This is a genomic window from Brevibacillus centrosporus, from assembly GCF_003710815.1.
Lineage (GTDB): Bacteria > Bacillota > Bacilli > Brevibacillales > Brevibacillaceae > Brevibacillus > Brevibacillus centrosporus.
On record NZ_RHHP01000031.1, the window covers coordinates 1 to 57460 of the forward strand.

66 protein-coding genes, 1 tRNA gene and 1 other annotated feature (1 of these 68 cut by a window edge) are annotated in these 57460 nt (G+C 49.1%); of the genes, 59 read left to right on the forward strand and 8 right to left on the reverse strand.

Annotated features, from left to right (window positions below):
• The first annotated feature begins 137 nt into the window (after positions 1-137).
• The 15 genes from EDM55_RS21475 (at position 138) to EDM55_RS21545 (ending at position 15626) form a co-directional block, all read left to right on the forward strand.
• On the forward strand, positions 138-2414 hold the full coding sequence (locus tag EDM55_RS21475; RefSeq protein WP_122961355.1) for a GGDEF domain-containing protein: 2277 nt from the start codon (positions 138-140) through the stop codon (positions 2412-2414).
• Between the two features lie 68 nt (positions 2415-2482).
• Entirely contained in the window at positions 2483-2917 is a 435-nt protein-coding gene (locus tag EDM55_RS21480) for a peptidylprolyl isomerase (RefSeq protein WP_092271984.1), read from the forward strand.
• Between the two features lie 147 nt (positions 2918-3064).
• On the forward strand, positions 3065-3733 hold the full coding sequence (locus EDM55_RS21485; RefSeq protein ID WP_092271987.1) for a site-2 protease family protein: 669 nt from the start codon (positions 3065-3067) through the stop codon (positions 3731-3733).
• Positions 3734-3751: 18 nt separating this feature from the next.
• Positions 3752-4519: a segregation and condensation protein A gene (locus tag EDM55_RS21490; protein ID WP_122961356.1), complete on the forward strand. Its 768-nt coding sequence runs from the start codon at positions 3752-3754 to the stop codon at positions 4517-4519.
• Positions 4509-5093 carry an SMC-Scp complex subunit ScpB gene (scpB, locus tag EDM55_RS21495; RefSeq protein ID WP_092271994.1) on the forward strand — a complete coding sequence of 195 codons (585 nt, stop codon included), beginning with the start codon at positions 4509-4511 and terminating at the stop codon, positions 5091-5093. The genes EDM55_RS21490 and scpB overlap by 11 nt, the downstream gene beginning before the upstream one ends.
• A gap of 96 nt (positions 5094-5189) precedes the next feature.
• On the forward strand, positions 5190-6359 hold the full coding sequence (locus tag EDM55_RS21500; protein ID WP_092271997.1) for a D-alanyl-D-alanine carboxypeptidase family protein: 1170 nt from the start codon (positions 5190-5192) through the stop codon (positions 6357-6359).
• A complete protein-coding gene (locus EDM55_RS21505) occupies positions 6352-6942 on the forward strand; it encodes a nucleoside recognition domain-containing protein (protein WP_122961357.1) in 591 nt (196 codons plus the stop codon). The genes EDM55_RS21500 and EDM55_RS21505 overlap by 8 nt, the downstream gene beginning before the upstream one ends.
• 11 nt (positions 6943-6953) lie before the next feature.
• Complete coding sequence (locus EDM55_RS21510; RefSeq protein ID WP_092272003.1) at positions 6954-7490, forward strand: spore maturation protein; 537 nt, start codon at positions 6954-6956, stop codon at positions 7488-7490.
• A gap of 107 nt (positions 7491-7597) precedes the next feature.
• Complete coding sequence (locus EDM55_RS21515; protein WP_122961358.1) at positions 7598-8347, forward strand: pseudouridine synthase; 750 nt, start codon at positions 7598-7600, stop codon at positions 8345-8347.
• Between the two features lie 110 nt (positions 8348-8457).
• A complete protein-coding gene (gene resA, locus EDM55_RS21520) occupies positions 8458-8982 on the forward strand; it encodes a thiol-disulfide oxidoreductase ResA (protein ID WP_092272009.1) in 525 nt (174 codons plus the stop codon).
• A gap of 13 nt (positions 8983-8995) precedes the next feature.
• The gene (resB, locus tag EDM55_RS21525; protein WP_122961359.1) at positions 8996-10624 is read left to right on the forward strand and encodes a cytochrome c biogenesis protein ResB; all 1629 of its coding nucleotides are present in this window, start codon (positions 8996-8998) and stop codon (positions 10622-10624) included.
• 24 nt (positions 10625-10648) lie between these two features.
• Positions 10649-11878 carry a c-type cytochrome biogenesis protein CcsB gene (ccsB, locus tag EDM55_RS21530; RefSeq protein WP_092272015.1) on the forward strand — a complete coding sequence of 410 codons (1230 nt, stop codon included), beginning with the start codon at positions 10649-10651 and terminating at the stop codon, positions 11876-11878.
• A gap of 88 nt (positions 11879-11966) precedes the next feature.
• Positions 11967-12683 (forward strand): response regulator transcription factor, encoded by a 717-nt coding sequence (locus EDM55_RS21535; protein WP_055743550.1) that lies wholly within the window; start codon positions 11967-11969, stop codon positions 12681-12683.
• A 1-nt stretch (position 12684) separates the two neighbouring features.
• Entirely contained in the window at positions 12685-14475 is a 1791-nt protein-coding gene (locus tag EDM55_RS21540; protein WP_122961360.1) for an ATP-binding protein, read from the forward strand.
• Between the two features lie 14 nt (positions 14476-14489).
• Complete coding sequence (locus tag EDM55_RS21545) at positions 14490-15626, forward strand: HAD family hydrolase (RefSeq protein ID WP_122961361.1); 1137 nt, start codon at positions 14490-14492, stop codon at positions 15624-15626.
• A 70-nt stretch (positions 15627-15696) separates the two neighbouring features.
• On the opposite strand, the gene EDM55_RS21550 is transcribed toward EDM55_RS21545, so the two are convergent.
• The 6 genes from EDM55_RS21550 to EDM55_RS21575 form a co-directional block, all read right to left on the reverse strand.
• Entirely contained in the window at positions 15697-15972 is a 276-nt protein-coding gene (locus EDM55_RS21550; RefSeq protein WP_122961362.1) for a hypothetical protein, read from the reverse strand.
• Between the two features lie 12 nt (positions 15973-15984).
• Positions 15985-17268 (reverse strand): ArsB/NhaD family transporter, encoded by a 1284-nt coding sequence (locus EDM55_RS21555; RefSeq protein ID WP_122961363.1) that lies wholly within the window; start codon positions 17266-17268, stop codon positions 15985-15987.
• A gap of 110 nt (positions 17269-17378) precedes the next feature.
• Entirely contained in the window at positions 17379-18962 is a 1584-nt protein-coding gene (gene serA / locus EDM55_RS21560; protein ID WP_092272030.1) for a phosphoglycerate dehydrogenase, read from the reverse strand.
• Positions 18955-20109 carry a pyridoxal-phosphate-dependent aminotransferase family protein gene (locus EDM55_RS21565; protein WP_092272032.1) on the reverse strand — a complete coding sequence of 385 codons (1155 nt, stop codon included), beginning with the start codon at positions 20107-20109 and terminating at the stop codon, positions 18955-18957. The genes serA and EDM55_RS21565 overlap by 8 nt, the downstream gene beginning before the upstream one ends.
• Before the next feature lie 164 nt (positions 20110-20273).
• Positions 20274-20514, reverse strand: a binding site (T-box leader).
• Positions 20515-20877: 363 nt separating this feature from the next.
• On the reverse strand, positions 20878-21084 hold the full coding sequence (locus tag EDM55_RS21570; RefSeq protein WP_031305339.1) for a ferredoxin: 207 nt from the start codon (positions 21082-21084) through the stop codon (positions 20878-20880).
• Between the two features lie 103 nt (positions 21085-21187).
• Positions 21188-22228 (reverse strand): hypothetical protein, encoded by a 1041-nt coding sequence (locus EDM55_RS21575; RefSeq protein ID WP_246070881.1) that lies wholly within the window; start codon positions 22226-22228, stop codon positions 21188-21190.
• Here EDM55_RS21575 and EDM55_RS21580 point away from each other — a divergent pair.
• The 8 genes from EDM55_RS21580 (at position 22212) to EDM55_RS21610 (ending at position 29929) form a co-directional block, all read left to right on the forward strand.
• Positions 22212-23282: a YpbB family protein gene (locus EDM55_RS21580; RefSeq protein WP_246070880.1), complete on the forward strand. Its 1071-nt coding sequence runs from the start codon at positions 22212-22214 to the stop codon at positions 23280-23282. The two genes, EDM55_RS21575 and EDM55_RS21580, sit on opposite strands and share 17 nt — an antisense overlap.
• Positions 23279-24793 (forward strand): RecQ family ATP-dependent DNA helicase, encoded by a 1515-nt coding sequence (locus tag EDM55_RS21585; RefSeq protein WP_092272042.1) that lies wholly within the window; start codon positions 23279-23281, stop codon positions 24791-24793. The genes EDM55_RS21580 and EDM55_RS21585 overlap by 4 nt, the downstream gene beginning before the upstream one ends.
• Before the next feature lie 16 nt (positions 24794-24809).
• Entirely contained in the window at positions 24810-25391 is a 582-nt protein-coding gene (locus tag EDM55_RS21590; RefSeq protein WP_122961366.1) for a CPBP family intramembrane glutamic endopeptidase, read from the forward strand.
• Entirely contained in the window at positions 25388-26050 is a 663-nt protein-coding gene (locus EDM55_RS21595; RefSeq protein ID WP_092272048.1) for a LysM peptidoglycan-binding domain-containing protein, read from the forward strand. Before EDM55_RS21590 ends, EDM55_RS21595 begins: the two co-directional genes overlap by 4 nt.
• Before the next feature lie 43 nt (positions 26051-26093).
• Complete coding sequence (locus EDM55_RS21600; protein WP_246070879.1) at positions 26094-27029, forward strand: NAD(P)/FAD-dependent oxidoreductase; 936 nt, start codon at positions 26094-26096, stop codon at positions 27027-27029.
• A gap of 120 nt (positions 27030-27149) precedes the next feature.
• Complete coding sequence (locus tag EDM55_RS30425) at positions 27150-27287, forward strand: hypothetical protein (RefSeq protein WP_170184362.1); 138 nt, start codon at positions 27150-27152, stop codon at positions 27285-27287.
• 250 nt (positions 27288-27537) lie between these two features.
• Positions 27538-28140, forward strand: coding sequence for a genetic competence negative regulator (locus EDM55_RS21605; protein ID WP_092272051.1), 603 nt, complete (start codon positions 27538-27540; stop codon positions 28138-28140).
• 499 nt (positions 28141-28639) lie between these two features.
• Positions 28640-29929, forward strand: a complete 1290-nt coding sequence (locus tag EDM55_RS21610; RefSeq protein WP_092272055.1) for a Glu/Leu/Phe/Val family dehydrogenase — start codon at positions 28640-28642, stop codon at positions 29927-29929.
• A gap of 91 nt (positions 29930-30020) precedes the next feature.
• Here the strand turns inward: EDM55_RS21610 and EDM55_RS21615 are convergent, their stop codons facing one another.
• A complete protein-coding gene (locus EDM55_RS21615) occupies positions 30021-30992 on the reverse strand; it encodes an asparaginase (protein ID WP_122961367.1) in 972 nt (323 codons plus the stop codon).
• 83 nt (positions 30993-31075) lie between these two features.
• Between EDM55_RS21615 and prsW the strand changes: the two genes are divergently transcribed.
• The 17 genes from prsW to EDM55_RS21695 all read left to right on the forward strand — a co-directional run bounded on the left by prsW (position 31076) and on the right by EDM55_RS21695 (position 44189).
• The gene (gene prsW / locus EDM55_RS21620; RefSeq protein WP_092272061.1) at positions 31076-31750 is read left to right on the forward strand and encodes a glutamic-type intramembrane protease PrsW; all 675 of its coding nucleotides are present in this window, start codon (positions 31076-31078) and stop codon (positions 31748-31750) included.
• Between the two features lie 20 nt (positions 31751-31770).
• Positions 31771-31929 carry a hypothetical protein gene (locus tag EDM55_RS30430; RefSeq protein ID WP_170184361.1) on the forward strand — a complete coding sequence of 53 codons (159 nt, stop codon included), beginning with the start codon at positions 31771-31773 and terminating at the stop codon, positions 31927-31929.
• A gap of 144 nt (positions 31930-32073) precedes the next feature.
• On the forward strand, positions 32074-32604 hold the full coding sequence (locus EDM55_RS21625; RefSeq protein WP_373863282.1) for a cell wall hydrolase: 531 nt from the start codon (positions 32074-32076) through the stop codon (positions 32602-32604).
• A gap of 33 nt (positions 32605-32637) precedes the next feature.
• Entirely contained in the window at positions 32638-34005 is a 1368-nt protein-coding gene (gene ypeB, locus EDM55_RS21630; RefSeq protein ID WP_122961368.1) for a germination protein YpeB, read from the forward strand.
• A gap of 118 nt (positions 34006-34123) precedes the next feature.
• A complete protein-coding gene (locus tag EDM55_RS21635; protein WP_092272067.1) occupies positions 34124-34807 on the forward strand; it encodes a flagellar brake protein in 684 nt (227 codons plus the stop codon).
• A 26-nt stretch (positions 34808-34833) separates the two neighbouring features.
• Positions 34834-35016 carry a hypothetical protein gene (locus tag EDM55_RS21640; RefSeq protein WP_092272070.1) on the forward strand — a complete coding sequence of 61 codons (183 nt, stop codon included), beginning with the start codon at positions 34834-34836 and terminating at the stop codon, positions 35014-35016.
• A gap of 137 nt (positions 35017-35153) precedes the next feature.
• Positions 35154-35825 (forward strand): (d)CMP kinase, encoded by a 672-nt coding sequence (gene cmk / locus EDM55_RS21645; protein WP_092272073.1) that lies wholly within the window; start codon positions 35154-35156, stop codon positions 35823-35825.
• Entirely contained in the window at positions 35822-36415 is a 594-nt protein-coding gene (locus EDM55_RS21650) for a lysophospholipid acyltransferase family protein (RefSeq protein WP_092272076.1), read from the forward strand. The genes cmk and EDM55_RS21650 overlap by 4 nt, the downstream gene beginning before the upstream one ends.
• Before the next feature lie 186 nt (positions 36416-36601).
• Positions 36602-37774 (forward strand): 30S ribosomal protein S1, encoded by a 1173-nt coding sequence (rpsA, locus tag EDM55_RS21655; protein WP_092272079.1) that lies wholly within the window; start codon positions 36602-36604, stop codon positions 37772-37774.
• Positions 37775-37855: 81 nt separating this feature from the next.
• Positions 37856-38908, forward strand: coding sequence for a type 2 isopentenyl-diphosphate Delta-isomerase (gene fni / locus EDM55_RS21660; RefSeq protein ID WP_092272082.1), 1053 nt, complete (start codon positions 37856-37858; stop codon positions 38906-38908).
• A gap of 73 nt (positions 38909-38981) precedes the next feature.
• The gene (locus tag EDM55_RS21665; protein ID WP_122961369.1) at positions 38982-39623 is read left to right on the forward strand and encodes a YphA family membrane protein; all 642 of its coding nucleotides are present in this window, start codon (positions 38982-38984) and stop codon (positions 39621-39623) included.
• Between the two features lie 7 nt (positions 39624-39630).
• Positions 39631-40536, forward strand: coding sequence for a YIEGIA family protein (locus EDM55_RS21670; protein WP_122961370.1), 906 nt, complete (start codon positions 39631-39633; stop codon positions 40534-40536).
• Positions 40537-40540: 4 nt separating this feature from the next.
• Positions 40541-40723 (forward strand): capping complex subunit for YIEGIA, encoded by a 183-nt coding sequence (locus EDM55_RS21675; RefSeq protein WP_092272091.1) that lies wholly within the window; start codon positions 40541-40543, stop codon positions 40721-40723.
• 118 nt (positions 40724-40841) lie between these two features.
• Positions 40842-42155, forward strand: a complete 1314-nt coding sequence (gene der / locus EDM55_RS21680; protein WP_092272506.1) for a ribosome biogenesis GTPase Der — start codon at positions 40842-40844, stop codon at positions 42153-42155.
• Between the two features lie 15 nt (positions 42156-42170).
• Positions 42171-42773: a glycerol-3-phosphate 1-O-acyltransferase PlsY gene (gene plsY, locus EDM55_RS21685; protein WP_122961371.1), complete on the forward strand. Its 603-nt coding sequence runs from the start codon at positions 42171-42173 to the stop codon at positions 42771-42773.
• A 36-nt stretch (positions 42774-42809) separates the two neighbouring features.
• The gene (locus EDM55_RS21690; protein WP_092272098.1) at positions 42810-43838 is read left to right on the forward strand and encodes an NAD(P)H-dependent glycerol-3-phosphate dehydrogenase; all 1029 of its coding nucleotides are present in this window, start codon (positions 42810-42812) and stop codon (positions 43836-43838) included.
• 75 nt (positions 43839-43913) lie between these two features.
• The gene (locus EDM55_RS21695; RefSeq protein ID WP_092272101.1) at positions 43914-44189 is read left to right on the forward strand and encodes a stage VI sporulation protein F; all 276 of its coding nucleotides are present in this window, start codon (positions 43914-43916) and stop codon (positions 44187-44189) included.
• A gap of 119 nt (positions 44190-44308) precedes the next feature.
• Here the strand turns inward: EDM55_RS21695 and EDM55_RS21700 are convergent, their stop codons facing one another.
• Positions 44309-44821 carry a hypothetical protein gene (locus tag EDM55_RS21700; protein ID WP_092272105.1) on the reverse strand — a complete coding sequence of 171 codons (513 nt, stop codon included), beginning with the start codon at positions 44819-44821 and terminating at the stop codon, positions 44309-44311.
• 99 nt (positions 44822-44920) lie between these two features.
• On the opposite strand from EDM55_RS21700, the gene EDM55_RS21705 reads away from it, so the two are divergent.
• From EDM55_RS21705 to EDM55_RS21795, 19 genes are all read left to right on the forward strand, one after another.
• Positions 44921-45145, forward strand: coding sequence for a DUF2768 family protein (locus EDM55_RS21705; RefSeq protein WP_246010936.1), 225 nt, complete (start codon positions 44921-44923; stop codon positions 45143-45145).
• A gap of 12 nt (positions 45146-45157) precedes the next feature.
• Positions 45158-45454, forward strand: a complete 297-nt coding sequence (locus tag EDM55_RS21710) for a 2Fe-2S iron-sulfur cluster-binding protein (protein ID WP_092272109.1) — start codon at positions 45158-45160, stop codon at positions 45452-45454.
• Between the two features lie 15 nt (positions 45455-45469).
• Positions 45470-45811 carry a 2Fe-2S iron-sulfur cluster-binding protein gene (locus EDM55_RS21715; RefSeq protein ID WP_092272112.1) on the forward strand — a complete coding sequence of 114 codons (342 nt, stop codon included), beginning with the start codon at positions 45470-45472 and terminating at the stop codon, positions 45809-45811.
• A 21-nt stretch (positions 45812-45832) separates the two neighbouring features.
• Positions 45833-46558, forward strand: a complete 726-nt coding sequence (locus tag EDM55_RS21720; RefSeq protein WP_122961372.1) for a YphF family lipoprotein — start codon at positions 45833-45835, stop codon at positions 46556-46558.
• A 184-nt stretch (positions 46559-46742) separates the two neighbouring features.
• Complete coding sequence (gene spoIVA, locus EDM55_RS21725; protein ID WP_092272512.1) at positions 46743-48221, forward strand: stage IV sporulation protein A; 1479 nt, start codon at positions 46743-46745, stop codon at positions 48219-48221.
• A 238-nt stretch (positions 48222-48459) separates the two neighbouring features.
• Complete coding sequence (hbs, locus tag EDM55_RS21730) at positions 48460-48732, forward strand: non-specific DNA-binding protein Hbs (RefSeq protein WP_092272119.1); 273 nt, start codon at positions 48460-48462, stop codon at positions 48730-48732.
• Between the two features lie 208 nt (positions 48733-48940).
• On the forward strand, positions 48941-49504 hold the full coding sequence (folE, locus tag EDM55_RS21735; protein WP_092272122.1) for a GTP cyclohydrolase I FolE: 564 nt from the start codon (positions 48941-48943) through the stop codon (positions 49502-49504).
• 77 nt (positions 49505-49581) lie between these two features.
• Positions 49582-49658 (forward strand) — tRNA-Pro (locus EDM55_RS21740).
• Positions 49659-49795: 137 nt separating this feature from the next.
• Positions 49796-50488, forward strand: coding sequence for a lytic transglycosylase domain-containing protein (locus EDM55_RS21745; protein ID WP_122961373.1), 693 nt, complete (start codon positions 49796-49798; stop codon positions 50486-50488).
• Between the two features lie 39 nt (positions 50489-50527).
• Positions 50528-50758 (forward strand): trp RNA-binding attenuation protein MtrB, encoded by a 231-nt coding sequence (gene mtrB, locus EDM55_RS21750; protein ID WP_092272128.1) that lies wholly within the window; start codon positions 50528-50530, stop codon positions 50756-50758.
• A 73-nt stretch (positions 50759-50831) separates the two neighbouring features.
• On the forward strand, positions 50832-51347 hold the full coding sequence (locus EDM55_RS21755) for a hypothetical protein (protein WP_122961374.1): 516 nt from the start codon (positions 50832-50834) through the stop codon (positions 51345-51347).
• A gap of 119 nt (positions 51348-51466) precedes the next feature.
• Complete coding sequence (locus EDM55_RS21760) at positions 51467-52303, forward strand: heptaprenyl diphosphate synthase component 1 (RefSeq protein WP_092272135.1); 837 nt, start codon at positions 51467-51469, stop codon at positions 52301-52303.
• A gap of 5 nt (positions 52304-52308) precedes the next feature.
• Positions 52309-53028 (forward strand): demethylmenaquinone methyltransferase, encoded by a 720-nt coding sequence (locus EDM55_RS21765; protein ID WP_092272139.1) that lies wholly within the window; start codon positions 52309-52311, stop codon positions 53026-53028.
• Between the two features lie 96 nt (positions 53029-53124).
• Positions 53125-53994 carry a UbiA-like polyprenyltransferase gene (locus tag EDM55_RS21770; RefSeq protein WP_092272143.1) on the forward strand — a complete coding sequence of 290 codons (870 nt, stop codon included), beginning with the start codon at positions 53125-53127 and terminating at the stop codon, positions 53992-53994.
• Positions 53991-54587, forward strand: coding sequence for a UbiX family flavin prenyltransferase (locus EDM55_RS21775; protein WP_122961375.1), 597 nt, complete (start codon positions 53991-53993; stop codon positions 54585-54587). Before EDM55_RS21770 ends, EDM55_RS21775 begins: the two co-directional genes overlap by 4 nt.
• A 4-nt stretch (positions 54588-54591) precedes the next feature.
• Positions 54592-55455 (forward strand): menaquinone biosynthesis protein, encoded by an 864-nt coding sequence (locus EDM55_RS21780; RefSeq protein ID WP_122961376.1) that lies wholly within the window; start codon positions 54592-54594, stop codon positions 55453-55455.
• Between the two features lie 9 nt (positions 55456-55464).
• Positions 55465-56430, forward strand: coding sequence for a polyprenyl synthetase family protein (locus EDM55_RS21785; RefSeq protein ID WP_092272152.1), 966 nt, complete (start codon positions 55465-55467; stop codon positions 56428-56430).
• A gap of 103 nt (positions 56431-56533) precedes the next feature.
• A complete protein-coding gene (ndk, locus tag EDM55_RS21790; RefSeq protein WP_092272155.1) occupies positions 56534-56977 on the forward strand; it encodes a nucleoside-diphosphate kinase in 444 nt (147 codons plus the stop codon).
• Positions 56978-57111: 134 nt separating this feature from the next.
• On the forward strand, positions 57112-57460 hold the 5' end (the start) of the coding sequence (locus EDM55_RS21795; RefSeq protein WP_092272159.1) for a CheR family methyltransferase. 425 nt of this gene lie beyond the right edge of the window; the window shows 349 of its 774 coding nt (coding positions 1-349); the start codon lies at positions 57112-57114; its stop codon lies beyond the right edge, outside the window.

Below are 57460 nucleotides of genomic sequence, written 5' to 3' on the forward strand. Positions count from 1 at the left end.
ACTTAAAGGGGAGCATATCAATGTGGGGAGGCTTTTTTAGGTCCTAAGTAACATTATTCATGAATCCTCCATCCCTCATTTACAAGAAATTAACAAGCGACTGCCATAATGGGGGTGGCGAGGAGGAACGATTCACCATGTGGTCGACGCTGAAGCAACACTTTCGACGCATCCCCTTTTTTTCTTTGGATAAGCGCCAATGGATGAAACAAATCATTCGTCAGGAAGTAGACAAAGGGCGCAGTATCATCATGTTTTATGTAGACATCGTCAAGCTGACTGAGGTGGAGAATCGTTATGGCGATGTGATAGCCAAACGGGTTCTGCAGCAATTTGAAAGGATTATGCCACCTGTATCTAGGCAGGTGTTTGAGATGAGAGGGAAAATTCTTGCGATCCAGAAGCTATGGGGCGATGATTTTGCCATTTATGTTTCTTTTAAAGGGAGCCTGAATGAAGAGGATTGTCGGATGCTGTCCATCCATTTTCAGGAGCAGGCGGAGAAGCAGCTGAATCGTCATGTAGGCTTTGTCAATCGGGAAGCGCTGCGTGTCCATATCGGCTATGCGGACATACCGGGAGAAGATATTGTCAAAGAAATGTACACGTCCGTCAAGCGTGCTGTGCATATGGCAAAATACGGAGTCACATCCGAAACCTATACGAATGTTACACAGTTTCACAAGCTGCTATCAGAGGAAAATGTTAGCATGCGCTTTATGCCCATCATTCATTTGCCGGACGGAGAAACACTGGGCTGGGAAGCGTTGGCACGGGGGCCGGTGGACAGTCTTTTCGAGTCTCCAGCTATGCTGTTCAAATATGCAGAGGAGACGGACTCAGTTTTTCGCTTGGAGCATATTTGTCGGAAACGAGCCATGGATCAGCTGCGCTACCTGAAGCCGTCACAGAAGCTGTTTATCAATCTCGATCCGCGTGCGATCGACGATCCGTACCTGCTGCGGGGAGAGGTCTTTTCCCAGATTGAGCAGTTTGGACTGAATCCTCATAATATTGTGCTGGAAATTACAGAGCGTCACGCGATCTCCAACTATGCGGTTTTTCGTAAAATCATTGAAGAATACCGGAAAAAAGGATACCTGATCGCCGTAGACGATGCAGGAGCGGGGTACTCCAGTCTGGAGTCGATCACCGAGATTTACCCGGATTTTATCAAGCTCGACATGTCCCTCATTCGCAATGTGGATGTTGATCCGATCAAACAGGCATTGCTGGAGACATTCGTCCAATTTGCCAACAAGGTAGGGTGCAAAATCATTGCAGAGGGCATCGAGACGCAAAGAGAGCTGGAAACCTTGATGGAAGTAGGGGTCGCCTATGGGCAGGGCTACTATCTAGGGCGGCCAGACAAAGGGATGACGCATGTCCGCGGCGAGGCCTTGAATTTCTTGCGGTTCATGCAGGAAAAACGAACGAGCGGACGAGACGAGCCCTTGCTCTTTACCCCCGCCATGTCGGAAATTCTCGTGAAGACGATCTGCATGGATAAGCAGGAAAGAGTAAGGCGTGTCCATGAAATCTTTGAACAGAACCAGCGAATCGAAAGTGTCGTTGTGCTGGAAAAAGGAAAGCCGATTGGGCTCGTGATGCGTTTTCAGCTGTATCAAATCCTGGGTGGCCAGTACGGAATCGCCTTGTATTACGAGCGCCCAGTTTCACAGGTCATGAATGCGAATCCACTCACCGTGGATAGGGACGACAAGCTGGATGAAGTAGCCAGGCAGGCGATGGCCCGTGATTCCCACCATCTCTATGACGTGGTGATCATTACGGGTGAGGAGAAGGAGTACCTGGGAATTGTGACGGTTCAAAGCTTGCTGGACAAAATGGCCTCCATCAAGCTGGAAATGGCAAGCTCTGCCAATCCGCTCACAGGTCTGCCAGGCAATATACAGATCGAGCGGGAACTAAACAAGCGAATCAAGCAAAAAGAGTCACAAGTCGTCATCTACTGCGACCTGGATCGGTTCAAATGGTTCAACGATCGATACGGCTTTGAAGTCGGAGACCAGATTATCGTGCGTACAGCGAATCTTTTAAAGGAAGCTGTGAGGTGCTATGGGAGTGCGACTGATTTCGTGGGTCATATTGGCGGAGATGATTTCATCGTCATTACGCAGGAGAGCTGTGCCGCTGAACTGGTCAGCTTTTTGATCAACGCGTTCTCGCCGTATTACATCGACATCTATGAAAAACGCAGGATGGGGGATGGTTCCGTACTCTCTATGTCCATGGCAGGCGTACGTCTGACACCGGGGCGTTATGCGAATGTGGAAGCAATTGCTGAGCGGGCAGCCTTTGTAAAAAAGCTCGCGAAGGAGCTGCCGGGAACCATCTTTTTGGACGAGTGGGATTGTGCAGCGGATGATGTGCACACTGCGTCCCAGGGTTAAATTGGACGGCGCACCAAACGCATGGTAAAATGGGTACGTTAACTTTACCAGGTCTGGAGGCTATACATATGAAAAAAGCACAAATCACCATGGAAAATGGGAATGTGATCGAGCTCGAACTGTACGATCAGGAAGCTCCTGGCACGGTTGCCAACTTTGAAAAACTGGCTAACGAAGGCTTTTACAACGGCTTGTCTTTCCACCGTGTTATCCCAGGTTTCGTAGCACAAGGCGGATGCCCTTATGGAACAGGTACAGGCGGCCCTGGATACACCATCAAATGTGAAACGAAAGGCAACCCACACAAGCATTTGCGTGGTGCCCTTTCTATGGCGCATGCTGGTAAAGACACAGGCGGAAGCCAGTTCTTCATCTGCTACGATTCTTTCCCACATCTGGATGGCGTACATACCGTATTCGGAAAAATTACTTCCGGTATGGAACACGTGGATGCAATCAAGCAAGGCGACAAAATGGGTACTGTAAAAGTATCTGCTGAATAAGAGGGCTTTTTCTCCAAACACTGGCGATGGATTTCGTCAGTGTTTTTTGTTTGGGGAAGGACACGTGAATGCTAGGGGGAGAAGGCTTGTAAGCATATCCATCTACTGGTATGCTAGAAAATAGACGATTTTTTTGAGGAGGAACCAATGGATCTATTTCATTTTGATTGGAAGACGGTGCCGTTCCGCATGATCGCGTTCGTCATCGCCTTCTCTTTGCATGAATGGGCACATGCTTTTGTGGCCTGGAAGCTGGGTGACAACACGGCCAAGGATGAGGGGCGCTTGACCGTAAATCCGATCCCCCATATCGATCCGTTCGGCTTGATCCTGATTTTGTTTGGACCGTTTGGTTGGGCGAAGCCAGTTCCGATCAACCCGCTGCATTTTCGCGGAAACAAACGGCTGGGGATTGTGTACGTGTCTGCTGCGGGGCCGTTGGTAAATCTGGTGCTTGCCATCTTGTTCTCCGTCTTGTACATTGTGGTAGGCCACAATGACGCATTGGTGGGAATGAATGAAAAATTGGCTTTCGCGATTCAAACCACGATGGAGTTTTGTATTGTGATCAACGCCGCCTTGTTTGTTTTCAACTTATTGCCGATTCCGCCTTTAGATGGATACAAAATTTTGCGTTTCTTGTCCCCTAGACATTTGGACCGATTCTACTACAATTTTGAAGTTTATGGACCGTGGATCCTGCTATTGCTTATTTTTATTCCAGGTGTCAGTTCTACCATTTTCGGAATACCGATGGGCTTTATGATCCTCTGGGTGCAAAAAGTAGCCGTTCAGATCGTTACACTGTTCATATAAAGGAAACGAGGGACTACCGTGGCTTACAGCATCAAATTGGATTCCTTTGAGGGGCCGCTCGACCTGTTGCTCCATTTGATCGACAAGGCCGAAGTGGACATTTACGACATTCCCATCGCGGAAATAACCGAGCAGTATCTGGCGACGATTGATACGATGCAGCAGCTGCAGCTGGATGTCGCGAGCGAATTTGTCGTGATGGCGGCGAGTCTCCTCTCGATCAAAAGCAAGATGCTGCTGCCGAAAAAAGAGGAGCACGTCTTTCAACAGCACCTCGATATGGACTTAGAAGAGATCGACCCAAGGGAAGAGCTGGTACAGCGTCTGTTGGAGTATAAACGCTATAAAATGCTCGCCGAGCGCCTGCGAGAAATGGAGATCGGACGCAATCAGGTATATACTCGACCTGCAGAGAATTTGGCACCGTATGTGAAAGAAGAGGAGAACACCGTCAAGGACGTGACCCTCTACGATTTGATCTCCGCCCTGGAAAAGCTGGTGAAGAAGGTCAATGACAAGCAGCCGATCACTAGGGTATCCCGTGACGAAGTGTCGATTAAAGATCGAATGCATGAAATTCGCCAGCTGGTGCGGGTTGGGGGAGGAATGGTGCGCTTTTCTCAGCTATTTTCCCGTGGAGCGACTCGTTCCGAGATTGTGACTAGTTTTTTGGCTCTTCTGGAGCTGATGAAAGCAAAAGAAATTACGTGCGTTCAAAATCAGTTGTTTCAAGACATCATGATTTGTGAGAACACGACGAAAGGAGTCCCTGAGGATGGACTATGACAAGCTGAAAGGTGTCATTGAGGGCTTGTTGTTCATTTCGGGCGATGAAGGCATCGATGCCAAGGAAATCAGCGAGATTACCGAGGTATCTGAGGAAGAAGTCATCGACTTGATTGAAGACATGAAAGCAGATTTCCGCCGGGCAGGCAGGGGGATTCAGATCGTAGAGGTCGCGCGGGCTTATCAGCTGACGACATTGCCTGAGCATGTGCCTTATTTCGAGCGATTAGCCAGCTCGCCTAGCCAATCGACCCTATCGCAGGCAGCTTTGGAAACATTGGCGATTATTGCGTACAAGCAGCCGCTGACCCGTTCGGAAATCGAGGAAATACGGGGTGTAAAATGTGAAAAGGCACTAAACACCCTTTTATCTAAGCAATTGATTCGAGAAGCGGGGCGTGCCGAAGGGATTGGACGGCCGATCCTCTACGCGACGACCAAAGACTTTTTGGAACACTTTGGCTTGCGGGAAATAGGCGATCTGCCAGAACCCCCGGTCAATCTGGATATTGAGGAAGCGCGCTTGGAAGCCTCCGCTCTCTTCGGGAAAGCAGAAGAGACGACAAACGACTAGACACACCGGACAGTTTTTCGTACTAACAGATGACTCGTCCCCATATACATGGTACAAACCTTTGCTTCGCTGTACTTTGTAATGGGGAGGACGTTTATGAACGTGCGAAAATTATTGTCCGGCGTGCTCGTCGTTTTTCTTTTTATACAGGCTCTGCTGCCAGCTACTGAGGTGAATGCAGCGGCGTCTCCACCCGGATTGTCTGCGGAAAGCGCAGCCTTGATAGACGTTGCGAGCGGTCGCATCCTTTACTCGAAAAATGGCTCAAAAAAAATGAGGATCGCCAGTCTGACGAAAACGATGACCGCAATAGTCGCGATCGAGTCGGGCAAGCTGGATCAAGTCGTGACGGTTCCCCCGGAAGCAGTTGGTGTCGAAGGCTCCTCGATCTATTTGAAGCGTGGGGAAAAACTGACGCTGGAAGAGCTGCTGTACGGGTTGATGCTCCGCTCCGGTAACGATGCGGCTGTGACGATTGCGACAGCAGTGGGCGGCTCCTTGCCTGGCTTTGTATACATGATGAATGAAAAAGCGGCATTGATCGGGATGGAGCATTCCAACTTTACCAATCCGCATGGGCTGGATGACAGCAACATGCACTACTCCACGGCGGAGGATATGGTCAAGCTCTCAGCCTACGCGCTGCGCAACCCCGTTTTTCGGCAAATTGTCTCTTCAAAAGTAAAAGATATTTCGTGGGAAGGAGAGCAGTGGGATCGAAGACTGCTCAACAAGAATAAAATGCTGCACCTATACAACGGTGCGGACGGCGTAAAAACAGGCTATACGAAGCTGGCAAAGCGCTGTCTCGCTACTTCTGCAACGAGAGAGGGACGACAGCTCGCTACCATTACCTTGAATGCATCGGATGACTGGAATGATTCAGCCAAGCTGCTCGACTGGGGGTTTGCGAACTTTCCTGTGAAAGAGCTCGTAGGACAAAAAGAAACCGTCAAGCCGGATACACCCGTCACGCTAGAAGCAGGTACTCATTTGGTCACGATGAATTCGTTCCGTTATCCTTTGCAGCAGACGGAAACAGAAGCTGTCCATAAGAAAATTGTTTTAGGTGAGTCGATCATCAATGGCAAAATGAACGGCCAATTGGTAGGGTTCATGCAGATCTACCTGAAAGACGATATGATTGGCCAGGTGCCTCTTCTCGTGAACGTGGACACACCGACATCAGCTCTTCCAAAAGCTAAGGCTCAAAGCTTCTGGCAGCATTTCTGGGAGATCGCTGCGGGGGGGCTGTGGAGTGCTTAACATCATCTGGCTGGCTCTGATTGTCATCAGTATCGTCGTAGCGGCGATTAACGGACGGATGGAGCTGATCAACCAAGCTGCGTTCGATGGCGCGAAAACAGGAGTGACCGTATGCTTCGGCCTCTTGAGCATACTCGCATTCTGGATGGGGCTGATGCGTATCGCGGAGAAATCCGGATTGCTGGAGCTTTTGGCACGTGCTCTGTCACCTCTCATCCAGCTGCTGTTTCCCGATGTTCCCAAAGGGCATCCGGCGATTGGCTACATTCTGTCCAATATGAGCGCCAATTTGCTGGGATTGGGAAATGCAGCAACACCGATGGGCCTTAAAGCCATGGAAGAATTGCAAAAGCTGAATGGCGATAAGCAGGTAGCCTCACCCGCCATGTGCACGCTTTTGGCGATCAATACGGCCAGCATCACGATCATACCGACGACCATGATCGCGATTCGCATGCAGTACGGCTCGGTCAATCCGGTAGAGATCGTCGGGACTACCTTGCTCTCATCCTTTGCTGCTACCATAGTAGCTCTGTTGATTGATCGCTTGTATCGTTATCGCCATGTACGTCGTTACCGATAGGGGGAAACCGCATGTACCAATGGGTATCCCTGATTTCTCTTTGGGCTATCCCCGTCACGATCGCCTTTGTGCTGCTTTACGGCTGGCGCAAGCAGGTTCCGGTGTATGAGACGTTTGTCGAGGGGGCAAAAGGCGGCCTGACGACAACGATTCGCATACTCCCTCACTTGATTGCGATGATGGTCGCAGTAACGATGTTCAGGGAATCCGGTGCCCTCGAGCTTTTGCTTGGCCTATTGAGACCCGTGCTGGACACGCTGCATTTTCCGGAAGAACTGGTCCCGCTGGCCTTGCTGAGACCGTTGACAGGTACAGGTTCGCTGGCCATCGCGACTGATTTGATCGCTCAGCACGGACCGGATTCTTTCCTGGGGAGATTGGCTGCAACCATGCAAGGCAGTACAGATACGACCCTTTACGTGCTGACTGTCTATTTCGGAGCCGTGGGGATACGCAACTCTTCCTATGCATTGAAGGTCGGGCTGTGGTCGGATCTGGCTGGGGTTATCTTTTCACTACTTATCGTTACGTACGTTTTTTCGAAATGATCCATATAGGATGGACAGGGAAAAACTTCCGCACCTCGGGGAAGTTTTTCCCTTTTTCTTGTCCACACTGGTAAGAATGGGTATGATGTTGTAGAGGTGAACCATGAATGGAACGATTACAAAAAGTATTAGCACACGCCGGAGTCGCCTCTCGTCGTCACTGTGAAGAATTGATTGTGCAAGGGCATGTACAGGTAAATGGCAAGGTGGTACGAGAATTGGGTACGAGGGTAGACCCGCAGGCTGATCATATCTTGGTACATGGAAGACCCATCCAAACCGAGCAGCATGTCTATCTGATGCTGCATAAGCCCACAGGCGTCATTACGAGCGTATCCGACCCCCGTGGACGACGGGTTGTTACCGACTTGTTAAAAGGAATCAAAGAGCGGGTCTATCCCGTTGGACGATTGGACTATGATACGTCTGGCTTGCTGCTGCTTACCAACGATGGCGAGCTTGCCAACAGGCTGGCTCATCCGAGCTACGAGATTGATAAAGTCTACCGTGCATGGGTGAAGGGAGTCCCTTCCCCCGACAAAGTGAAGAGGCTGGCAACGGGTATTTCGCTGGAGGATGGCATGACATCGCCCGGTGAGGCTAGGCTGCTGGAGACGGCACCTGCGCGAGACAAGGCATTGGTAGAGCTGACCATTCACGAGGGGCGCAACAGACAAGTGAGGCGCATGTGCGATGCGATCGGACATCCCGTCCTTACACTGGAACGTATACGTCTCGGTTTTTTGACACTGGAAGGACTTTCGGCAGGACAATATCGCCATCTGACCAGCTCGGAAGTTGAAAAGCTGAAGCAAGGACTTGTACAGAATCGGAAAAGCAGAGCACGCAATCGCTGATTCGTTCAAAATGTGTTCATAAGTTATGCGCTGCCGGAAAATCTAGGAACGCTATAATAGAAAGGAAAAACGTTGCAATTCTAATAGTGGTAGATGGGAGTTAGAGCAACATGAACAAAAGCAATCGTACATACATAAGAGTCGCCGTATTGGGCCTCTTGCTCGTGGCACTTGTCTTTGCTCTCTATTCCAGCTTCGTTAAAGATCCGAACGCTGTTAAGGTAGGGAAAGCTGCACCAAATTTCAGTCTGCAGCAGCTGAACGGGCCAGATATGGCATTGAGTGATCTGAAGGGCAAAGGAGTCGTCCTCAATTTCTGGGGGACCTGGTGTGAGCCCTGTAAAAAGGAATTGCCGGCCTTGCAGCAGCAATACGACCAGTTCAAGGATAAAGGACTTGTCGTAGTGGGGGTCAATATTGGAGAGTCGACGGTTGCCGTAGAGCCTTTCGTGAAGCAGTTCGGTGTTAACTTCCCGATTCTCTTGGACAGTCAATCGCAAATTACCAAGCTGTATCGCATCGGACCGATCCCGACGACATTTTTCATTTCGCCGGACGGGGATGTAGAAGAAATCTTTATCGGTCAATTAAACGAAGCTATGATTGCACAAAAAGTGTCAAAAATCTTGCCGTAAGTGAGGTTCAATAATGGATCAGCGAAAATGTGAATGTGGACATACCAATCCCATTGGGACGCTGCTCTGCGAATCTTGCGGCAAGCCGCTGGACATTGAGATTGAGGAGCAGACAGCATTTCCGGACATGCGCTACGAAGGAATGGCGCGCCGTTCACAAACGTATACGAAAAAAGTAATTGATCGAGTTTGGAACTGGTTTTCTTCTGTCAAAATTGCAATCGGTATCATTATTGTCATTTTGATAGGATCCGCTGTAGGAACCATTTTTCCGCAGCAGCAATACATACCTGTACCAGTGCCCACCGAAGCCGATGTCGCCCGTTTTTATACGGAAACCTACGGGAAGCTGGGTACGATCTACTATGAATTGGGCTTTCACAATCTGTACTCTTCCTGGTGGTTTGTAACGCTTCTCGTGATGCTGGGGACATCCCTCGTGATCTGTAGTCTTGACCGGGTCATTCCCCTGTACAAAGCGTTGAAAAAACCTCGACTCAACCAGCACAAGTCTTTTTTGAAGGGACAAAAGCTGTTTGCTGAAGGGCCGATGCCGGAAGGAGCCAAGCAGGACGAGCTTCTCGCAAATGCCGCGCAAGTGCTGCGTAAAAAAGGCTATCGGATTTTCTCCACGGATCGAGCTCTGATGGCGGAAAAAGGCCGTTTTAGCCGTTGGGGGCCCTACACGAACCACATCGGTTTGATTCTTTTCTTGATCGGCGTTTTGATGCGTAGTATTCCTGGCTTTTTCATGGACGAATACGTTTGGGTCCGCGAAGGGCAAACCGTTGCGATCCCGGATACGCCTTATTACGTCAAGAATGTTTCCTATCACACGGAATACTGGTCGGAGAGCGAAATGCCTGAGAAGCTGGATTTAAAAGGCGGGGTCATTCCAAAGAGCTTTCAGACAGATGCCATCCTGTACTTGAATAAAAACGCGGACTTGCCGGGAGCAAAGCCAGACTTGATAGAAGTAAAAAGTGGACCGATCGTCGTGAATCATCCGATGGAGCACGAGAGTCTTTACCTCTATCAATCAGGTGTACAAGAAATGCAATTGGGAGCGCTTAACTTCAACCTCATCGATCAAAAGAACGGGAATAAAGAACTTGGCTTGATCAAGGTCGATCTGTACGACCCTCCCAAAGAACAGGATTTAGGCAATGGTATCAAAGTTCGAACACTGGATTACTTCCCCGATTTTATTATGGGGGCTGACGGTAAGCCAGCCACGCAAACCAACCTGCCCAAAAATCCGATGGTCGCTCTGGAGATTATTGCGGACAACGGAAAGATCAGTGAAAAGATGGTGTACCTGCAAGGCTCGGTTATCACCCAAAAAACCGATCCACAATTTGGCTTGGTCATCCGAAAGCCGGATTTGATCGATATTACGGGGTTGAATGTTAGAAAGGACAAAGCAGTGCCGTTGATCTACTTCGGATCCTTCATTTTCATGATCGGGGTAGCGATGGGCTTCTTCTGGCAACATAGACGGATTTGGGTCCAATTCCAGGAGGATGACGTGATGCTGGCAGGACATACCAACAAAAACTGGTTTGGCCTGCGCAGAGAGGTCGACGGGCTGATCGAACAGACGAAGCTGCCATTGACCGTAGAAGAAAAATCGAAGGCGTAATCGCTTCAAGGAGGGACACTCGACGTGCAGTTCATCCAAGTGAGTGACTGGTTATTGGATATTGCGTTTCTGCTTTATGTGCTCTCGTCCATTGTTTTCGTCATAGCTATGACGGGGAAGAACTGGGCGGGGCGCGACCCCAAGCAACATGAAGCAAAGTATGGACGGATTGCCTACTGGCTCGCCGTCATCGGCTTTATCGCACAGACAGGCTATGTCGTGACTCGCTGGATTGGGGGAGGACATAGCCCAACCAGCAACATGTTCGAGTTCATGGCGTTTTTGGACTTCTGTATTATTCTTGCCTATCTGATTATTTACAGGATTTATAAGCTGACAGTAATCGGAGCATTCGTATTGCCACTCGGCGTGATCATGCTGGCGTACTCCTATGTGTTTCCCAAGGATGTTACACCGCTGATCCCATCTCTGCAAAGCTACTGGCTGCATATTCACGTAACGACAGCAGCGCTGGGTGAAGGAATTTTGGCAGTCGGCTTTGCGGCTGGTCTGATGTATTTGATCCGCACAGTACCGCAAACCGTATCTACGAAGAGTACAAAATGGCTAGAAGTCGTTCTGGCTGTTGTGCTGATGCTGGTTGGTTTTATCGGGATGGAATCGACATTCGCTCGTATGGACCAGAAAACAGTATTTGAAATGAACAAAGAAACACAGAATGCAATGGGGCAGATGGAAAAAGCACAGGCTGAGTATACGATGCCAGCTCTTGTAGCTCCAGCTGATGCTACGATCATCAAGCAAGGTCCGATGTCTCCGCTGTTTACAGCCCCTACGTGGATGGAAGGCAAGGATGCTGCTCGCAAGCTGAACACCATGCTTTGGTCGGTACTTACAGGTGTCGTATTGTATGGTGTTCTGCGGTTGATCTTCCGAAAACGTCTGGGTGCATTGATCCAGCCATCTGTTGAGGGCATTGAACCAGAACTGCTGGATGAAATCAGTTATCGCGCCATCAGTATCGGATATCCCGTGTTTACGCTGGGTGCCCTGATTTTTGCCATGATTTGGGCGCAAGAAGCATGGGGTCGCTTCTGGGGTTGGGACCCGAAAGAAGTATGGGCATTGATCGTATGGCTGTTCTACAGCGCGTACTTGCATTTACGACTCTCCCGCGGATGGATCGGTGCGAAGTCTGCCTGGATGTCCGTTATCGGGTTTGTCATCATCTTGATCACACTGGTCGTAGTCAATCTGGTTATTGCTGGTTTGCACTCCTATGCTGGTGTATAATTTATCCGAGAAAAAAGCTGGTCTAGACCAGCTTTTTGGACTATCTTCCATCATTTATACGAAATCAAATCGCTAAGAGGTGTTGGGCATGGAGAAATTGGCACGTATCCTTGTGGTGGATGACGAAGAACGCATCCGCCGTCTGTTGAAAATGTATCTGGAAAGAGAAAACTTCTTGATCGACGAGGCAGACAACGGAGAACAGGCAGTCGAAATGGCAGTCGGGAGCGACTACGACATCATCTTGCTCGATCTGATGCTACCGGGAATGGATGGGATCGAAGTTTGTCAGCGCATTCGGGAATTCAAAGCGACTCCGATTGTCATGCTGACGGCAAAGGGAGAAGAGACCAATCGCGTTCATGGCTTTGAAGCCGGGGTTGACGATTATGTCGTGAAACCGTTTAGTCCTCGTGAAGTCATGTATCGTGTAAAGGCGATCCTGCGTCGTTCGTCGGCAACTGCTTATTTGAAAACAGAGACCTTTAACAGCCATTCTGTCCTGGTCTTTCCGGAACTGACCATTGATCATGACGCACACAAAGTCATTGCCAGTGGTCAAGAAGTCAGCCTTACTCCAAAGGAATACGAGCTTTTGCACTATTTGGCGCTCTCGCCTGACAAGGTATTCACTCGCGAGGAGCTACTGAAAGATGTTTGGCATTACGAGTTTTTTGGAGATCTTCGCACGGTTGATACACACATCAAGCGTTTGCGCGAAAAATTAAACCGTGTCTCTCCTCAGGCAGCGAATATGATAGCTACCGTATGGGGCGTCGGTTACAAATTAGAGGTGCCAAAATAAAGTGGATGTTTTTTTTCGCAGCGTTGTCGGAAAGCTTTGGATGACGATCATTGCTTTGTTTGCCTTGGTACTCACGATTTTCAGCTTGCTCATCGTACAATCCTTTGACAGCTTCTATACGAACAGACAGACGCAAAATTTGCAGGATCTGGCGGAAGGATTATCAAGCGGATTGTCAGCAAGCGACAATACACAAGGCGCTTTGGAGATGGCAGCGGCATTTGGCGTCGTGCATCACACCGGAATGGTGGTCTTGGACGATCAGAAAAACGTCATTGGGAAGAGCGAGGGGAAAGGTCTTCCCAGCATACCGGTCGATGACCTGCTAGCTTCTCCTGAGCTAAAGCTTGAGGAGGCCTTGGCGGGTCAACATCCCGCACCGAAACGCATCTATTTGCAAGTGGGGGCGAACGACCAAAAGAATCCCAATGCGAGTCTGCAACTGATCGCGGTAGCTGTGCCGATGGAATATTCCGCTGGCAAGCATGGCTCTGTCGTCATGTATCAGGCGATGGAAGATTTTGATGATACGGTGAATGAAGTTCGCTTCCTGATCTTTGTGGTTGGCGTTCTCGCTTTTGTTTCTACCACGGTGTTTGCCTTCTTCCTATCGTCGAGGGTGACGATTCCTTTGCGTCAGATGAAAGAAACCGCGCATCGCATTGCGGAAGGGGACTTTCATGCAGAGATTCCCGTCCGTACTGCAGATGAGACAGGGGAGCTTGCCGCGTCCTTTAATACGATGGCTGCTCGCCTCAACCAATTGGTAGATGCGCTGTCCAAGGAAAAAGAACAATTGGCGAGCGTACTGAGAAGCATGGTTGACGGTGTAGTCATGATCGATGCAGAGGGCAAAATCGCTTTAACGAATCCTCCGGGTGAGCGCTTTTTGCGCGACTGGAAATTCGAGCATCCAGATGAACCTGCCCCGTTGTTCCCAATCTATCAGCAGGTTGTTCAAACAGGTCAGGAAGTGACAGAGGATATCCCGCTACAAGGGCGGATTTGGGCGCTGGTCATGGTTCCGGTAATTGATCGCGAGCAAATTCGTGGGGCAGTCGCTGTCCTGCGCGATATGACACAGGAGCGCAAACTGGATAAAATGCGCAACGATTTTGTAGCAAACGTATCCCATGAGCTGCGGACGCCGCTGTCCATGCTGCAAGGATACAGCGAAGCGATCGTGGACGACATCGCCACTACACCGGAAGAACACAAAGAACTGGCGCAAATCATATACGATGAGTCCGTCCGCATGACCAAGCTCGTCAATGAGCTGCTAAGCCTGGCACGAATGGAAGCAGGTCATGTGGAGCTGTTCCGCGAGCCTGTGGAGCTGCGGCCGTATTTGGAGCGTATCCAGCGCAAGTTTACGAATTTGGCGCGGGAACGGGATATTCATTTGCTCTTGGAAATGTCAACCTCTCACAATGTGGTCAGTATGGATCCCGATCGCATGGAACAAGTGCTGACCAACCTGATTGACAATGCGCTACGACATACTCCGGGCAAAGGCAGCGTGACCATCCGGGCTCGCGGCGACAAGACTTTGCTGCTGGAGATTAGTGATACGGGCAGTGGTATTCCCCAGGAAGATCTGCCGTTCGTATTTGAACGCTTCTATAAAGCCGACAAAGCGCGTACGCGAGGTCGGGTAGGCGGCACTGGACTTGGTCTTGCCATCGCCAAGAACATTGTCGAGGCTCACGGCGGGACGATAGGCGTACAGAGCAAAATGGGAGAAGGAACGACGTTTACGATTGCCTTGATGCTGCAATCGAAAACAAAATAGGAGTGTAGAGAGAAATGATCAAGACGATTCTTTTTGATGTAGATGGGGTTATGCTGAGCGAAGAACGTTACTTCGATGCTTCTGCCTTGACGCTATGGGAAATGCTGTACAGCCCGCAGTATTTGGGCGTAAGGTCTGATTCTTTTACTCCCGCTCCGGTGGAAGAGGAAATACGTCGGGTGCGCGAGCAAGTGTTTGCAAATGACGAAGTGCTGGATCTGATCAAAGCTCGTGGAATCAACTCCAACTGGGACATGGTTTATCTCGCGTTCTCCTATCAAGTGATTCGGTTGGTAGAAGCTCTGATGCCGCATGTAGGCGATGAGGCAAAGAGTATTCTCCGTGGACAAGTGGACCGCGCTGAACTGGCCAAGCTCAGAGAGTGGGGCGCTGCTTATGCACCCGACTTTACGGTTGACTATGCAGCCTTTATCCCTGATTTTGCAAAAGGCTCCGCACAAAAGGCAGAAATGCTGCTGTACTTGAATCAAATCACGAAAGAGCGTCTTGGTGTAGACACAGAAATTTTCTCTCGCAGCAGCACCCTGTGGCAGCTATGCTACGAAACGTTTCAGGAATGGTATTTGGGTGACGAGAGGGTTGCGGCTTCCATCGGTCGGGAAACCAGCCAGACTGGTAAGAAAGGCTTTCTGACAGACGAGATCCCGATCGTACCACCTGCGGAAATGATCGAGCTGTTCCGCACGTTGAAGGAGAAGGGATATACGCTTGGAATCGGTACTGGCCGTCCTACGCTCGAGACACATGTTCCACTCTCGGAAATGAAGATCCTGGAATGGTTTGACCCAAATCGCGTGGTTACTGCATCTCATGTCCTAGAAGCAGAAGAGGAATTCCCGTCTCATGCGCCAATGTCCAAGCCGCATCCGTACTCGTATGTAAAGGGGCTGCTTGGTTTGTCTGCTCCAAATAGCGATGTGGTAAACTTCTCCTTGCCTATTCAAAAGGGAGATGAAGTCTTGATTGTAGGAGATTCGCCGGCAGACTTTCTAGCCGCACGGTCCATTGGCTGCAAATTTGCCGCAACGCTTACGGGGCTGTCTGGTCAAGAGGCTCGTGCGAAGTTTGAGGACGTAAAAGCTGACTATATTCTCGACGACGTGAGAGATCTCTTGTCGATTCTTGAGTAGAGGATTCAACGAACCAAAAAAAAGACTCTGCCGTAATCATTTCGGCGGAGTCTTTTTTGCGTCTGCAAGCTTATTCCCACTGCAGCGATTTTAAGCATTGAAAGCGAAAAGCATGAATCAAAAAGGGATGGATAGAATCATTTCTAACGATCACTTCATAGGTCCCGTCTGCTTGTGTGTAGAACAAGACGTCGGTATAATCTTTGTTGTCCTCGAAGTAGGAACGTACCTGCTTTAACCGTCTGCGCATCTCTTCCGTGTGGACGGAAATCTGAAAGGTGACGTCATTTGTGTTTGCAGCTTCTGTGATAGTGATCAAAGATTCATCAAATGTATAGAGCAGCATTCGTACTCCTCCTTACCAGATAAAATAGCGCAGATACACATACAAATGCGAAATGACAATCGAGAGAAGCATGAGGGGGAATGCAACCTTCAGGAAGCCCATGAAGCTGATGTTGTAGCCTTCCTTGGATGCCAATCCAGCAACAATGACGTTCGCACTTGCTCCGATTAATGTACCGTTACCGCCCAAGCAAGCTCCAAGTGCAAGACTCCACCACAGCGGTTCCAAGTTGGTAATTCCGAGCGCTCCCATCTCTTTGATCATCGGGATCATCGTCGCGACAAAAGGGATATTGTCTACGAAAGCAGAAGCAATGGCACTCAGCCATAGGATCAAAAGGGAGGTATGCAGCGGATCTCCTCCTGTCAGGTTGATGGCTTCGCCGGCCAGCTTCGCGATGACGCCAGTTTCCACGAGGCCAGAGACGAGAACGAATAGACCAATGAAGAAAAAGATCGTATTCCACTCCACTTTGCTGATTGCGTCGTCCAAATAATGCTCGCCCGTTAGTAGCAGCAGGAGGAAAGCACCCGTCAAAGCAATCGTCGCCGTCTCCAGCTGCAGAGCTCCGTGAAGCATGAAGCCAACGATCGTCAGGGCCATCACAGAGAGTGATTTCTTCAGCAAAACAGCATCCGTAATCTCATCCCTCTCGTTCAATTGCATGATTTTTGCACTGAGCTCGGGGGAGGTAACAAGCTGCTTGCGGTAAATCAGAACAAAGCAGAGGACCGTGGCTGCCATAATGATAATGATGACGGGAGCCAAGTTGACCAAGAACGCCATAAAATCTAATTCAGGAACCGCACTGCCGATCATAATGTTCGGCGGATCTCCGATGAGAGTAGCGGTACCGCCCGCGTTCGAGGCAATGATCTCACTAATGAGAAAAGGGATGGGATTTAGCTGAAGCTGACGTGCAATGCTGAAGGTAACGGGTACAATCAGCAACACGGTGGTGACATTGTCCAAAAAGGCAGAAGCAACCGCTGTAATGATGCTCAAATAAACCAAAATGTGTATCGGTTTCCCTTTGGCAGCCTTGGCTGCACGAATAGCCACGTACTTGAAGACGCCAGTCTGCGCGGTTACAGTAACGAGTATCATCATCCCGATCAGCAAGCCCAGCGTATTGAAGTCAATATGATGGATAGCTTGCTCTTGAGAGACAATCCCGAACAGTACCATGAGGATTCCGCCGGACATCGCTACTATTGTACGGTGCAGTTTTTCACTGATAATAAATGCGTAGGTAACGAGAAAAATGCCAATGGCCATGATTGCCTGATTCGTCATAACAGGCTCCTTTCGTAAGCGATGGTCTTGTCCTATTATATCCATTAGGAAAAAAAGGGTAAAGAAAAAGACCCGGTTCTTCACCAGGTCTTTGCAGTCTTTGCGATGGTTTACAGCTCGATCTGTGTAACGCTTTTTACTTCCGCCAATTCACCCATGGTATCGAGCAATTCAGCAGTCAGCGGTTTATCGACAGACAGCATCATGATCGCATCTCCACCAACGTCGCGGCGTCCTACCTGCATGGTCGCGATGTTGACGTTGTTTTCACCCAGGATCGAACCAACGCGTCCGATTACCCCAGGACGGTCATTGTGGTGGATGTACAGCAGATAGCCTTCTGGAGCCACGTCGATCGCATAGTCATCGATTTTCACGATGCGGGCACCATAACCGTTCAGGCGAGTACCCGCGACTGTACGGGTTTCCTGAGTCGTTTTCAGGGCTACCGTCAAGAGGTTGGTAAAGCCTTTGTTTTGTGCCGCTTTTTGTTCGGTAACCGTGATGTCGCGAACTTTGGCAAGCAGAGGGGCATTGACGAAGTTGACTTCTTCCCCGAGTCGGAAAGAGAGCACACCTTTCAATACGGTACGAGTCAGTGGCGAGGTATCTACATCCGTCAATTCACCGCTGTACTTGATTTCGATTTCCGAGATGGAGCCAACTGTTACTTGTGCGAGGAAATGACCGAGCTTCTCGCCAAGTGTGAAGTAAGGCTGCACCTTTTCCATCACATGAGCAGGGATGGATGGCAGGTTCACCGCATTTTTGAACGGCTCGCCACGAAGTACTTTCAGAATTTCTTCTGATACGTCTACCGCTACGTTTTCTTGCGCTTCGATTGTGGAAGCACCCAGGTGAGGAGCGGTTACCACTTTTGGATGACCGACCAATGGATTGTCTACTGGCGGCTCCACTTCGTATACGTCGAGAGCCGCACCCGCGACTTTGCCAGTCGTGATGGCTTCGTACAGTGCTTTTTCATCGATGATCCCACCACGAGCGCAGTTGATGAGACGAACGCCGTCTTTCATTTTGGCGAACTCGCGGGAGCTGATGATGTGACGTGTCTCTTTGGTCAGTGGGGTGTGAACCGTGATGAAGTCAGCAGCACGGCAAATCTCGTCGACGGTTGCGTTGATTACACCCATTTTTTGTGCGCGTTCTTCTGTCAGGAACGGGTCGAAGCCCATGACTGTCATACCGAATGCTTTTGCACGCTTGGCTACCTCGGAGCCGATACGGCCCATACCGAGAATACCCAGTACTTTATTGTTGAGCTCCACGCCTTGGAAGCTTTTGCGATCCCATGTACCGTCAACGAGCTTTTTGTGAGCTTGTGGAATGTTGCGGGCAACAGCCATCAGCATGGCAAACGAATGCTCTGCCGTAGAGATCGTATTTCCGTCTGGAGCGTTGATGACAGGAATCCCTGCTTGTGTAGCAGCGTTGATATCGATATTGTCGACACCCACACCTGCACGACCGACGGCTTTCAGCTTTTTACCAGCAGCCAGCACTTCTGCCGTCACTTGGGTTTGGCTGCGTACGAGCAGGGCATCGTAATCGCCAATGACTTCAAGTAGATCAGTAGGGGAGAGGTCTGTTTTGCGAACGACGTCTACATCAGGCGCGTCCAGCAGTTGTTGAATTCCAAATTCGCTAAGTGGGTCAGTAATCAGTACTTTATACATGTGCGATGAGCACCTCCTGAGCAGCTTTGACACCGGCACCCAGTTCTACAGGCGCGCCGATTTGGTGGAGCGACATTTCAATAGCAGCGATCACTTGCAGGACATCGAGCGGCTCGCAATAGCCCATGTGACCGATGCGGAAGATTTTCCCTTTCAGGTGCTGCTGTCCACCCGCAATCGAGATGTTGTAATGCTTGGTCAATGCTTTGCGCATCGCTTCGGCATCAAATGCGCCTTGTGGGTCGCAGGAAGTAACGGTAGTAGCCGCGTAAGCATCTTCAGCCATCAGCTTGATGTTCAAAGCTCGCATGGCAGCGCGCGTCATATCACGCATCAGCTCGTGACGCTTCACGATGGCTGGCAAGCCTTCTTCTTCCAAGATATCAAGTACTTCAGCGAGACCAAAGATCAACGATACAGCAGGTGTGTACGGAGTCGTTTGATCCTTCAAGCTCTTGCGGTATGCTTTCAGGTCCAGGTAGAAAGCAAGGGATTTGTTTTGCTCAATGACAGACCATGCACGCTCGCTGGCAGCCAGGAAAGCAAGTCCAGTCGGGAGCATGAAAGCTTTCTGCGAGCCAGTCACGACGATGTCAACACCCCAAGCGTCCATTTCGCAAGGAACAGCACCCAGGCAGCTAACTGCGTCTACGATGAACAGAGCATCGGATTGTTTGCGGATGACCTCTGCAAGCTCAGCGATCGGGTTTTGGACACCTGTAGAAGTCTCACAGTAGGTAGCAAAAACGGCTTTGACTTGCGGCTTTTCTTTTAGGAAAGCATCCAGAAGCTCTGGTGTTACGGCTTCGCCCCAAGGAACTTCAAGACGGTGAGCAATGACGCCGTAGCGCTCGCAGATTTTTGCGAATCTTTCCCCGAAGTTTCCGCTGACCAAAATGGCTGCTTCATCACCAGGCGCAAGCGTGTTGACCACACCCATTTCCAGAGCGCTTGTTCCGCTTCCTGTGATGATGTACACATCTTGCTGTGTACCGAAGTACGGCTTTAGGCGCTCCGCCGTTTTTGCGAATAGAGCAGAGAACTTGCCGCTGCGGTGTCCCATCATAGGCTGGTTCATCGCTTGTTGAACGCGCGGCGGGATAGGGGTAGGGCCAGGAATTCTCAAGATCTGTTTGTCAGTAAACATGTTTCTCTCCTCCTAAGTATGATTGCGATAATAAACTTGTCGGCGCGAGGCCATATGGCAGAGCCTGTATGCTCTTATACTTTCGCACTGTATCGCGTTAGCGAACACAAGCGAATGAAAGTATAAAAAGCCTCCCATTCTCACACTGCTCCTATTACAGAACAGTGAGGGACGAGAGGCTTTGCTTCGCGGTGCCACCCTCATTTACCCTTCTTTTCTCAAAGAAGAGCCTTAGCAGGTACATGACCTAAAGAGATAACGGATCAACCGTTCGCGTCTACTAAACAACCGTTGTTCGACGCAACAACTCGGAAGTGCTTATCTGTGAGTGGAACCACCGATTCGCAGCAAACATCGGCTCTCTGAGGGTTTCCGGACACAGCGTTTCTTCGTCATCGCTGTTTATCAGTATGTGTCTCGTAAGATTTGTACTTACGATATCATGGCAAAAAGGGTGTCGTCAAGCACAAAAAACGGAAAAAATGAACAATGCTAATAAAAATGTATTTAACGTTCGTAAATAATAGGCTAATCAATAGTTTCGGAAGGTTAAAAACACATAAAATCCGAACGTTAAGATATTCATCTCACAAAAAATGGGAAATACCGGATTTAATGTTCGGTTTTTGCGTTGCTTTTATTGTATCGAAAAGTGCTGGAAGTTGAAATGGTAATTTGCTGATCAACCGTTCACTTGCAAGTGTGAAGAAACTGAAAAACCTCTCACGCACGAGGCGGAGAGGTTTCGATCCATGTAGATGGAATGAACTATTCCACTTTGATAGAATCAGTTGGGCATCCTTCTGCGGCGTCGCGAACGTCGTCTTGCAGGATATCCGGGATTTCAACGCTGTTTGCATTGTCATCCAGTTTGTTGAAGGCCAAGCCCTCATCATCGTAGTCAAAGACGTCAGGAGCAGTTGCTCCACAGGCGCCGCATGCAATACAAGTATCTTTATCTACCCATGTTGTCATCGTCGTTTCACCTCCCATTACGAAGTGGTACGTCCACTATCATAGACCATTGTATGCTCTTGCTCAAAAGATTTCAAGATTGAATCAGTCTAAAAATGTACGACTACTTGTAAAGCGGAATTTCAGGAGCCTTCAGCTGGGAGTAGAGCTTTCCACTCATTTGCTTAAAGTCACCTGGATGAATCGCGTCTGTGGCGTTTAGCAACCGAATGGCGTCTGCCACATCCTGGATGCCAAGGTTCTGGGCATCTTGTGTCGCAACGAGACTGTCAATGCGAGCCGTCAAGTCTTCGGGGCTGTAGCTTTTCCATTGCTTGTCTTTTGCCATCGCAGTAGCAGCAACGTACGTCCGGTAATGGAAGGGATATTGCTTCCATTGTCCAGTGGTCACTGAAGCGGGCAATGATTTAGGCAAAGGCTGTTTCACGACATAAGCGGACTCCCATGCGGCAATTGAGCGGTACAGCATTTCTTGAGCCGTCAGCCAGCTGTTTTGAAAAAGCGGCATGCGTGCTGCGATTGCAGCTGGGGTTAGGGCATTACTATTCTGATCGGATCGCACCTGCTCCATACTATCCAAATAAGCCCGTACGCTATTCGCAAAATTGCTGTGGGCTTGTACCAATAGAGGAGATGTCGGGAGCGGCACGTTCTTTTCCAATGCTTTCAGTGTCTCTTCAGCCTGCTTCGTCAAATATTTTAAAGACTCGGCCTGTTCTTTTTTATCCATGGCATTCCATTTGGCCATTTCATCAAAGTGCGCTTGACGGAAATGGAGCAGTGGAGCATACACCGAATAATAAAAGCGGATAAAATCCTGCTCATTGTAGAGCTTTTGTGCTTTTAATTGCTGGTCACGCATGGCTTCTTGTTGTTCAGCTTCAAGGGCAGCAGCACGCTCCGCCTCGATTTTTGTTTTCATATAATGCGCCCCGAAAAAAAATCCACCAACCGTACAAGCAAGTGTTATGATGATCATATAGGCCATCATAAATTCTGATTTTTTCAATCGTTTTGTCATAAAACTCCCCCATATGATAATTGCAGCAGATAAGTGATAAAGATAGATCCATAAAGGAGTACCAATGAACAATCGGAGCATTGCGGCACAGGATTTTTTATGCGCTGTGACCATAAACGCCATGATTCCTCTTGCCAATGAGCGAACGCTTCAGGCAGCCTTTTACATTTTGCGAGGCCGAAAAGCCAATCAGACTTTGCAAGACGTACATTTGTACCACCTTTATCCGTATTATCGGATGTTTCCGCGTTTTTCAAAAGAGGATTGGGAGAAAATTGTTTCAACTTTGTTGCAGGAAGAACTGATTGTACAGCTTCCAGCAGTAACACCGACGTCCAAACCATCATTCTCGATCACGGAAAAAGGGATTGACCAAGCCGAGCAATGGAAGTCTGCTTTTCAACTGGATCGGTGGAACGAGCCTTTCACAGAATCAGGATTGGCAGAAAAAATAGAGCTGTTTTGGCAGCGTCTTCACTTGCTCGTACAAACCGTTTCCCAACTTCTCTCAGGAGATTTGGGATTCTTTCCCGTCGTTTCAGACAAAAAAATACAGCAGTGGGTAAAAAACCAGTTGGCTTCACATACCGCTCGCGAGCAATGGCAAAAACGGCTCGGGGAAGAATTGCACACGCTCTGGAGCCCACTTCCTGAGGATGTCCAAAAACTGTTGATTGGACAATTGTCCGGGGCTACTCAGGTCGGGAAAACGCTGGGACAGCTAGCCGCGCAGCAAAAGGAATCGGCATTTTATTTACAATTGCCATTCCGCTATGGGCTAGCTATGTCCATCCTGCAGCTACAAGAAGACCCTGTTCGTCTTCCGTTGTTGTCCCATCTCGTCGTTCAAACAGAAAAATGGGACACGCGTTTGACTGAGAGCGCTGCACGCACGTATACCTTGGTGCAGCGCGGGATGAGTATCGAGCAAATCGCTGATGCGCGCAAAATCAAAAAAAGTACCGTGGAGGATCATCTGGCCGAAATTGCTTTGCGTTGTCCAGAGTGGGACTGCTCTGCCTATTTAGAGCCAACACTGAGCGCTTTAATCATCCAGACCAGCGAACAGCTGCAAACGAGCAGACTTCGTCTCATCAAGGATCATTTGGGCGAAGCTGTCTCGTACCTGCAGATTCGGCTGGCCTTGGCACGCAGACAGGGGGAGAGGTGGACGTGAACAGAATATTGCTAGAGAAATTGCAGCTGCATTTTGGACATGCTTCCTTTCGACCAGGTCAAAGAGAAATTATCGAGAGACTGCTTTCCGGGCAAAATGTCCTTGCGATTCTTGCTACAGGGGGAGGAAAGTCGGTTACGTACCAGCTCCCAGCTTTGCTTTTACCCGGTATCACAGTGGTGGTTTCTCCGTTAATCTCCCTGATGATTGATCAGGTGCAGCAGCTGCGCACACGCAGGCGGATTCCAGCAGCCTATGTGAACAGTTCGCAGGATCCGGCTGAATCACGAGAGATCCTGCGCGAGCTCGGTAACGGTGTGTACAAGCTTTTGTATATTTCTCCGGAAAAACTGCAGCAGCCGTACATCCAGTCCGTACTGAAGCGGATAGGGGTGTCGCTCGTTGCAATCGACGAGGCGCACTGTATTTCCCAATGGGGACATGATTTTCGGACGGACTATTTACGTCTGCCGGATGCGATCAAACATCTGGGAAACCCTCCGGTGCTGGCAGTTACAGCAACCGCAACAGAAGATGTGCGGAAAGAAATCAGTCAGCTGCTACAAATTGCCCAAGAGAATGTGATGTCGCAGCCTTTGAATCGGGAGAATATCGCACTCGATCTGGTAAGGGTGAGCGATGAGGGAGAGCGCCGTGAGCAAGTCCTGCAGTTGATGGATGAACTGAAAGGTCCAGGTATTGTGTATTGCAGTACGAGAAATGCAGTAGAGGTACTCGTTGCCTCTTATCAATTGCAGGGATCAAAAAGAGTACACGGTTATCACGGTGGCATGGAGAGCATGGAGCGGATGCTGATCCAGTCGCAGTTTCTCTTAGGAGAATTGGACGTGATCGTTGCTACCAATGCATTTGGCATGGGGATCGACAAACCCGATATACAATATGTAATCCATTACCAGCTTCCTTCCAGCATGGAGGCTTACGCGCAGGAAATCGGTCGCATTGGGCGAAACGGCCAGCCAGGCTATGCCGTCTTGTTCTATGTAGAGGATGATTGGCAGATCCATCAGCACATGGTGGAAAAGGAATACCCTACTCAGCTGCAAGTGATGCAGTTTTTTCAAGCCTTCAAAACCGCTGCGTCAGCAAATAAGGACGCATGGGGACCTACTGAAATGACTGAAGAGATGGTTCAGATGCTCACTTTTTACGCAGAGCAGACAGGTCTTGACCAGGAGGTTGCCGCTGCGTCTGATTCGGGAGCCGAGCATGTACAGCGCATTTGGCAGGAAACCGAGAAACGAAAACGGTTGAAAAAGCAAAAGCTGTACGAAATGCTCAGGTATGTAGAAGACGTGAATGATTGTCTGCGGAAGAAGCTGAACCGTTATTTTGGAGAGGAGCAGGTGGCATTTACTCTTCATTGCTGTTCGTGCTGCGGGCTTGATAGACAGGCATATCAAGGCGATCGGACGAATACGACGAACAAGAAAGATGAAAACTCTTGGGATTTGCGGCAGGCTTTGGAGAAGCTTTTGCCGAAAAAATAAAGGAGGAACAAAACCAGTGAAGGACAGCGGGCAAGAGATAGATGAAGCTAATCTACGGTTAAATCTCTGGCTGACTCAGGGTTTGGTTTTGGCAGTTGCCGCAGGAAGCAGCTTGTTCTTCTTAGGCTGGGAACGCACCCTCAGGTTGTTTACGGCCCCAGACGGATCTGGGCTGGCGCTGGCGCTGCTCGTTGCTCTCGGTATCATTTTGGCAAGTGTTGCGATGGATCGGTACTTGCCGAGCAGCTGGCAAGACGACGGCAACGTGAATGAAACGGTGTTTGGAAACATGTCTCCGTTCATGACCCTGCTGGTTTGCATTTCCGTTGGAGTGGGTGAGGAATGGCTGTTCCGTGGCGTCGTCCAGTCCTGGGTCGGGAACTTATGGACGAGTATCATCTTCACGCTCATCCATGTACGTTATCTGAAAAAGCCGCTGTTGTTTATCAGTGTGTTTGTCACCAGCCTGCTTCTAGGAATGCTCTATGAACGGGAAGGGACTTTGTGGCCATCGATTATCGCTCATATTCTCATCGATCTGGTATTGGCTTACTATCTTCAATTTACATTAAATAGGAGAAAGGGGAAGAAACAGTGAGTACGGAACAAACTGGCTTGCCTCCTCGTCGTTCGCGAACAAAACGACCTTCTGGTTCCATCTCGTTAAAAAAGCTCATTACGTCCGGACTGTATCTGTTTGGTGCCCTTTTTTTCGGGTTGATTGGTGTTGAACTATACCAAGCAAAAGTGAGTCACCTGTCTGAGGGGGAAGGTAGTCCTATTGTTTCAACCGTGACAAATTCCCCGACCCAGTCAGTGGTAGCTAGTACAGAGCCCAATTCCCCTGCACCAGCACCAGTAGAACAGCCTCAAACAGCCAAGACAACCGAGGTGGCATCTGCACCTAATCAACCAGCACTTCAAGACGCTGTGCAGGGACCAAAGCCTGATGGATCCCCGGCAGGCCAAACAGGGACCCAGGAAGTTGCCGGGAAAGCACAGAGCGTCACCAAGCCGCAGACAGATGCCAAAGCAAGTACACAAACCAAACCGAGTCCGGCAGCCAAACCAGCTGCAGCTGTGCAAAAACCGAAAGCAATCAAGCATGTCGTGCAAAAAGGCGAGACACTGTACATGCTTTCGCGCAAATATTATGGGAACAACTCCTATGTGGCTAAAATTGCAAACTACAATGGTCTCTCACTCGAAGCCCAATTGACAGCGGGAAAGGTCATCCTCGTCCCACTTCTTCCGTAATGAGTCTCTCTGACCTAGGTTATGCTATGGAGAAATGCAAACGATGGGCGGGGAGCGCTTGATGTACGATACCATTATCGTTGGCGGTGGGATTGGCGGACTTCAAACAGCGATCCAGCTGGCGCGGAGCATGCGTCGTGTAGCGGTTATAGACACTCCGGGGGGAAGGTCAACTGTCGCCAAATCCTACCGGAATATCCTTGGCTTTGAGGATGGGGTTAGCGGAGTGAGCTTACGCAGGCAAGGCAGGAAGCAGGCAGCCAAATACGGGGCTGTCTTCTTTGCTGATGAAGTCGTTAAATTGGAAAGTCAGGGAAAAGCTGGCTTTTTGGTACATAGGAGGAACGCAGTACAGCCACTGGAATGCCGGACCTTGGTCATGGCGACGGGGATAAAGGACCCATTTCCTGCCATCCCAGGCATCGAGGAGTGTCTGGGAACATCCATTTTTCTATGTCCAGACTGTGATGGCTATGAGACCATAGAGCAGCGTACTGCTGTGATTGGAGCTGTCCCCCAGGCAATCGAGATGGCAGACGAGCTCACTTTCTATACCTCGAAAATTTATATCATTAATCATGAGCAGGTACCCGTGCAGCCAGAGCTGAGAAAGACGTTGTCAGAAAAAGGGTATACCTTGCTGGAAGCAGCCGTGGAAAGAATGCTTCATGACGAGGGAAGGTTGAGGCAGCTCATACTTGCAACAGGTGAACATCTGGATGTAACCAGAGCTTTTCTCTCGTTTCCGGGCGCACAGGTTCAGACAGCTCTTTTAAAGCCGCTATCCGTGAGGCTGAATCCCAAAGGACATGTGCTTACGAACCCGAGAACGAAAGAGACGGATCATCCGAATCTGTGGGCGGTTGGAGATATAGTGGAGCATTCCCAGCAGGTAGCGATCGCGATGGGGGACGGCGCACAGGCCGCCATCTGGATTCAGAAGAGACTGAGAGAGCAAGGCTTTACGGAACGCCGGTAGTCGGCGTTTTTTCTTTTTACAGGAACCCGAACTAGCAGCACTCAATAAGATGGGGAGAAGAATGCACGTGAGGTGAATGTTCGATTTGTCGATAGGAAAAACGCATGGATGCATGTGTTCATGTCCTTTTTTTCACTCTTTTTGTTTACTGTTCAATTTGTGAAAATGCCGATCCCGACTGCACTCTTGGCCGGTTGGGTCGTCATCTACGAGGCAACGCAAAAGCACCTGCTTTTCCTGGGAAAGCGCAAAAACTGACAGATGCCAACAAAGTCCGATACTCACTCTCCTACTATCAACAGCACACTTGAAAGGTGCGAAGACAAGCGCAAGGTGTAGCGTGGCTATGTTCCAGATGACAAATGTGATATGATAGGACTACCTCGGATTTTCCTAAACGAAGAAAAATGGGATGAATGACAACAGGTATTCGTCGGAAAATGCGGAGAACTCTTACAGGCTTACAATCATATTTTGTAGTACGACTGGATGGCGAGGAGGGACAGTCATGCGTGTTGAACGCCTTGGTCAAGATAAAATACGAATCTTTTTAACGTTTGATGACCTGTCAGAGCGCGGGATAGAGAAAGAAGACATGTGGCGTGACATTCCTAAAGTACATGAACTGTTCAACGACATGATGGAGCAGGCGTATCATGAACTAGGTTTTGAAGTGTCAGGGCCTGTTGCCGTTGAAGTGTTCGCCTTGCCAGCTCAGGGTATGGTCGTGATCGTTACTCGTGGCAAAACCGGCTCAAAAGACGGGAAAGAAGAAGAGGATTTCGACGACGAAGAAGTATATGAGCTTGAGGTGACGCTTGAAGAAAGCGACCTCATCATCTACGCCTTCCGTGATTTTGAGCACATGGTAGAAGCTGCTCACCGAATAAATGCTCTTTTAACCAATGGAGGCTCCGCTTACTTCTACCAAGGCAAGTATCACCTTGTGCTGGAAGAAGTGGAATTGGATCAGGAGCGCTACCACAAACTGATTGCGATCCTCTCTGAGTACGGGGAAGCGACGCCAACAACCATCTACGTATTGGAGGAATACGGGAAGGTTGTTGTGGCAGATGATGCAGTAAAAGAAATATGCAGGCATTTTACGTAAGAAAAATGCTTGGGGAGATAAAAAAGCACCTAGTTTCTTGCTAGGTGCTTTTGCTGTGCGTAGGTGAGTAGATGACGACGTGGTCGCTGTGTTGGTTATTTCTATAACTGGGAAAAGCTGTTCTTCGTGTGAGGGGATATCTATTCCGAATGGGAAAAAATAATGACAACCCAATAAATTATTCAACAAAATACACCATGTATAAACTTCCAGAATTACTCTTTTTATAATGACATGATTCCTCAGGATTGGTAATGAAACCTGCCAAGTTGGAGAGGCTATAAGTACGATTCCTATCGCGTTTTTTTGTTTGTACAGCAAATTCAGACTACTTATATCAAGGGTTTTGCGGATTGGCAATATTTTGCATGATTATGCCTTTCGACACGAGAAAACGCTTACGAAATGGAAAAAAGGTTTTTTTATACCTTCTCATACTGGGGACAAACATGTATACTAAGACCTGCGTTTACCGATAACATTTTTGAGGTGGTAAGTAATGGGTAATCAAGACGTGGTAACCGAAAGCACCCAAGGGGAACAAAAGCAAGAGAGCTTGAACTTGCTTCAATCTACTCAAGTGGTGATCAAGGAAGCACTGGAGAAACTAGGTTACCAAGAATCGATGTTTGAACTCTTGAAGGAGCCGCTACGCGTTTTGACTGTACGCATTCCGGTTCGCATGGATAACGGCGAAGTAAAAGTGTTTACTGGTTATCGTGCACAGCACAACGATGCAGTAGGTCCAACCAAGGGGGGCATTCGTTTCCACCCGGAAGTTACAGAGGATGAAGTAAAAGCACTGTCCATCTGGATGAGCCTCAAAGCAGGTATCGTCGATCTGCCATATGGTGGTGGTAAAGGCGGTATCATTTGTGACCCGCGTGAAATGTCTTTCCGCGAACTGGAACGATTGAGCCGCGGTTATGTTCGCGCAATCAGCCAACTCGTTGGCCCGACAAAAGATATTCCGGCTCCAGACGTATTTACGAACTCGCAAATCATGGCTTGGATGATGGATGAGTACAGCCGTATTCGTGAGTTTGACTCCCCTGGCTTCATTACGGGAAAACCGATCGCGCTTGGTGGTTCGCACGGTCGTGAAACAGCAACTGCAAAAGGTGTAACGATTTGCATTCGCGAAGCAGCAAAACGCCGCAACATCGACGTAAAAGGTGCTCGCGTCGTAATCCAAGGTTTTGGTAATGCTGGTAGCTATCTGGCGAAATTCATGCACGATGCAGGCGCTAAAGTAGTCGGTATCTCCGATGCTTACGGTGCACTGCACGATCCAAATGGTCTGGATATCGACTATCTCCTGGATCGCCGTGACTCTTTCGGTACAGTTACAAAGCTGTTCAACAACACGATTACGAACAAAGAGCTCTTTGAACTGGATTGCGATATCCTGGTGCCTGCAGCGATTGAAAACCAAATTACTGCTGCGAACGCTCACAATATCAAAGCTCAGATCGTGGTAGAAGCAGCCAATGGTCCAACGACATTGGAGGCAACCAAAATTTTGACGGAACGTGGCATTCTGCTTGTTCCAGACGTACTGGCTAGCGCTGGCGGTGTCACTGTATCCTACTTCGAGTGGGTACAAAATAACCAAGGCTACTACTGGACAGAAGAAGAAGTGGAAGCGAAATTGGAGCAAGTCATGGTGCGTTCGTTTGAGAATGTTTACTCCTTGTCTCAAACACGCCGTGTAGACATGCGTTTGTCCGCTTACATGGTGGGCGCTCGCAAAATGGCTGAAGCTTCTCGTTTCCGCGGTTGGGTGTAAACTCCTGACTGTTCTCCACATACACAGAACCAAAAACCCCTCCAAGCTACGAAGCAGGAGGGGTTTTCTTTATGAGTTTGTATTCGCAGTTTTAGCGGTCAAAAAGATGCTGAAGCTGCTGGAAATGACGAGTCTGCTGCAGCGTTACGATGAGCTTCAAACGAGCTTTCTGTCCGTTTAAGCCGTTGGAGAAGATGATACCGAGCTCTTTTAACTGGCGGCCTCCGCCTTCGTAATCGTAAACGTCCTGGACCTGACCATTGTAGCAGCGGGAGACGAGAACGATCGGAACTCCCTTATCCAGGAGCTGCTTTAGGGTAGGAAGGATAGCAGGTGGTAAATTCCCGAGTCCGAAAGCTTCGATGACCAAGCCGTCGATCGGCTGCTCCAGTAAAAACTGCAGCCAGGAAGGATCCATGCCGGCAACTGCTTTGATCAGGGGGACTTTGGCGTCTGCGTGAGAAATGGCGTAATGTTCACGAATCAAGGGTGCATGATGGTAGTGGACTTGTTTCTTCGCGATCGTACCGATAGGCCCAAATTGAGGGGACTGAAAGGTGGCTACGTTGCTCGTGTGCGTTTTGGTGACATGACATGCTGCGTGAATCTCATCATTAAAAACGACGAGAACCCCTTTGTTGTGGCTGTCAGGATCTGCAGCGGTGCGAACAGAGGAAATCAGATTGACAGGTCCATCTGCTCCAAGCTCATTACTGCTTCTCATCGCACCGGTAACCACAACAGGGACAGAGTGAGGTAGGGTCAAATCGAGAAAATAGGCAGTTTCCTCCAAAGTATCCGTGCCATGTGTGATGACGATCCCGTCGAAAGGCTCTGCAGCGAGCTCTTTTTCAATGTGCAGGCGCAATTGATTCATGATGGTTGGAGTCATGTGGGGACTTGGTAGATTCAGGACGTTTTTCATGGTGATATCGGCGTAGCGTTCAAGAAACGGAACAATTTTACTCACAGCTTGGTCATCCATCGGTTTTACTCCTTCAGAGTCATCCACCGACATGGCAATGGTACCACCTGTATTTAATACCAATATTTTTTTCAACATGATCTCTCTCCTGTAGCGGGTTTTCATCAACCAGTATTCATGGTACGATGAATATCAGCCTTGTGTAAAGGAGCAATACACAGATGATTGCTATGATCGGAGCGGCAGTTGCCCCCGGCATTGCCATCTTGAGCTATTTTTACCTGCGTGACAGTTTGGAGCCGGAGCCGATTTCCATGGTAATCCGGTCATTTATCTTTGGTGTCCTATTGGTGATCCCGATCATGGTGATCCAATACGTCATGCAGAACGAATGGAACTGGCGGGACGGCATTGTCGCGGAGATTTTCCAGTCCGCTGTTGTAGAAGAGTTTTTTAAATGGATGGTCATCTATTTCACAGCGTATAAGCATGTAGAATTTGATGAGCCCTATGATGGAATTGTTTATGCCGTGGCGGTTTCTCTCGGCTTTGCTACGTTGGAAAATCTGTTTTATTTGATTCTGAATGGATTGGATATCGCCTTTTGGCGCGCATTGCTGCCAGTGTCTAGCCACGCCCTGTTTGCCGTATGGATGGGGTATTACCTAGGGTTAGCAAAGTTTTCGCGAGGAGTGCGCAAAGAGAGAATCTTTCTCTGGGTTTCCGTCCTCTTGCCAATCAGCTTGCACGCGTTGTACAATGCGATTTTCTTGTCTGTTCAGAATTGGCTGGTCGTCATTGTACCGTTTATGCTCGTACTCTGGTGGCAGGGCTTGAAAAAGGTGCAGCGAGCGCATGATTACGGTTCTAAAAAGCTCTCTTCCCGTCCACAATAGACGAGAGGAGGAGACGAGACGTGTTTAAAAATCAACGAGCCAAAGTGACCATTCGCTGCAACGTATGTGGAGAAAAGTTTACCCTGCGCGGTCGTCGAGAACCGGGAGGGCAGGTAGAAACGGGTTTCAAACAGTGTCTGTGTGACAATGATAAACATTTTAGTATCAATGAAACATAAGCGAATATGTGTGAAGAGGACCGATGCGAACAGCATGGGTCTTTTTTCTTTTTAGTAGCCTCCCCCAGAAACAGATGCATAATCCATTCTTCTTCCACTAACAATATGCACAGATATCATTACTTGCCAAGGGGGATACACGCCGTGCGGATGAAATGGATCGCGGGTGTTCTACTGGTACTCGTTGCGACTGGGTTTACCGGGTACGAAGCTTTCTTAGCAGAGAGAGGGAGTGCTACAGTATCAGGAGTGGCAATGACGGCTCCAGCCAAGCAGAAGCCGAAGACCAAAGGCAATCAAACCTTTCATCCTTCGAAAATCTCCGCAAATGATCTGAAGCTCATGGCGAACGCAGTCTATGGAGAAGCGAGAGGGGAGCCCTTTCAGGGACAGGTTGCGATTGCGGCGGTTATCCTCAACCGGGTAAAAAGCCCATCGTTTCCGAACACGCCAGCTGCTGTCATTTTTGAACCGCGAGCATTTACAGCAGTTGCAGATGGACAGATCTGGCTTACGCCAAACGAAAACGCCCGCAAGGCTGTTCAAAATGCGTTGAATGGAATGGATCCAACTGACGGATGTACATACTACTTCAATCCCGTCACGGCAACCTCTAAATGGATCTGGAGCAGACCTCAAGTCAAAAGAATTGGGAAGCATATCTTTTGCCGATAAGCAGTTGATTGCGTAAGAGAAGGAGTGAAACGTATGGTATACGGAGCTACAGCACGAGTCCTGCTTCCGGTGGCAGTAGTCGCCTTGATTGGAGCCGGAATGTGGGGATATCAGGAGCATAATGAAAAAAACTCGGTTTTGATCAAAGCGGAAAACTCCTATCAGCGGGCTTTTCACGATCTGACCTATCACGTAGACAAGCTGCATGATGAGCTGGGTAAAGCACTAGTCATGAATTCACGGCGCCAGATGACACCGACTTTGACGAATGTATGGAGGCTGGCCTATGCGGCTCAAGCCGATGTCGGGCAATTGCCACTGACGCTGATGCCGTTTAACAAGACGGAGGAAATGCTGTCGCGCGTTGCAGATTTCTCGTACCGAGTAGCCGTTCGGGATTTGGATAAAGAGCCGCTCACCGAAAAAGAGTACGGTACGCTGAAAAATCTGCACAAGCATGCGGCAGGTATACAGGACGAGCTGAGAAAAGTACAGTCCAACGTCATCGACAAACAGCTGCGCTGGATGGATGTCGAGACTGCGCTCGCTTCTGATGACAAGAAGTCGGACAACACCATTGTTGATGGGTTCCGTACGATAGAAAAGAAGGTGCAAGAGTATCCCGACCTCGATTGGGGAGTGGGCATTCAGAGCCTGGATAAAAAGAAGCAGCAGCGAATCAAAGGGATCGATGGCAAATCAATTACAAAAGAAGATGCGCATAAGATCGCGGTTGATTTCCTGGGAGACAGGGCAAAGGGCGCTCAGGTAGAAGTCGATGAGAATGGAAAAGGCCAGGAATATTCTGCTTACAGTGTCCGCGTTACTTCTCCCGACAAGAAACAGGCTATCAATCTAGACGTAACCAAGCGTGGGGGAAAAGTCGTCTGGATGATGAATGAACGGCAGGTTGGGGAAGAAAAGCTCGATATGAAGCAGGCGGAAGAAAAAGGGCGCAAGTTTCTAAAAGACCACGGCTATGACGATCTGGTAGTCGCGGAGACTGACAGCTACGAAAGAAGTGCCGTCTATACGTTTGTGCCAGAGCAGGGCGGTGTGCGGATCTACCCGGATTCCATTACGGTGGAAGTCGCTTTGGACAATGGTGAGGTAACTGCCTTTAACTCAACGGAGTACTTGTTCAATCATAAGCAGCGGATCATCTCCAAGCCGCGTATCAGCAAAGAAGAGGCGCGGAAAAAAGTAAATCCGAGTGTCAAGGTCACGAGCGAGCGTCTGGCATTGATCGAAGGCAAAAACGACGGAAAAGAAGTGCTGGTATGGGAAATGACCTGCTCGTTTGATGGCAGTCCGTACATGATTTACATCAATGCCATGAATGGCGACGAAGAAGAAATTGTCAAAATGGATACGGGACAAGGCGACCAAGCAGAGCGATAAAAAATGGTTGCAGGAAATGGGGAAAGCCTATCTTTACAAAGGCTTTCCCTATTTGCCGGATTGGAAGAAGGCGGTATATAATGGGAACGTGAGAAGGGACAAGGAGGGACGTTTCCATATGTTACTACCAAGAATTGGACAAACGATCAGGCTAACCTTTGCGGGTTCCTCTGAGGATACAAGTCTACAAACATTCAAGAGCCGCGTCGTAGATATGAAAGACGAGATCGCTTCGATCGAACTGCCGACCAGTGAAGAGACGGGTCGGACAGGCTTGTTTGGAGCAGGTGCGGTGTGTGAGGTGTGGTATGTGGGAGAAGACGGCTCCCGCTATGAGTTTCACTCGTCCATTACAGGCAGAAGAAGCGAGCCGATCCCGGTATTGTTTTTACAGCTTCCGCCGAAAGAAGAAATTTTACGGACACAGCGTAGAAACTACTTGCGGATTGACACCGCGCTCGATATTGCAGTAAAACTCGAAGATCCGATTCGCAATTATCATTTTGTGGCGAGGACGGTGGACATTTCTGGAGGCGGGCTTTCCTTTACATGCGATGAGTCGTTCCGTATTCAGGACCATGATTCACTGAAGGTTTGGATTTCCATGCCTAGCAAAACAGGTCAAGTCCAGCACGCTTATGCAGTCGTGGAAGTCGTCAGACAGAAGCCTGCCGAGAAAAAGGGATTGCATCAGTGGATCTCCGGAAAATTTACGGAAATAAGCGAGCAGGATCGGGTAAAAGTCGTGAGAGCATGCTATGAAAGACAGCTAGAGCTTCGCAAAAAAGGCGTTGTAGAATAACGTCTACGACAAAGGATGTGGCCCTGATGACGAGCCAGTATAACGAGCGCTTTCGACGTTTCGCAAGCAGGATGGAAAGAGGCATCATGATCGGAATTGTAGTTTGCGCCCTAATGCTAATCATTGGGGAAATCGTCATTTCATACGTACCTGCTCGCATGCTTTTGATCGAGACAGAGCGGTTGGAAGGCGTTTCTCGGCTCCCATGAGGGTTTGCGCATGCTTCCATACTATGGTACTATTATAGATAACATAGGAACAAACCACGTTTTTCAGGGGCTTCGACAGAAGCTTTTCTTGTTTCTATTCCCTTTCAGAACTACTGTACATAGCAGGTGAGATGTAAATGAACATTGCCATTGATGGGCCAGCGGGAGCAGGAAAGAGTACTGTCGCAGGAAAGGTTGCCAGTCAGCTAGAATACGTGTATATCGATACGGGTTCCATGTATCGCGCGTTGGCTTGGGCTGTGTATCATCACCAGCTTCCGATCGACGATGAAGCTACTGTTTCCGAACTATTGCAAAACAACGAGATCCGCTTGGTTCGAAAAGCTGGACAGCAGCATGTGTACTGGAATGATACCGACGTGACTTCCTTTATTCGTTCCAACGAGGTGAGTCAGTACGCTTCGATCGTAGCTAGCTACGGTAGCGTTCGTGAACAGATGCTGGTGCTGCAGAGGAATTTGGCAAAGCAGGGCAACGTTGTTATGGATGGTAGAGACATAGGGACGCACGTACTGCCAGATGCCGAAGTCAAAATTTTTCTGACTGCTTCCATTCGGGAGCGTGCGGAAAGAAGATGGAAAGAACTGCTCGCAAAGGGAAGCCAAGTACAATTGGCTGATCTGGAGAAAGAAATTGAAGAGCGGGATTATCGCGACATGAATCGGGATGTAGCTCCCTTGCGCCAGGCTGATGATGCTGTACTGGTAGATACCACGGGGATCTCGATCGATCAGGTCGTCGACAGGATCCTGCAAATCTGCGAGCGAATGGGAGAGTCTACCCAGTGAGCTATTATCGTACTTTTCGAGGATTTTTTCGAATTATTTTTTCGCTTGTCTTTCGATGGCAAGTGATCGGGCGTGAACATATACCTAAGGAAGGCCCAGTCATTCTTTGCTGCAACCACATTTCCTTGTGGGATCCGCCACTTCTCGGCTCGGGGATTGAGCGAATGGTCAACTTCATGGCGAAGGAAGAGCTTTTCCGTGTTCCAGTGGTCGGGTTTCTCATCGCGAAATTCGGTGCCTTTCCAGTGAAACGTGGTGCTGGCGATCGATCTGCCATCCGTACGACGTTGAAATTGTTGGAAGATGGAAAAATCTTAGGTATCTTTCCAGAAGGTACCCGCAGCAAAACAGGGGAACTGGGTGAAGCGATGCCGGGCAGTGCGATGTTTGCCCTGAAGTCGCAGGCGCAAGTCATTCCAGTAGCCATTATTGGACCTTACCGGATGTTCCGTCCTATTAAAATCGTATACGGTGAACCGATTGACCTCACCACACTGCGCGAGGCAAAATCGAGCGCGGATACGTTGAAAGAAACGAGTGAACTGATCATGACGCACATTCAAAAATTGCGTGATCAGCATCGTTCCTAAGCAGAGAGTATAGAATTACCAAAGGGTAGAATACTAATTCTGCTGGAACATACTGGCTTCATCAGCAGGAACTGCTAGTCTTACGACGGCAGTTAAAAATATACTTGCTCCCGCTTCTTGTAACGTGGTGAAAAGAACGTCTACATAGATGGTCTGGGACTGGATGGTATTAAGGAGGTCTTTTTGATGATGGAAGAAACGAATGTAAGTCTAACAGATGCAGCAACGGTTTCTGTGGGGGATGTTGTCAAAGCAACCGTCACAAAAGTTGAAGACAAACAAGCGTTGGTAGATGTTGGCTACAAATACGATGGACTTATTCCTATCAGTGAGCTTTCCCCACTGCATGTCGAGAAAGTGTCGGATGTAGTAGCAGTAGGCGACACCTTTGAAGTGAAAGTAATCAAGCTCAACGATGAAAAAGAAGAGCTCGTGGTTTCCAAAAAAGCAGTTGCCATGGAATCTTCTTGGTCTGATCTGGAGCAAAAAATGCAAGCAGGCGAAATCATTGAGGCAGTAGTGAAAGAAGTCGTGAAAGGCGGTCTCGTCGTTGACGTAGGCGTTCGCGGTTTCATCCCTGCTTCCATGGTTGAGCGTCACTTTGTTGAAGATTTCTCCGATTACAAGGGAAAATCGTTGACCCTCAAAGTGGTTGAAATGGATAAAGAAAAGAATAAAGTCATCCTCTCGCACAAAGCTGTGCTGGAAGACGAAGCGAAAAAACAAAAAGGCTCTATTCTCGATAAAATCCAGCCTGGTCAAGTGCTGGAAGGTACTGTGCAACGCATGACTGACTTCGGCGTATTTGTCGACATCGGTGGTGTAGATGGACTGGTTCACGTTTCGGAGCTCGCTTGGAACCGCGTAGACAAACCGTCTGACGTAGTAAAAGAAGGCGACAAAGTAACCGTGAAGGTCCTCAAGGTTGACAAGGAAAATGAACGCATCGGGCTGAGCATCAAGGAAACGCAAGCAGGTCCTTGGGCGAAAGTGGCGGAAGAGTTCAAAGCAGGTTCGATCGTTGCTGGTACAGTAAAACGCCTCGTTTCCTTTGGTGCATTCGTTGAAGTGGCTCCTGGCATTGAAGGTCTGGTGCACATTTCCCAAATCGCGAATCGCCGTGTGAACACACCAGGTGAAGTGCTCAAAGAAGGGCAAGAAGTTCAAGTGAAAATCCTGGACGTTGTCCCTCAAGAGCAGCGTATCAGCCTGAGCATCCGCGCGGTTGAAGAAGATCGTGTAGAGCAAGCAGAGCGCGCCAGCAAAAAAGAACAACAACAATTCCAACAGGAAAACAACCAGCCAATGGGTGTGACACTGGGCGAATTGTTCGCTGATCTGAAGGATAAATTCAAGTAAGCTTCACACAGATAGAGGAGGGGATACGCATGAGGCGTATCCCTTTTTGTATGGAGATATAGCAGACAAGGGGGGACAAGCATGGACCGTGCTACGCGAAAGGTCGAACATGTTCAGCATGCACTTTCAACCATTGAATTCGGAGCCAATGCCTTTGACGATGTAAGCTTTTTGCCAAACAGCCTGCCCAATACGAGCTACGAGAAGACATCCTTGGATTGTGAGGTAGGGCCTTATCGCCTGCGTTCTCCGATTATGATCAATGCGATGACAGGAGGAGCAGCCACCACGACGGACATCAATCGGAAGCTCGCCGTGCTCGCACGCGAGAGGGGACTTGCGATGGCGGTCGGTTCGCAGATGGCTGCCATCCGTGATCCACAAGTGAAAGGCAGCTATGAAGTTGTGCGAAAAGAGCATCCCAAAGGAATTTTGTTCGCAAATGTCGGAGCAGAAGCAACTGTCGAAGAAGCGATGGCAGCCGTAGAAATGATCGAAGCAGATGGCTTGCAGATCCATTTGAACGTCATGCAGGAGCTTTTGATGCCAGAAGGAGATCGGGATTTTCGAGGGTATCTCGAGCGCATTCATGAAATAAAGGAGCGCGCGGCAGTACCTGTGATGGTAAAGGAGGTCGGCTTTGGGATGGCGAGAAAAACAATCCGAGAGCTGGCACAGGCAGGAATCACCGTCATCGATGTCGGTGGCAAGGGAGGCACAAACTTTGCAAAAGTCGAGAACATGCGCAGGCCAGAGCCGTTAACGATGTTTGATGATTGGGGATTGACCACTGTCGATAGCCTGCTGGAAGCTGCTTGCGAATCTGGCCGGGGTGTGCATTTCGTGGCGACGGGGGGAATTCGGAACGGGTTGGATGCAGCCAAAGCAATTGCACTCGGTGCTTCCGCAGTAGGCGTGGCAGGTGCAGTCCTGAAGCAGGTCCAGACACGAGACGTCGAGGGCGGCCTCGCTGCTTTGGATGAGTGGCATCAGCAGGTGCGTATCGCGATGACGGCACTTGGTGCGCATCGGCTTGCACAGCTTAGAGAACAGCCCGTTATGATCACGGGAAAAACAGCGGAAAAAGCTCGTCTGCGTGGAATTGCCCTGGAGGAATGGGCGCAAAAGATGTAAGTGCAAAAAACTCATGAAAGACTGGGGCTTGAGGCATACTTTGGGGAGAACACCACATCTTGAGGAGATGAACATGAACGAGGGAACCATTGCGCTCCTCTCCCAATGGAGTTTGCTTTGCTTGGTCTGGATGGGGAGTATAGACGCGCAGCTGCTAGAAATGAGGATCTCGCCAAAACGTATGCTTGCTGTCATTTGTTCCTTCTTGATTTGCACCTTTGTCAGCTGGAAGCTGTACTTTGCCCCGATTGAAGTGAGCTTAAGCGGTACATTGCTGCCGCTGCTCACGGGTGCATGGCTGTATTACGCTCGCATGCAGCAGCTGCGACGCCGATTGCATGTGCTCGGGGCATGTGCAACAGCCATTCTGCTGTTTTGGCTGCAATGGCTGTTCTTTACGGATCCAATCCTGATGTTCTGGGACGAGCGTATCATCATTCCGGTAGCGGCCATCCTATCGATTTTGGCGATGAGCCGGCAGAGCGTAGCACAGCTTTTCCAAGTGATCATCTCCCTTACTTTGGCAGATGTCCTCTATTCTCTGTTTGTCTGGAAGCTGTCGGGAACCTGTCAGCTTGGCGGTGAGTATGCCCAGGATATGCTTTGGAGTACGGTGTCTTTATGGTATTTGGTGAGTGTCACCCGTCTTGCGGTTTTACGGATAGTAAAATGGAGAAAGACTGTGTCATCCCATTCCCAGCAGAAAAGGTGGTGAGGCTCCTTTGTTTAAAGAGCTGCTAGCAAATGAGTTCGTCTTTCCGCTCATGCTGGGCTTTGTCTTCGGGATTCTCTGCCGAATCAATTTGCTGCGCACCGACTATCGACAATACCCGACCTATCCGCATGGCAAAATTATTCACGTTTCGCTCGGAGTCATCGCATCCGCTTTGGGAGCGCTAGCTATTCCGGCACTGCTGAAGGAAAATTATACGGCGGTCACCTTTCTTACGGTCGCTGCACAGCAGTTCCGTGATGTGCGAAATATGGAGAGAACGACTTTGAATGAAATAGACAAACAGGAGCTTGTTCCACGGGGAGGTCCCTATATTGAAGGGATCGCGATGGTCTTCGAGGGACGCAATTATTTGGTAATGTTTACGTCTCTGGTGACGACTTCCGCGATGATCCTTTTTCAGTGGTGGGGAGGGGTAATAGCAGGTGTCATTGCCCTGGCGATCGCCTCCAAGCTAAAGTCAGGAAAGACGCTCCAGCTGATCGTGGAGGTCGAAAAGGCACCTCTGCGTGTGGAAGGAAAGGATCTTTACGTAGGTGACATTTACATCATGAACGTAGGTTTGGAGGAGTCCCAGAAAGTAATTTCAGAGCAGGGCATGGGGTTTATTCTTATCCCAAAAGACGCAAATGCAACCGTCACGATCGCCCATCCGGGGCAACGTCAGGCGATTTTGCACGACGTAGCGACTCAGCTGGGTGTTTTTACGGATGCAGGAGAGCCTTCGCTGACGCCTTTGGTGAAGCGAGATCTTCATACGGGGCGTTTGGGCGTGTTCTTGTTGCCGCAAGTGAAAGATCAAGAGCGTGCAGAAGCTGTTATACGCGCCGTTCCGATTTTGGAAAGTGTTTTCCGGATGCCGCAAAAGACGAATGCAGCCAAGCAGGAGGTGTAGGCTTTTGACCAGCCAGATCTTGGCCGTGATCACTTTGTCCAAGGAGAACATAGCAGGTGGGGCACCCATTTTTATTGAGCCAAACAAGGAAAAGATGCAGCAGACAGCGTTTACGCTGGAAAAAATTTTAGACGCGATGGTGCATGAAGTGAGTGAGGATACCCTCATCGTTGTTCGGCATAAGTAGTCTATGGTATGATAAGCTGTGAAATAACTCCAGTGAGGGGTATTTCGTGATGAGTGATCGCGAAGAGTGGTCGTTCATCATGGATTCAAAAAGTTAATGAGAGAGAGTGTTGTTGATTATGGGATTGCCAGTGGTAGCCATTGTGGGGAGACCCAACGTGGGCAAGTCCACGATTTTTAATCGATTGATTGGTGAGCGCATCGCCATCGTAGAAGACATGCCGGGTGTTACCCGTGACCGTTTGTACGGAAAAGGTGAATGGTTAACCCATACCTTTCATGTAATTGATACAGGTGGGATCGAGTTCGGAGAGACCGACGAAATTCTCACACAAATGCGTTACCAGGCGGAATTGGCGATTGATGAAGCAGATGTCATCATCATGATTACCGATAGTCGCACAGGTGTGACGGATGCTGACGTTGAGCTGGCGCGGATGCTGAATCGCACAGGCAAACCCGTCGTGCTCGCCGTCAATAAAGCGGACAACCCGGAAATGCGCGCGGATATTTACGACTTTTATTCGTTGGGATTAGGGGAGCCGTTTCCTATTTCCGGAAGTCACGGTCTTGGACTGGGGGACATGCTGGAAGAGGTCGTGCTGCACTTCCCAGAAAGAAACGAGGACGAATACAGCGAGGATGTCATCCGCGTATCGATTATCGGACGTCCAAACGTAGGGAAATCCTCGCTGACCAACGCTATTCTGGGTGAAGAACGCGTGATCGTCAGTGACGTAGCGGGTACTACGCGCGATGCGATTGACACGCCGTTCGAGCGAGATGGCCAAAGCTATATCCTCATCGACACGGCAGGGATGCGCAAGCGTGGAAAGGTGTACGAAAGCACGGAGAAATACAGTGTGATGCGTGCGATGCGCGCCATTGAGGACTCCGATGTCGTACTCGTGGTGATCAACGGGGAAGAAGGCATCATCGAGCAAGACAAGAAAATCGCCGGATACGCGCATGAAGCCGGTCGCGGTATCATGATTGTCGTCAACAAATGGGATGCCGTGGAAAAGGACGACAAGACGATGCAGCGATTTACAGAGCTGATCCGCGAAGAGTTCAAGTATCTGGACTACGCTCCGATCCTGTACGTTTCGGCAAAATCCAAGCAGCGGGTACATACGATCCTGCCAAAAGTAAACGAAATCTCCCAGGCGCATGCTATGCGGGTTCCTACGTCCGTACTCAACGATCTGGTAACAGATGCAACGATCCGGACACCACCACCGTCCGACAGGGGAAAACGACTCAAAATCAATTATGCGACACAGGCAACTGTCAAGCCGCCGACGTTCATTCTGTTTGTGAACGATCCGGAGCTTATGCATTTTTCCTATGAACGTTATATAGAGAACAAGATACGTGAGGCATTTGTCTTCGAAGGCACGCCAGTACGGATCTGGACACGTAAAAAAACGTAGGGAGAGAAAACCGCCATGGTGTTATTATCCTGGGTGATCAGCTATCTAATCGGATCGATCAGCTTTAGCTATCTCATCGCCAAAAAAGTTGCAGGAATTGACATCCGTTCACATGGTAGCGGCAATGCGGGTGCCACGAACACGTTGCGTGTATTGGGAAAAGGGCCAGGAATCGCTGTATTGATTTTAGATGCGCTTAAAGGGCTCATCGCGATGGGGATTACTCATCTGATCACTGGCGATCCTGCTGCCTATGCCGTTTCTGGTCTGTTTGCGATTGCGGGCCACAACTGGCCGATCTTTTTTGGGTTTCGCGGGGGAAAGGGCATTGCGACTACACTTGGGGTAGCTCTTGGCTTTTCTCCCATTGCTTTTCTCATTGGAGCGGTCTTGGCTGTATTGGTCATTGCAGTGACGCGATACGTGTCACTGGGATCGCTCGTACTGGTTACCACGATTCCGATCACGGTGTACGTACTGGATAAGCCGATTGCTTTTTTCTGGACAAGCTTAATTCTCGCTGTTTTTGCTTACGTTCGTCATTATAATAATATCCGAAATCTTCTCGCAGGCACGGAAAGAAAACTGGGTGAAAAGTCAAACCGAAAATTAAGCTAAAACCTTGTCCATAAGGGAAAAGGGGAGGGAGTTTGATTGATTCAAAATGTTGCCGTGATCGGTGCTGGCAGCTGGGGTACTGCTCTCGCTTCCGTATTGGCGGATAACGGGCATCAAGTCACGCTCTGGGTGAGGGACCCCAAGCAAGCTGAAGCAATTACGACCACACACAGGAATGAAAAATATTTACCGGGAGTCGAGCTTTCCGCGCGAATTGCTGCGACCTCCGATATCCATGCAGCTGTACACGAGAAGCCGATTGTTTTATTGGCGGTACCTTCGCATGCAATGCGCCAAATCTGCCGCGATCTTGCACCATCTCTCGCTTCGGATGTGCTCTTGATTCACGCGGTGAAAGGCTTTGAGCTGGGGACGCTTAAGCGTATGTCCGAGGTGATCCAAGAGGAGATTCCGTTTGAAATTTCTTCTCGACTCGCAGTCATTTCTGGTCCAAGCCATGCGGAGGAAGTAGTCCGCCGCCAGCCAACAACGGTTGTTGTAGCTTCTGAATCAGAGAGCAGCATGCTTCGTTCCCAGGATTTGCTGATGAATCGCAACTTCCGCGTCTATACCAACCCGGATCTGATTGGGGCGGAGCTCGCGGGAGCTTTGAAAAATATTATTGCATTGGGAGCTGGCATGTCGGATGGGCTCGGATTTGGCGACAATGCAAAGGCTGCATTGTTGACTCGCGGCCTTGCAGAAATCAGTCGTCTGGGACTCAAGCTCGGAGCCATGCCGCCCACTTTTGCAGGACTGGCTGGAATCGGCGATCTGGTAGCGACCTGCACCAGCAAGCACAGTCGAAACTGGAGAGCAGGCTTCCTTTTGGGACAAGGGAAAAAGCTCGAGGAAGTGCTCCAGGAAATCGGCATGGTGGTAGAGGGTGTGCGCACCACGCAGGCCGCTGATGTGCTTGCGAAGCGCGAGGATGTAGAAATGCCGATCACCCATGTTCTGTACGGCGTACTGTTCGAAGGAAAAGATCCTCGTCAAGGCGTGGAGCAGCTGATGGGAAGACTGAAAACCTATGAAACGGAGTATTTGAATCCGGATCATGTGTAGGCGAATGTCTCACACATTAAAGCTCCTGCACATACCATAAGGGTGTAAACCTTGGTAGCAGGAGGAGGCCCATCCATGAACAATCCATTTTCTGGCGGTTTTTTGGATCGTCTGAAAGGCAAAGGAACAGGCACTGACAAAATTGATGAATCCAAGCTGCGCTCGTTAGCCAGCCAAGTGAAGAAAAGCGATTTTGAAGACGAGACAAAGCTGCGTCAAATCATCAAAACACTCGCTGCAATGAGTGGGAAACAGCTGACAGCTGAAAAGGAAGATAAGATCATCGAGATGTTTTACAACCAGGAAATCAACATCCACGACATGTCTTCCTTGACAAAGCTCCTGAAATAAGAGAAATGGGCGATTATGCCCGTTACCTGATGGGGAAACCGTCATACAGTAAGACTAGGAACAATCATGGCTCTACAGGGACATGGCTGACCTACAGAACGAAGAAAAAAAGAGGGATCTCATCCCTCTTTTTTTCGTTGCTTGGAATTGTTGCTGCCAACGGTCTGACTCAGCAGGCTCTGAACGAGCGGGGATTGCAGCAGCCCCAGCAGCTGGCCGATGTCGATATTTCCGAAAGGGTTGCCGCTGCCGCTGGTGGTAGCTTCAGGCTCCGAGGATTCTTCCACCATGCGAGAGGCCTCCGAGGCTCCTCTGCGCTTGGAAGTGGGGCGTTCCGCGGAAACCGTCTCTGCTTTTTCGGCAGGGCTCTTGCCCAGGTTTTCAAATATCTCCATGGCCCCGTACAAGGAATCCATGGTTTCCTCGACTTGTCGGATCGTCGTGCTGATTCCTTTAATATTATTGCGCATCTTGGAAACGGACGTCCGCAGATCGACAGCCGGTAGCGGCAGCAATTTTTTCGGTGTCACGGCCAAGGATGCTTCTGTCACTTGTTCGCTCAGCTTTTTGCTGGGTATGGGAGCGTAGGGATTGCGCCACTTGCGTTTGCTGCTGCTCGATTTGTTGCTCACTTGCCATCCCTCCAATGGGCGAATTCATCACGATAGTCTATGCGAATGTCCAGAGGGAGGTTCGCAAGCGTCAGACGGACAGCGTCGAAGTATGGTATAATGAAGCAAAAAATGCAAAGGGTGCTGTTTTTCCAGATGTATATCGATCCTATGACGAAGATGAACATTTCCCTGATTGCCATGGGTCTGATGTTCGTCTGCAATTTACTCATGATTTATGCAAGGAAAATGACCAATGCGTTTCTGCGATTTTTGGTCAAGACATTCGCATTTTTAATGCTACTTGCGATTTTTGTCATGATTCTGATCGTTATTTTTGTATAAGGAGAGGAAAGAATGTCTCAACTAACGCTAGTGACACGCGCTGGGAGCCACGAGTTGCCTGTGGAGCTGAACCAGACGGTGGTCGCTATCGCCAAAAAACATAAGGTTGTATGGGGACACGCCTGCCAGCGAGGAGTATGTGCACAGTGTCGAACATTCGTTTTGGAAGGTGCCGAATTTTTGAATGAAGTCACGAAGGAAGAAAAGCTCCGACTGCGCAAAGCAGAGCGGGTAGAGGGCTTCCGGCTCGGCTGCCAGATTCAGGTTGTGCAGGATGGGGACGTAAAGCTCGCACACCGACCGTATTGACAGGAGATTCAACGAATGGGAAGAGTAACGTTTTTACCAAGTGGAAAAAGCATCAAATCGAGATCCGGGCAAACAATGGTGAGTGCAGCAGCGGCAGCGAGGGTAGTCATTCCGCAGCGATGTGGCGGACATGCTTCATGTCTCATGTGTCGCATTGTTCTGGAGAGTGGGGAATTGTCACCTCCAAGCCAGCTGGAGCGCCGAAAAATGCCGGAAAAGGATCTGGCACAAGGAATCCGACTAGGCTGTCAAGCAAAGGCTACGGATAAAGACTGCACGATTCGAATACCAGAGGGTCGCTTGAAATCCGTCGTACAGGCGGCATTGGAGCGGCAGCGCGAGGAAAACGAAGATTAGGGTAAGAGGTGTACGTACATAATGTGGCATTCATGGCAAAAATCGTTCAAGCTGATGCTAAGCTTGACTCTACTTTCCGTATTGCTGTCCGGCTGTTTGTATCCGGATGAGCGAAAGGCGGAAAATCAGGTACCCAGTACATTTTATCTAGAAGCAACACAGAAGGCGATCGAACAGTTTCAGAAGGATACAGCTGTTCTGCCGATCGTGACCAAGCCGTTGGATACGCCGATTTTTGAAAAATACGAGATTGATTTCCGAAAAATGACGCCGCGATACATGCCGGATGTGCCAGGCAATGCCTTTGAAAAAGGCGGCGTTTACAAATACGTTCTGATTGACGTAGAGACCAAGCCGGCGGCAAAGCTGCTAAACCTCGGAGCTGTCAGTACAGTTGCCGACGTGCAATCAGCCGTGAATCGCTACCGCAATTTCTACAACAAGCTCCCGGTAAAGGACGATTTAGGAAATGGCTACTTTACGATCAATCATGAGGAAATCGGAGTAAAAACTTGGCAAGTACCGTCCACGCTGGGGAACTCTTTGCTGCCTCTCGTGATGAATGCAAATGGGGAAGTAGGGATCGATTACGCGGCGGATATTGCGCAAGTCCTGCGAGATACCAAAGCAGCCGTTCCGAAAAATACGGATCCTCGCTATGTATTTGCACGGGAGTCCATGTTTGTTCCGGCGAAGTCCTTCCCTTATGAAATGGTGAATGGAGAGCCGCGGCTGTTAAAACTGTAAATCGGTCATGAGGAAAAACGACTCAAAGCAGAGTCGTTTTTTTGTTCTAGTTATCTGTTTCTCACATATATTTGTACTGTCCACAAAACTAGTACGAGATTCCCGGGAAAATACTGGCGGTCAGGGATAATTCGGAAAAATGGTCATAGTGTAAAAATAGACAAATAGAAGGAGGTCATCGATGGTGGAACGAGTCGACATCTTTAAAGACATTGCCGAACGGACGGGCGGAGATATCTACCTGGGAGTGGTAGGGCCTGTACGTACGGGAAAATCGACCTTTATCAAGCGGTTTATGGAGCAGGTCGTCATCCCGAACATCCAATCAGAAGCAGAGCGAATCCGTGCCACGGATGAGTTGCCACAAAGTGCTTCTGGCCGAACAATTATGACGACAGAACCAAAATTTGTTCCTAACCAGGCCGTCAATGTACATGTAACCGAAGGGCTCAGCATCAACGTCCGCCTCGTTGACTGCGTCGGCTATACGGTACAGGGTGCAAAAGGATTTGAAGACGACAACGGACCGCGCATGGTCAACACTCCTTGGTATGAGGAGCCTGTTCCATTTGAAGAAGCGGCCGAGGTCGGAACGCGGAAAGTGATTCAGGAGCACTCGACGATCGGGATCGTGGTTACAACAGACGGAAGCATCGCGGAAATCCCGCGTGTGGGATACATTGATGCCGAAGAGCGGGTAGTCAATGAGCTCAAAGAAGTCGGAAAGCCTTTCGTCATCGTGGTCAACTCGACTCGTCCACGTTCAGATGAAGCGCAAAATCTGCGCTTGCAGCTGCAGGAGAAATACGATGTACCTGTAGTCGCCCTGTCGGTGGATCACATGACCGAGCAGGAAATTCTGCTTCTGATGAGAGAAGTCCTGTTTGAGTTCCCTGTCCATGAAGTAAACGTCAATCTGCCGAGCTGGGTTATGGTCCTGGAAAATGGCCACTGGCTGCGTCAGAACTATGAAGAGGCCGTACGTGAAACCGTGCAGGATATCCGCCGGTTGCGCGATGTGGACCGTGTCGTCGGCTTTTTCAACGACTATGACTTCGTGGAGCGGGCCTCTCTCGCAGGCATGCATATGGGGCAAGGGATCGCGGAGATCGATCTCTACGCTCCTGATGAGCTGTATGATCGCATTCTGATGGAAATCGTCGGAGTGGAAATCAACGGAAAGGATCATCTGTTGAAGATTATGCAAGAGTTCGCTCATGCGAAACGGGAGTACGACCAGGTAGCAGAAGCTCTGCATATGGTTCGGAGTACGGGCTACGGGATAGCGGCTCCGTCGTTGCATGAGATGACCTTGGACGAACCTGAACTCATCCGCCAGGGACCGCGTTTTGGCGTCAGATTAAAAGCGACTGCGCCTTCGATTCACATGATCCGAGTGGATGTAGAATCAGAGTTTGCGCCGATTATCGGTACGGAAAAACAGAGCGAAGAGCTCGTCCGCTACCTGATGCAGGACTTTGATAAAGATCCGCTTTCGATCTGGAATTCGGACATTTTCGGACGTTCGCTGCACTCCATCGTTCGCGAAGGAATTCAGGCGAAAATCACGATGATGCCAGACAATGCGCGCTACAAATTGCAGGAAACACTGGGACGAATTATCAACGAAGGCTCAGGCGGACTGATTGCGATCATCCTCTAAAATCAGGTGTAAAGTCCTATAAAGGTAGGAAGGGAATAAGGCATCCGGCGTGACGGGATGCCTTTTTTTCTTGTATTTCGCTTTATTTCGACAGGAGGGGCTTGAATTTAAGAAATCCGTGTATTACTATAAGCTTGTCAGAACGGTAAAAACAACCAATCGTGTATAAAACGACTTGTTTCGGTTAAGAAAAATAGTATCGAGGGACTTGGTGTTCTTTGAGGGGAGGTGAACAAGAATGAACAAAACAGAACTGATTGCAAAAGTGGCTGACACCACTGAACTCACCAAGAAAGATGCTACCAAAGCAGTTGACGCGGTACTCGACGCGATCGCTGAGGCATTGAAAACAGGTGACAAAGTCCAACTGATCGGCTTTGGTAACTTCGAAGTTCGTGAGCGCGCGGCTCGTAAAGGTCGTAACCCACAAACAGGTGAAGAGATCGAAATCGCTTCCAGCAAAGTACCTGCGTTTAAACCAGGTAAGCAACTCAAAGACTCCATCAAGTAATCGTCACATTTCGTGATCGAAACACTTACATAAAAAAATCCACATTTTCGTGATGTGGATTTTTTTCTGCTTTCAAACACTTACATAGGGGAATTCTTGTCAGATCTTTTTGTTTTTTTGATTTCAATATGATAAGATTGGTGTTGCTTGTCTGTCAGAACTTAGAAAGATCTCGTAGAGTGAGAGTCAGAAAGTAGGAGGTACCGAGATGAACGTCGATTTAGATAAAATACAACAGGCCGTTCGCATGATTCTGGAGGCAGTTGGCGATAACCCGGATCGTGAAGGATTGTTAGATACTCCTAAACGTGTAGCGAAAATGTACGCCGAAGTTTTCGAAGGCATGCACATAAACGAAGAAGACTATTTCGAGACTGTGTTCAGCGAGGATCATGAAGAAATGGTACTCGTCAAGGACATTCCGTTTTACTCGATGTGTGAACATCACCTCGTGCCTTTCTTTGGGAAAGCACATGTGGCGTATATTCCAAAGGGCGGAAGAGTTGTCGGTCTGAGTAAATTGGCTCGCGCTGTGGATACGGTAGCGCGACGTCCCCAATTGCAAGAGCGAATCACCTCGACGGTAGCAGACGCGATCGTGAGCAAGCTGGATCCGCATGGCGTCGTTGTTGTGGTAGAAGCCGAGCATATGTGTATGACGATGCGTGGTGTGAAAAAACCTGGCTCCAAAACAGTGACTTCAGCTGTGCGTGGATTGTTTAAAGAAGATGCTGCTGCTAGAGCAGAAGTATTCAGTTTGATCCGTCCGTAAAACGGCTTGTAAACAAGAAAAACACGGAAATTTATCTTGACGCTGCAGGTAAATGATTGTATAGTACAGATGTACGTCGGGATGTGGCGCAGCCCGGTAGCGCGCACCCTTGGGGTGGGTGAGGTCCAGGGTTCGAATCCCTGCATTCCGACCATTTACATCGCAATTAGCGGAACCTGAGGATTCAGGTTCCTTTTTGTTTTTCAAGATGATACCAATTTCACTATTGGCTTCCTGTTCTTTCTTTTCTATAATAAGAGGGAGACAAGCGAGGAAAGGTTGTTAGTAGTTATGAATGTACCCGTATCGCTTCAGCCCTATTTGAACCAGCTTTCCTATGGCACAAATACTGCTCAGGCAGCTCTTCCATCCGTGGATGACGGCCTGTTTTCTGATGTACTTCAAGCGCAGCTCGCTTCGGGTCAGCGTGTTATTACAGCAGAAGAGATTATTGCCGAGCTGGACGGTTCGCCAGAATGGAATTTTGCGCAGAGACTAGAAGAGGTAGACACGAATTCATCTGCGGCAAATACAACAGTAGGTGGACGAGCTTCCAATCTCCCGACTTCCGCTCTTTTAGAAAAGATTGATCGCATGGCGCGTTCGATCGGTGTAGACAATGACCTCATTCGTGAAGTGGTACGAGCAGAGTCCAATTTCAACCCAACGGCGGTTTCGCAGGCGGGTGCCAAAGGACTGATGCAGCTGATGGACCAGACGGCAAAAGCGATGAAGGTCCGTGACGTATACAACCCGGATGAAAATCTGGCAGGGGGAACCAAGTACTTGAAAAGTCTCTTGGATCGCTACGATGGCAATGTGAAAGTAGCCTTGGCAGCGTATAATGCCGGCCCGGGTCGCATCGGACGATTGGGTATCGACAACGATGCGGAGCTGGAGGAGAAATATAGCCAGTTGCCGCAGGAAACGCAGCGCTATGTGGAAAAAATCATGAACAGATTGCAGGCTGACCGGACATCATAGTAGTCAATGACACATAACGCTTGGCAAGGAGGATAAACAGTGTCACAACCAACGGTGTTCAATCAAGATTATTTCGTAGTAAAGGCGAAAGAAAACGGGGTCCACGTCATCGGGCTCACTCGGGGATCCGATACTCGTTTTCATCACACGGAAAAGCTCGATAAAGGCGAGGTCATGATTTTTCAATTTACCGAGCATACTTCCGCAATTAAAGTACGTGGAAAAGCGGTTATTTACTCTCAACACGGAACGATCGACACGACTGAATAAGCTGTACGTTTTGTGCAAAAGCAGGCATAGCCTGCTTTTTTTGTTTGTACAATGATGGAGAGGAGGGATGTCTATGCCACGTAGACTGTTTGCGGCCATCGCTGTTTCTGCCTTTTTGGCTCTGATGCTGTCACTTGTCCCGAACACAGGGTGGAAACGGACGGATGTTCCGACTTTCCAAGCTTCCCGTCCGATTCATCTAAGCGAGCAAAATGCATTGGATTTGTTTACAAGCATGACAACACATTATAATATTAAGCGTATAAAATGGGATAACCCGTCGCTTTATGTCGATTTGGCGGTGAAGCCCTCTGATAAGGTTGAGCTTTCCCATGTATATCAGGACTTTTACAGCTTGACTCACGAGCTGTTCACACTCACGGATAATGTCAAACAGGTGTATTTTCGCGTGCTGGAGGAAAGAGACACTCCGAAAGAGTCGAGACTTCTCGTTGCCATTGAGTCGAATGGGACAGACGCGGATGCATTTGACAAGCCGCTCGAGACGCAGATGGATGTGGAGCAATACGTAAGAGATTCATTTCCGGTTCGAATCGATCCGTATTTTTACGAGAGAATTAGTCCCTGATGATAGAAGTATGGTATGATAGCAAGGACGGCCATTTGACCGGGTAGTACCGATAGACCGATCGTGTACGGAACACATCAGACATCATCAGGTTGTGCACAGCTTGTGGAGGAGGACGCATGAGCAAAGAACATACCCCATACGTAGAAGAAGTTCGAGTGATCATCGAACAGATCTACAAGAGAAGTACCCACTCCTATGTAGAACATTATGTAGACGTTCCTTCCATGGCGGAAAATCGTCTTGCCCTTTTGTACCTGTTTTTGATGGAACAAGGGATGACCAAGGAACGCTCGATGATTTTCTGCACAGCGACTGGGCTTGTCCAATTAGGCTTGGACATTCACGAGTACGTGAAAAATGATTATGAACGGACACAAAGTGACGAGCGTAATCGGCAGTTAACTGTTTTAGCAGGAGATTTTTACAGTGCTCGCTATTATGCCCTACTGGCAGAAGCTAGTGAGATCGAGGCGATCCAAGTCTTGTCTGGAGCCGTGCAGCGTGTAAACGAGGCGAAGATGAAGCTGTACTTGGCAGGCAAGGACAGCAGACTTCCATCAGCTGAAGAATATTGGGAGCTGCGAAATACGATCGACACGGGATTGTACGTTGCGGTAGTACAAGCGTATGCTGGGACGGATGAGAAGCGTCGTTTCTGGACGAATCTCATGAAAGAGACGGCAAAAGTAGAGAGCGTTATCGGAGAATGGGAACAGTTGAAATGGCAAGAACAAGTACCTTTTGGTTTTGCCCGTTTTTTGCTGCAAAAACCAGGAACGACGATCTCACAGGTCATGTCCGGTATTGAGCAAAAAGCACTTGAGATGATTGGTCTGTGCGAGCAAATGGTGCGAACGCTGCATCCTGTGGAAACCCGCAATATGCTTGCAACCATGACGGCCCGTTACTCCCACCGGATCAACCGCCTGAAACGGGTTATTGAGGAGATGTAGTCTACGTGAACCAAGCCCAGATGAAAGAGAAGGCAGAATACGTTCATTCCGTTTTCGAAAGCATTGCGGATGAATACGACAAAATGAACAATGTCATCAGCTTTGGAAGCCATGTGGCATGGCGGAACTACACGATGAAGCAGATGAACATCCAGCCCGGACAAAAAGCGATAGATGTTGCATGCGGAACGGCTGACTGGACCATTACACTCGCGCAGGCAGTGGGGAAAGAAGGCAGTGTAGTCGGCCTCGACTTTAGCCAGAACATGCTCGATGTCGGTGCGTACAAGGTGGCCCAAAAAGGCGTAGGAAATAACGTACAGCTCGTCAACGGCGATGCGATGCAGCTTCCTTATGAAGATAATACGTTTGACTATGCGACAATCGGGTTTGCGCTCCGAAATGTACCGGATGTCCAGACCGTTTTAAATGAGATGGCACGTGTGGTGAAGCCGGGTGGTAAAGTCGTTTCACTAGAGGTGTCCAAGCCTCCGTTCATACCTTATCGCAAGCTCTTTTACTTTTATTTCTACAATATTTTGCCACTGGTGGCGAAGTGGACAGTAAACAAGTACGAGCAATACGCGTGGCTGCCAAAGTCATTGACCAACTTTCCAGACAGCCGTGAGCTTGCCAAGATGTTTCAACAAGCTGGACTGGATCCAGTACAAGTCAAGCTTTTCATGGGTGGAGTAGCAGCCCTGCACATCGGTACCAAGCCATAGCGGATTCTTTTGGCCGCCTACCTGCGGGAGCAACGTTTGAAGCGCTGACCGGGTAGGTTGCTTTCGGTATTTTTTCAGTGATGGGAAGTGTATTACATGAGTCTTCGTAAATTGAAAATTATTCTGGAAATGATTAAGTTTGAGCACTCGCTTTTTGCGCTGCCGTTCGCTTTTATGGGCGCGGTTTTGGGGAATATTGTTATAGAAAAAGCATGGCCGACCTGGATGGAAATCTTTTGGGTAACAGTTGCCATGGTAGGGGCTCGCAGTGCGGCGATGTCCTTAAACCGAGTTATTGACCGTCTCATTGATGCGAAAAATCCGCGGACAGCGAACCGAGCGATTCCCGCAGGCTTGATTTCCATTGTGGAAGTCACTCTGTTTATCGTCGTCTCCTTCGCAGTGCTTTTCATTGCCGCGTTCCAATTAAACGATTTGGCTGTGAAGCTGCTGCCACTCGCAGTATTCGTATTGGTTTTGTATTCTTATACGAAACGCTTTACTTGGCTGTGCCATTTTGTGCTGGGGGTTGCCATTGGTTTTGGTCCGCTGGGTGGCTGGGTGGCTACGACAGGACAGGTTGACGGGATTGGACTTCTCTTGTTCGCATCTGTGCTCTTTTGGACAGCTGGATTTGACATTATTTATGCTTGCCAGGACAGTGAATTCGACCGAAAAGAAGGGCTGTTCTCGATGCCGAGCCGTTTTGGTGTGGCGAATGCCTTGATGGTCGCGCGTATTTGTCACGTGATTACCTTTGTGGGGCTCATGTCCTTGTATGTGGTAGCTGACCTGTCGATCTGGTTCTTGATCGGCGTCTTGATCTCCGGCGCGATTTTGATCTATGAGCACAGCCTGGTCAAGCCTACGGATTTGTCCAAGCTGGACGTAGCCTTCTTCAATATGAACGGGATTTTGAGTGTGGTCATGTTTGCCTTTACAATGATTGATCTGGTGATTTCATGAGTGAACAGAAATGGGCTGTCGGGATAACAGGAGCGAGTGGTGCTATTTATGGCGTTCGACTGGTGCAGGAACTGCTGTCAGCTGGACATACCGTGCATCTCATCATCACGGAAGCTGGCTGGCAAGTCTTTCATGACGAGCTCGATTGGGTGACGGATGACCGTGAAGGCCTGCTGCGGGTTAAGCTGCAGCAGGATTTTCCCGGGCAGCTCCATTACTGGGGCCTTCGTGATTTTAATTGCCCGGCTGCCAGTGGTTCTTACAAATGTGACGGGATGATCGTCGTTCCTTGCTCAATGGGTACCGTTTCAGGAATTGCACATGGGGCATCTGGAAACCTGCTGGAGAGAGTAGCAGATGTGATGATCAAAGAAGGGCGCAGGCTGGTTCTCGTGCCGCGTGAAACACCGCTGAATGCCATTCATTTGGAAAACATGCTACAATTAAGCAGGCTGGGTGTAAAAATCCTGCCAGCGATGCCTGGCTACTATCAGAAGCCGCAAACTATGGATGATCTCATCAACTTCGTCGTAGGAAAAGCTTTGGATGCACTGGATGTACCACACTCGCTGTTTCGGCGTTGGGGGGAATAGAAGCATGCAAAAGTCCTTGCGAATTGGACAGATCTTGTATACAAATGTACTCCCGGTCTATTTTTACTTTCAGCAGGAGCGTTTTGAGGATCAGATCGAATTTATCCGGCAAGTACCCGCTACACTAAATCAGGCGATGGCACGCGGAGAAATCGATTTGGGTCCAATCTCTTCCTTTAGCTACGCAGAGCATGCCTCCCGCTATGTGGCACTAGCAGATTTGTCTGTCAGTGCCAATGGGAGAGTAGGCTCCCTTTTCTTATTTAGCAAAAAGCCGATTGAACAGCTGAATGGTGCAAAGATTGCATTGACGAACACGTCAGCGACGACAGTCAATTTGTTGAAGATCATTCTGTCTAAGTTTTACGATTATGAGATTTCTTACGTTACACAGGAGCCGATACTTGCTGACATGCTGCGCGAAGCAGATGCTGCTTTGTTGATCGGTGACGACGCGATTCAGGCAGTGAGACGCGGCGGCGACCTCCACGTGTATGATCTGGGAGAGCTGTGGCATCAGTTCACCGGATACTCAATGACCTTTGCGATCTGGGCTGTGCGAAAAGAGGTCCTGGCCGAGCAAAGTGAACTGCTTGCTGAAGTGCATGACTCTTTTCTTGCGAGCAAGAGAAAGACAAGGGAAAATCCAGCCCCGCTCATTGACTATGTCCACACCCACTTTGGTGGCGACAAGCAAGAATGGGCTCAATATTTTCAAGGTTTACAGCACGATTTCGGCGACGTACAGCGGATTGGACTTTTGTATTACTACCGATGCGCAGCGGAGCTGGGACTTCTACCGGCACCGGCAACCGTCGACCTTTGGCAGGCTGGTGGACGGCAGACCAATACTACGTTGACGAGATAGGTGGAACGGATGAACCTGGTCGATATTTATTTTAAAATGAAAAAGGACGTCCAGTATATTGAAGACGAGCTGGAAAAATCGATTGATACAGATATGCGAGAGCTGAATCAATCTGCTACTCATCTTCTCAAGGCAGGAGGAAAGCGGATTCGTCCGGTTTTTGTCCTGCTCGGAGGAAAATGGGGAAACTACGATGTCAAACGTTTGAAGCATGTGGCTGTTCCTTTGGAGCTGATTCACATGGCTTCTCTGGTTCACGATGATGTCATTGACGATGCCGACAAGCGTCGCGGAAAAGATACAGTTCGGATGAAATGGGACAATAAAGTGGCTATGTACGCTGGCGACTATATTTTTGCCCGTGCCTTGGCAATCGCGGCTGAGCTTCCCATCCCACAGCTGCATCAAATATTGTCTAATGCAATGGTGGAGCTGTGCAAAGGGGAAATTGAGCAAGTCAAGGATCTCAAGAACTGGGATCAAAATTTTCGCACGTACTTGCGTCGGATCAAACGGAAGACAGCATTGTTGATCGCAATCAGCTGCCAACTCGGGGCTGTGGCAAGCGGTGCAAGTGAGGAATTGATCCGGAAAATGTACTGGTACGGCTACAATGTCGGTATGGCCTTTCAGATTACGGATGATATTCTTGATTTTACAGGAACAGAAAAGCAGCTTGGGAAACCTGCAGGTAGTGATCTTGTGAACGGCAACATTACGTTGCCTGCCCTCTATACCGCTCACTTCGGTCGCACGCGGGATCGCTTTCAAACGTGGATGAAAGAAGAGACGTTTTGGGATCATGTCGATGAAGCGATTCATCTGATCCGTTCAGACGAAGGCATTGCTTTTTCGCAGCAGCTTGCAGAGCGGTACATTGCGCGAGCGCATGCCATTTTAAGGGATTTACCTAACAACCAAGCCAAGACTTCTTTGTCCGGCATCGCCGATTTTATTATTGAACGCAAATTTTAATGAATTTTAACCGAGTGGCTGTTGCTTGGCCCCTATTCTTTTGATAAAATTTTCGTTGGTGTAACGTGCACCAATACATAGCTCTAATGGAGGCATACTTACAATGGAAAAAACGTTCCTTATGGTAAAACCTGATGGCGTACAACGTAACCTGATCGGGGAAATCGTTTCCCGTTTTGAGAAAAAAGGATACCAACTGGTTGGCGCGAAGCTGATGGTTGTTAGCCGCGAACTGGCTGAAGAACATTATGCAGAGCACAAAGAGCGTCCTTTCTTCGGCGAACTGGTAGACTTCATCACTTCCGGTCCTGTATTCGCTATGGTATGGCAAGGTAACAACGTAATCACAACTGCTCGTGCAATGATGGGCAAAACCAACCCAGTAGATGCTGCTTCCGGTACAATCCGTGGCGACTTCGCTACTTCCGTTGGTATGAACATCATCCACGGTTCTGACTCCCCACAGAGCGCTGAGCGTGAAATCGGTCTGTGGTTCTCCGCTGACGAAGTTCTTTCCTTCGAAAAAACAATCCAACGCTGGATCTAAGAATGAAATGCAGAAAAACCCCGGGCTCGGGGTTTTTTTTCGTTATTTTGACAAATATCCCCACGAATTTGATAGGGTTTTCTCGAATTTTGGCGAATGTATAGAAGGTAAGCTGTCAAAGGGGGAGCGTTCCCATGGAAGATAAGGACTTTCTTCAATTTATTGCAAACATCAAAAAAATGACCGGAATTGACCTTGCCCTCTACAAAGAAGCACAGATGAAGCGCAGGTTGACATCTCTACGGGTAAAACGAGGATATGATACGTTTACGCATTATTTTGATGCGATATCCAAAGACAAGACGTTGTTCTATGAGTTTTTGGATCGCATGACAATTAACGTATCCGAATTTTTCCGCAATCCTGGAAGATGGGAAGTGCTAGAAAACAAGATCCTTCCGCGCTTGACCAAGCAATCGCCCCGGATAAAGTGCTGGAGCGCTGCCTGTTCGACGGGGGAAGAGCCGTATACGCTGTCGCTCA

Bases quoted from the DNA above. Each gene is read 5' to 3' on its own strand.
- EDM55_RS21695 (WP_092272101.1), top strand. From the start codon at position 43,914: ATGAACAATCCATTTTCTGGCGGTTTTTTGGATCGTCTGAAAGGCAAA.
- EDM55_RS21665 (WP_122961369.1), top strand. From the start codon at position 38,982: ATGAACGAGGGAACCATTGCGCTCCTCTCCCAATGGAGTTTGCTTTGC.
- resA (WP_092272009.1), top strand. From the start codon at position 8,458: ATGAACAAAAGCAATCGTACATACATAAGAGTCGCCGTATTGGGCCTC.
- EDM55_RS21715 (WP_092272112.1), top strand. From the start codon at position 45,470: ATGGGAAGAGTAACGTTTTTACCAAGTGGAAAAAGCATCAAATCGAGA.
- EDM55_RS21780 (WP_122961376.1), top strand. From the start codon at position 54,592: ATGCAAAAGTCCTTGCGAATTGGACAGATCTTGTATACAAATGTACTC.
- der (WP_092272506.1), top strand. From the start codon at position 40,842: ATGGGATTGCCAGTGGTAGCCATTGTGGGGAGACCCAACGTGGGCAAG.
- EDM55_RS21615 (WP_122961367.1), bottom strand. From the start codon at position 30,992: ATGTTGAAAAAAATATTGGTATTAAATACAGGTGGTACCATTGCCATG.
- EDM55_RS21575 (WP_246070881.1), bottom strand. From the start codon at position 22,228: ATGGCGTTTATGGTCACAGCGCATAAAAAATCCTGTGCCGCAATGCTC.
- EDM55_RS21550 (WP_122961362.1), bottom strand. From the start codon at position 15,972: ATGCTGCTCTATACATTTGATGAATCTTTGATCACTATCACAGAAGCT.
- EDM55_RS21545 (WP_122961361.1), top strand. From the start codon at position 14,490: ATGATCAAGACGATTCTTTTTGATGTAGATGGGGTTATGCTGAGCGAA.
- EDM55_RS21705 (WP_246010936.1), top strand. From the start codon at position 44,921: ATGAAGCAAAAAATGCAAAGGGTGCTGTTTTTCCAGATGTATATCGAT.
- EDM55_RS21610 (WP_092272055.1), top strand. From the start codon at position 28,640: ATGGGTAATCAAGACGTGGTAACCGAAAGCACCCAAGGGGAACAAAAG.
- EDM55_RS21565 (WP_092272032.1), bottom strand. From the start codon at position 20,109: ATGTTTACTGACAAACAGATCTTGAGAATTCCTGGCCCTACCCCTATC.
- ypeB (WP_122961368.1), top strand. From the start codon at position 32,638: ATGGTATACGGAGCTACAGCACGAGTCCTGCTTCCGGTGGCAGTAGTC.
- EDM55_RS21555 (WP_122961363.1), bottom strand. From the start codon at position 17,268: ATGACGAATCAGGCAATCATGGCCATTGGCATTTTTCTCGTTACCTAC.
- ndk (WP_092272155.1), top strand. From the start codon at position 56,534: ATGGAAAAAACGTTCCTTATGGTAAAACCTGATGGCGTACAACGTAAC.
- EDM55_RS21500 (WP_092271997.1), top strand. From the start codon at position 5,190: ATGAACGTGCGAAAATTATTGTCCGGCGTGCTCGTCGTTTTTCTTTTT.
- EDM55_RS21755 (WP_122961374.1), top strand. From the start codon at position 50,832: ATGCCACGTAGACTGTTTGCGGCCATCGCTGTTTCTGCCTTTTTGGCT.
- EDM55_RS21770 (WP_092272143.1), top strand. From the start codon at position 53,125: ATGAGTCTTCGTAAATTGAAAATTATTCTGGAAATGATTAAGTTTGAG.
- EDM55_RS21480 (WP_092271984.1), top strand. From the start codon at position 2,483: ATGAAAAAAGCACAAATCACCATGGAAAATGGGAATGTGATCGAGCTC.
- EDM55_RS21640 (WP_092272070.1), top strand. From the start codon at position 34,834: ATGACGAGCCAGTATAACGAGCGCTTTCGACGTTTCGCAAGCAGGATG.
- cmk (WP_092272073.1), top strand. From the start codon at position 35,154: ATGAACATTGCCATTGATGGGCCAGCGGGAGCAGGAAAGAGTACTGTC.
- EDM55_RS21775 (WP_122961375.1), top strand. From the start codon at position 53,991: ATGAGTGAACAGAAATGGGCTGTCGGGATAACAGGAGCGAGTGGTGCT.
- hbs (WP_092272119.1), top strand. From the start codon at position 48,460: ATGAACAAAACAGAACTGATTGCAAAAGTGGCTGACACCACTGAACTC.
- EDM55_RS21760 (WP_092272135.1), top strand. From the start codon at position 51,467: ATGAGCAAAGAACATACCCCATACGTAGAAGAAGTTCGAGTGATCATC.
- folE (WP_092272122.1), top strand. From the start codon at position 48,941: ATGAACGTCGATTTAGATAAAATACAACAGGCCGTTCGCATGATTCTG.
- serA (WP_092272030.1), bottom strand. From the start codon at position 18,962: ATGTATAAAGTACTGATTACTGACCCACTTAGCGAATTTGGAATTCAA.
- EDM55_RS21785 (WP_092272152.1), top strand. From the start codon at position 55,465: ATGAACCTGGTCGATATTTATTTTAAAATGAAAAAGGACGTCCAGTAT.
- EDM55_RS21515 (WP_122961358.1), top strand. From the start codon at position 7,598: ATGGAACGATTACAAAAAGTATTAGCACACGCCGGAGTCGCCTCTCGT.
- prsW (WP_092272061.1), top strand. From the start codon at position 31,076: ATGATTGCTATGATCGGAGCGGCAGTTGCCCCCGGCATTGCCATCTTG.
- EDM55_RS21570 (WP_031305339.1), bottom strand. From the start codon at position 21,084: ATGACAACATGGGTAGATAAAGATACTTGTATTGCATGCGGCGCCTGT.
- EDM55_RS30425 (WP_170184362.1), top strand. From the start codon at position 27,150: ATGTCCTTTTTTTCACTCTTTTTGTTTACTGTTCAATTTGTGAAAATG.
- EDM55_RS21710 (WP_092272109.1), top strand. From the start codon at position 45,158: ATGTCTCAACTAACGCTAGTGACACGCGCTGGGAGCCACGAGTTGCCT.
- fni (WP_092272082.1), top strand. From the start codon at position 37,856: ATGGACCGTGCTACGCGAAAGGTCGAACATGTTCAGCATGCACTTTCA.
- EDM55_RS21720 (WP_122961372.1), top strand. From the start codon at position 45,833: ATGTGGCATTCATGGCAAAAATCGTTCAAGCTGATGCTAAGCTTGACT.
- EDM55_RS21600 (WP_246070879.1), top strand. From the start codon at position 26,094: ATGGGCGGGGAGCGCTTGATGTACGATACCATTATCGTTGGCGGTGGG.
- resB (WP_122961359.1), top strand. From the start codon at position 8,996: ATGGATCAGCGAAAATGTGAATGTGGACATACCAATCCCATTGGGACG.
- EDM55_RS21605 (WP_092272051.1), top strand. From the start codon at position 27,538: ATGCGTGTTGAACGCCTTGGTCAAGATAAAATACGAATCTTTTTAACG.
- EDM55_RS21510 (WP_092272003.1), top strand. From the start codon at position 6,954: ATGTACCAATGGGTATCCCTGATTTCTCTTTGGGCTATCCCCGTCACG.
- EDM55_RS21535 (WP_055743550.1), top strand. From the start codon at position 11,967: ATGGAGAAATTGGCACGTATCCTTGTGGTGGATGACGAAGAACGCATC.
- EDM55_RS21635 (WP_092272067.1), top strand. From the start codon at position 34,124: ATGTTACTACCAAGAATTGGACAAACGATCAGGCTAACCTTTGCGGGT.
- rpsA (WP_092272079.1), top strand. From the start codon at position 36,602: ATGATGGAAGAAACGAATGTAAGTCTAACAGATGCAGCAACGGTTTCT.
- scpB (WP_092271994.1), top strand. From the start codon at position 4,509: ATGGACTATGACAAGCTGAAAGGTGTCATTGAGGGCTTGTTGTTCATT.
- EDM55_RS21475 (WP_122961355.1), top strand. From the start codon at position 138: ATGTGGTCGACGCTGAAGCAACACTTTCGACGCATCCCCTTTTTTTCT.
- EDM55_RS21745 (WP_122961373.1), top strand. From the start codon at position 49,796: ATGAATGTACCCGTATCGCTTCAGCCCTATTTGAACCAGCTTTCCTAT.
- EDM55_RS21485 (WP_092271987.1), top strand. From the start codon at position 3,065: ATGGATCTATTTCATTTTGATTGGAAGACGGTGCCGTTCCGCATGATC.
- plsY (WP_122961371.1), top strand. From the start codon at position 42,171: ATGGTGTTATTATCCTGGGTGATCAGCTATCTAATCGGATCGATCAGC.